This is a genomic window from Providencia sp. PROV205, from assembly GCF_028479505.1.
GTDB classification, from domain to species: domain Bacteria; phylum Pseudomonadota; class Gammaproteobacteria; order Enterobacterales; family Enterobacteriaceae; genus Providencia; species Providencia huaxiensis.
In genome coordinates this window covers 115,344-173,014 of sequence record NZ_JAMPNU010000005.1, presented here as the reverse complement: position 1 = coordinate 173,014, position 57,671 = coordinate 115,344, and the positions used below count along the sequence as shown (strand labels likewise).

Sequence of the window (57,671 nt, the reverse complement as noted above, 5' to 3'; positions counted from 1 at the left end):
TACTCAAAGCATAAACAAGTGCTAAGTGGTTATCTTGTGGCATCTCAAATGTTTTCTAGTTTTACGGTAGCAGAAGTATACACAACTTCATTTCATCATGACAAAGGCTGCTTGTGCGGTATTTCCCATTTTTAGGGTAAAAAAAGCACAATCAGAATAAGTTAGTAACCAATAGCACCTAAAATGAGCAGATTTTTGTAAAAAGAGGTCAATTGCATATTTTCCTCAAATTTGATGCTCTAAATTAGAGTACCATTTCTTTTATAAACGCATTATATGCAATGCCATAAGTGATACCAATCATAAAATGGCAGTATCTTAATATTGTAATCATTTGAAAAATAAAATCATCATAGAAATATGAAGGAATTGTCTGTGTTTGGTCGTAAATTAATTATTGCTGTAAGTGCAGTTTTGGCTTGTATTTTTTTCTATCTTTTAGCGATGGATAACCTGTGTGATCAGGGTGGTGAAAACTTTATTTTTGGTATTTGTCGTGTGACTGACTTGTTACCATTTTGAATTTGCTTTTTAATGCTCAATCCATGATATTGAATCGGGGTAACCATCCTGCGGTATCATTTTGCTATGTGATGAAAAAAATAATTAATAGCATCTGTTTTGGGGTCGTACAAAATGCTGAAAACGGCACCAGAAGAATGTAGTGTTAATAAGAAAATTCAAATAAACTTGTGTCATTATCATTATTTTGGAAGATAAAAAACAAGTAAGGGGACAAAAGGGTAAAGTTATGGCGCAACAGCAACAGACGCTAAAGCGGGGATTAAAAAACAGGCATATCCAATTGATTGCATTGGGAGGTGCTGTTGGTACAGGGTTATTCCTCGGAATAGCAACAACCATACAAATGGCAGGGCCGTCAGTTTTACTGGGTTATGCGCTGTGTGGGTTTATTGCTTTCCTGATTATGCGTCAGTTGGGCGAAATGATTGTTCAGGAACCTGTGGCGGGTTCGTTTAGCCATTTTGCATTTAAGTATTGGGGTGGTTTTGCAGGGTTTCTTTCGGGGTGGAACTATTGGTTCATGTTTATTCTCGTTGGGATGACCGAACTGACCGCTGCCGGCAAATATATGCAACATTGGTGGCCGGAACTCCCTATATGGGTTTCTGCCGCGGTGTTTTTTATTGCGGTAAATGCAGTTAATTTGATTAATGTACGCTCTTATGGTGAGACTGAGTTCTGGTTTGCATTAATTAAAGTTATTGCAGTCGTTGCGATGATTATTTTTGGTTGCTACTTATTACTCAGCGGCCATGGTGGCCCACAAGCGAAAGTGAGTAACTTATGGGAGCACGGCGGTTTCTTTGCTAATGGCTTTAATGGGCTAATAATGGCGTTAGCAATTATTATGTTTTCATTTGGGGGGTTAGAACTGGTCGGTATTACAGCTGCAGAGGCAGAAGACCCAGATAAAAGCATTCCAAAAGCGATTAACCAAGTTGTATACCGTATCTTAATTTTTTATATTGGCTCGTTAGCGGTACTGTTAGCTTTGTATCCATGGGTTGATCTTGACGGCGAAACAAGCCCATTTGTATTAATTTTCCATGAATTAGGGGACTTACTGGTTGCTAATTCGTTGAACGTTGTCATTTTAATCGCTGCATTGTCTGTGTATAACAGCGGAGCTTATGCGACAAGTCGCATGCTGTATGGCTTGGCACAACAAAGTAATGCACCTAAATTTCTTGCAAAAGTGAATAAAGGTGGCGTACCAGTCATGGCATTATTTGTTTCTGGTGTTGCGACGTCTGGTGGTATTTTAATTAACTTTTTGATGGAAGGTAAAGCTTTCGAATTGTTAATGTCATTAGTTGTGACGACGTTAGTTTTAAACTGGATTATGATTTGTGTTTCAAATTTGAAGTTCAGAGCAGCAATGAACAAGCAAGGTGTCGAAACGAAATTTAAGAGCATTTGGTATCCATTTGGAAACTATTTGTGTTTAGCGTTCTTACTGTTGATTTTAGGGATTATCCTGACAATGGACGGTTTGCGTATCTCGGTATTAATTATGCCATTGTGGGTAGCTGTTCTGTGGGTTGGGTATCAATTCTCAGGGGCTAAAAAGCAAGATTTAGCTAAAAGCCAACAACTAAGTTAAATTTATTTTTTTCTTATAAAAAAGGCCGGTAGGGTATTCCCACCGGCCTTTTTATACAGCCATGAAATTTTATATAGCCATGAGATGGCTAGGTCACCATTGCCAACGTAACCAAGCGAATAATACGTTGCCGTTATTATAAGTCCCCGGAATGTAGGTGGCTTGCAGTGAAAGTCTATCATATTCCACTGATACCAGAGGGAGTGGTGCAGGGATCGGAATATAAAACATATCCTTACGGGCAGTGACGCTCAGAGTGAAGCCTGCTCCCATACGGAAACCATCAATATCTCCCGGGATCCACATTTTTTGGAATGCATAACCAGCAATTGGCTCCCAATCATTATGTGAATCTTTGAATGCCATTGCATAGATAGCATGCCAGTCATTATCTTCATCATAACGATATTTACCAAAGCCCAGACCCCAAGGGCGCTCATTATATTCATCCGTTTTTTTCTTGTCGTACATTGCACGGTTGTGCCAAGTCACCGCGGGAATGTATAGCTCATATTTGTCTGAGTCCCACGTGGTACTGACATTGCCTTTAAATTTATCCCATAAATTTTCCGATTGCTCTTGAGCAATGGCAGGCGATGATATGCAGATTGAGGTGCTCATGAGTAACGATGCACCTACGGCCAACTGTATGTTTTTATAAACTCTCATTGTAAATCCAGTTCTGTATCGCAGATATAAAAATGATGATTAGCTCGCTAATGATTATCAGATTAGCATTATTATTATAATTTTGAGCGGAATTATTTTAATTAAGATACATATAATATAACAGTATTTATTACATAATTGAGGATAATAACTGGCTGGTCATATTAGAACCGTTTAATTTTGCCTGTTTTTATGTGAGATAACCGATTATCTGATTAAATAATAACGTATCAAATTAGTTGTTGAATAGGCTAATACTCCTAAAGTAGCTGATAACAGACGAGGTGTTTCATTTTCAGGTTGGATAAGACGATTTTTCGATGAGAGAAGACGAGAGGGATTTTTAAAAGAATAAGAAAAATAAAGTGCCATTCATTATTTTTGTAGTTAACGTTATGTAATAGAAAGATATTTTTTATTATCTAGGTGATTGCGACTAGTCATGTTGATAGAGCAGACATTTATGAAAAATAGCGTGCAAACAAATCCAAAAAGTATGACGCACATCAAATAATGACTTGTCTCAATGAGATGAAATGGATCACATAGGCGGCAGGTATAAGCTGCGGTATGTCAACACGGCTAGGAGCTAGTCTTTAAAGGTTTATGGCATATATATTGCTGTGAATTACCTTGGCTTCTAACTAAAAAAGGAACGTCACCATGATGAAACGCCAAGAACCACTGACTGAGTACCAAGCTAAATGCTTGGCTATCGCCACAGACAAAATATTATCACCAAAACAAAAAGCCAATTTTTTAGCGGCAGAGGCAGATAGCCATATTCCATATCTTGCAATGAGCCAGCCCCTTGCTGATGCGTTAGATGAACGTGTTATTTGTGATATGTATGAAGGAAATGCTCCGTATAAGCCACGTTATGTATTGCCTGACTACGTAAAATACCTCAAACAAGGTTCGGTATACTTAGAATTAGCCCCCGCAGAGGATTTTGATGACGCACTTAATCATCTGATGATTTTGTATCATCATGTGCCGTCGGTAACCAATTTCCCAGTATTTTTAGGGTATTTAGATAAACTTCTCATGCCATATGTGGGGGAGTTGACAGAAGAACAGCTGTATCCAAAGTTAAAAAGGTTTTGGATACAGTTAGACCGAACACTGCCCGATGCCTTCATGCATGCCAATATTGGCCCGGATGACAACGTTATTTGCCGCTTGATTTTACGCATTGATGCGGAACTGAAACAAGTCGCACCTAATCTGACATTTGTTTATCATCCACAGCGCACACCGGAGTCACTTTTCTTACAAGCGATTGAAAGCATTTGTGAATGCAGTAAACCGCATATTGCAAATGATATCATTCATAGTGCGGCATTTGATGAACAAGGTTACGGTATTGTCAGTTGTTATAATGCGTTGCCCGTTGCGGGTGGGGGAAGTACTTTAGTTCGTATTAATTTACGTGAAGTTGCATTACGCAGTCAAAATTCAGCCGATTTTTTAAATGTGCAATTGAAAAAATATTGTGAGTTACAAATGGAACTCATTGAAACACGTAGCGCATTTTTATTTGAGGAGTCTAATTTCTTCCAAACCAGCTTTCTTGTGCAAGAAGGGTTAATTGAGCCTGAACGTTTTGCCCCTATGTTTGGTATTTACGGTTTAGCAGAAGCTGTGAACATCCTGATGGAAAAAGACGGAATGAAAGGCCAGTATCAGGCAAATTCACCGGCCTTGCCATTGTCTTATCAAATCAGCGAGCAGCTAGCTGACTTTGTTGAAACGACCCCCGTTAAGTATGGCTATAAAGGCCGAGCGATGCTCCATGCTCAATCAGGGATCAGCTCGGATATCGGGACAACACCGGGGGCTCGTATTCCATACGGTGAAGAACCAGACCCGGTGTCACACATTCAAGCGGTAGCTCCCCATCACAAACACTATTTGTCTGGGATCAGTGACATTTTAACCATTGACGAAACGATTAAGCAGAACCCGCAAGCCTTAATGCAATTATGTAAAGGGGCGTTTAGTTGTGGAATGCGTGAGTTTACTGCAAATGTGGCAAGTAATGATTTAGTTCGCGTTACGGGCTATATGGTGCGTTTATCAGATATAGAGAAATATAAAGAGCAAGGTTCTAGAAGCAATACTACCTGGTTAGGTGAAGAGGCGACTAAGAACTGTAAAATTACAGCCCGTCAGCAGCGAGTCATCAGCAATGAGCAATCGATGCGCTACGCTGAATAAGGTTATTCCTTTTTCCTGCGTAGATGGGCCGGGTAATCGACATGTTATTTTTTTGCAAGGTTGCAACTTACGTTGTCTGAATTGCCATAATCCATATACCATGTCGCTCTGCGACCATTGTGGGGACTGTGTTTTAACCTGTCCTCACAATGGGTTATCGTTTGTTGACGGCAAGGTGGTATGGGATAGCGATGCTTGCCAGCTCTGCGATACTTGTTTGCAGACGTGCACTAAGAATTCAAGCCCGATGACCGTATCATTAAGTGTTAATGATGCCCTCAATGACTTAAAGAAAAATGTTGCTTTCCTGAATGGTGTAACCGTCAGTGGCGGAGAGGCAACAACACAATTACCCTTTATTATTGAATTGTTTAAAGCGATTAAAGCGGCACCGGAACTCAAGCATTTAACCTGCTTTATTGACAGTAATGGACACCTTGCTTCTGCAGGGTGGAATAAAGTGATTGAGTATACGGATGGCGTGATGATTGACTTAAAATCATGGGGTGATGAGTGCGCATTAAGATTAACAGGAAAAGATAACCAACGTGTTTTTCAATCGGTTCAATTTCTGGCCCAAGCGGGGAAATTATATGAATTGCGTTTATTGTATATTCCTCAGCAAACAGATTACCAAGAACATATTGATAAACTTGCTGATTTTTTAAATAAACTCCCTGAAAACACACGGATAAAAATTAACGCCTTCCAGCAACATGGGGTTAAAAATGAAGCCGCTAACTGGCCTGCGGCAACCCAAACGGAAGTGGAGGCATTTGCTCAACAGTTACAATCGCGAGGTGTGGGTAACATTCATTTGCCTAATGTGTACTTATAAGCCATGCTAATTTTTCCTATGTGAGATATTCCCTCTTTTTATCTAAGTCATTAAAATTCATTCACTAACCTCTGGTATTTGTTAAATGTTATGAGACAATCAATGCGGTTTTATTGTTTGATTTAAAATGATTTCAGTAAACCTCGCTTATCAATCTATTCAATTGCTTTAGCTGAAAAGGGGAGTCACTCATGAGGATCAATGCGTTAACTATCGCCGGAACAGACCCATCGGGTGGGGCGGGTATTCAGGCGGATTTAAAAACTTTCTCTGCATTAGAGGCTTATGGTACGAGTGTGATGACGGCATTGGTGGCTCAAAATACCCAAGGCGTGCAATCTGTCCAAGACTTACCTCCTGAATTTGTGGCGGCACAATTAGACTCAGTCCTCAGTGATGTGCGAATTGATAGCGCAAAAATCGGCATGTTATTTAACCAAAGTAATATCGCGGTAGTGGCGAATGCGTTGAAACAGTATCCAATTCCGTATGTGGTATTGGATACGGTAATGGTGGCTAAAAGTGGTGACCCGTTATTATTACCGGATGCAGTTGATGCGCTACGCCAACAACTATTACCCCTTGTTTCGATTATTACACCGAACCTACCTGAGGCAGCGGTATTGTTAGATGAAAAAGTCGCACAAACGGAAAGCCAAATGTTGAGCCAGGGGTATAAATTACTTGAAAAAGGTTGCCAAGCGGTATTGATGAAAGGCGGGCACCTAAGTGATGCTGAAAGCCCCGATTGGCTAATCACGCCAGAGGGTGAATGGCGTTTTACCTCTATTCGCATAAAGACTAAAAACACTCATGGGACAGGGTGTACTTTGTCAGCGGCTTTGGCTGCATTGCGCCCTCGTTGTGCAGATTGGCAAGACGCTGTAACACAGGCGAAAGCTTATTTACAAGCTGCTTTGGAACAAGCGGATAGCTTAGAAGTCGGGAAGGGGATTGGCCCGGTTCATCACTTCCACGCATGGTGGTAGCCTTTAAAGACTGAAAGCCCTGAATACAAGGGCTTTCATGACGTGTTTTAAGCCAATAAGTTACATTGGGGAGGTAACCGACACTGAATGGCATTTGGCTGCACAGTGAAGGTAAAGGTGTCTCCCGATAATGGCTCGCCATCTAGGTTTAAGATCATATCGTGAGGTGATGAAATTTTTATCCATGATAATGGCTTTTCGACCAAGTGCTCGTTTTTATCGGTTGAAAATAAATTCGATAAAAATGCCGGTATGACATCCCTTGCAGGAATAATCAGTAAGTTTAGTGTGCCATCATTAATGAGTGCTTGCGGTGTCAGTTGTTGCCCTCCGCCCGCTTGGCGGCCATTTCCAACCGCGATGACTAACGTTTCACCCTCCCAACTAAAGTTTTCCCCCTCAATATGGCAAATATCTGTTTTCAGCGTGTCAGGGCGCAGTAAGCCGTTTATCACATAAGCTGCACCGCCTAATGCCGATTTTAGTGCTTCAGGTGTTTCAGTGGTAATACGCGTCCCAAAGCCGCCAGTGGCCATATTGAGGAAGTAATACTGTTCATTGACTTGCGCAATATCAATGGGGACAGATTTCCCTTTTAATGAGAGTGCTAAGGCGGCTTCAATATCTATTGGAATATTTGCGCTGGTGGCGAAGTCATTTGCCGTGCCCATCGGAAGAATACCTAAAACAGGGCGAGACTCGCTAGGGAACTTCATTAAAGTACTGGCAACGGCATTTACAGTACCGTCACCTCCAGCCGCAATGATGGTATCAATACCGTGTTTTATCGCCTGAGAAATAAAATAATACGTATCATCCATCTCCCAAGGAATACGGACTTGAATTTGATGGCCTTCTTTACGCAAGTGAGTAATGGCTTTTCGCAGCTCAACGTGATTTGCTTGCTTACCATTAAGGATAATCATAGCTGACTTATATTGATTCATAAATACCCATCCATTCGGCTTAACGTACGTCAATATTCGTTAAAATGAGTATAAATGGATTAACAAAATAGGGATGCGCTTTTTTTGTTTTTTTGCAGAAAAAGCGTTGGTAAGAGAAATGAAATGCAAATCGCAGATAAAAGAAATGGCTAGCTCAAGGGAGATTGAGCCAGCCAAGGAGGTGGTTCCTAGTCTTATTTTATGACTTTCTAGTTCTTCATTTTCGAGAGTGACTATACGATATTGAATAACCAATTGATGTGATCTGTTGCATAAAATTGGATATTCGGTGCATTTTTTAATGAAAATGTCAATAACGCGAATAATTCTCATATAAGAAAAAGCATATAAAGTAAAAATAATATCATTTTATAGGTAAAAAAAAGCCAAAATATCAAAGTATTAAACGATGAAGTTTTGGCTTTTAGTTAGCAGATTATTTAACAATAAAGGCGTGGTGACTAGCCAGCAATTTGTTTTTCTGCCTTAGTTTGATGAGGAGCTCGGGTCGTTGTGCCTGCTAGGTTACGGATCAACAAACCAAAGTTAACATCGACATCTTCAGGGATAGGGAGATAAACCACATGGCCGTTACCAGGTGCAACATCAATTGCTTCGCCTTTGCGGTTTGTTAAGGCGTCTAAGGTAAAGACAATATTCCCTGCAGGGGTCATCATTTCTAGGCTGTCACCAACGCTAAATTTGTTTTTTACATCAACTTCAGCCATACCATTGACACGTTTCCCTGTAAATTCCCCCACAAATTGTTGAGTTTCAGAAACCGAATAGCCATATTCATAAGTTTGATAGGCATCATGGGTGTGGCGACGTAAGAAACCTTCAGTGTAACCACGGTGTGCTAAACCTTCTAAGGTGGATAGCAACGTTGGGTCAAAGGGTTTTCCTGCAACAGCATCGTCAATTGCACGTCTATAGACTTGTGCAGTACGTGCACAGTAATAAAACGATTTTGTACGGCCTTCAATTTTTAATGAGTGAACGCCCATTTTTGTTAGGTTTTCAACGTGCTCAATTGCGCGCAAATCCTTCGAATTCATGATATACGTGCCGTGTTCATCTTCAAAGGCGGTCATATATTCGCCTGGACGTTTGGCTTCTTCTATCATAAAGACTTTATCTGTTGGCGCACCCGCACCTAGGGTTGGCGCCACATTTTGTACAGGGATAGGTTCATGCACATGGACAATATTACCCACATCATCTTCTTTACCTTCTTGTACGTTGTATTCCCAGCGGCAAGCATTGGTGCAAGTCCCTTGATTTGGGTCGCGTTTATTAATGTAACCAGAAAGTAAACAACGGCCTGAATAGGCCATACAAAGGGCGCCATGGACAAAAACTTCAAGTTCAATTTCAGGAACTTGTTGGCGAATTTCAGCAATTTCTTCGAGGGATAATTCGCGGGATAAAATCACCCGTGTTAAGCCCATTTGTTTCCAGAACTTCACGGATGCCCAGTTAACGGCATTCGCCTGTACAGATAAATGAATATCCATCTCAGGAAACGCTTCACGAACCATCATAATAAGGCCAGGATCTGACATAATCAGTGCATCTGGGCCCATTTCAATGACGGGGGTTAAATCACGAATGAAGGTTTTTAATTTCGCATTATGGGGAGCAATATTCACGACCACATAAAATTTTTTACCCAGCTCATGGGCTTCTTGAATGCCTTTAGCTAAGTTTTCGTGATTAAATTCGTTATTGCGTACGCGTAAGCTGTAACGGGGTTGGCCTGCATAAACGGCATCTGCGCCATACGCAAAAGCGTAGCGCATGTTTTTTAAAGAACCGGCAGGGGACAAAAGCTCTGGTGTAAACATGGTTATTCTCTATCTGATATCAAGTCAGCACTCACTCTTATGAGAGAGTGTTTTTAAGGGATGTGGATTTTACGCCTATTTGATAAAAAAACCAAATATCCCACAAAAATAGTATGTCTATTGGTTAGTTAATATTCATCCCAACGGTAGCCAAGACCATATATTGAGCGAATAAAGGTTTTTTCGTTATCGAGAGATTCTAATTTACGGCGTAAATTTTTGACGTGGCTATCAATGGTACGGTCAGTGACTACGCGGTGGTCGTCATATAAGATATCCAGTAACTGGTCACGGGAAAACACCATACCCGCATTGTCAGACATAAATTTGAGTAACCGAAATTCAGCGGGTGTCAGTTCAAGTAACTGTGAGCCATAGCGTACTTGAAAAGCATTTTCATCAATAATCAGTTTGGTTTGGTTATCGTTATTCGTTTGGCTGTTGTGCGCTGCCATGTTTGGCTGGCAACGACGTAAAATGGTTTTGACACGAGCCACAACTTCTCGCGGGCTAAAGGGTTTACAAATATAGTCATCAGCCCCAATTTCTAACCCTAATAAGCGATCAATTTCTTCAGTTTTTGCTGTCACCATAATAATGGGAACATCACTAAATTTTCGCAGTTCACGGCACACGGATATGCCGTCCATACCGGGTAACATTAAATCTAATAAAATAAGTGCGGGTTGATGTTGTTTAACATAGTCGATAACTTCATCACCACGCGCAATTAATGCGGGTTGATAGTTTGCAGCGTGTAAATAGTCAAACAGCAGTTGGCCTAATTTGGGTTCATCTTCCACAACCAAAATAGGGATATTGCTCTGTTCAGCCATGATCATAACCCTTTATCTTTTAATTGAATCGGTAAATTAATGGTAATTTTGACACCACCTAATGATGACGGTGTCGCGGAAATTGTACCATGATGAGCCTCAACAATATTATAGCAAATGGCCAGACCTAAACCGGAGCCGCCACTGGCACGATTACGAGAGCCTTCAGCGCGGTAAAAACGCTCAAATAAATGTTGGCATTGCTCAGCAGTAAGCCCTGGGGCGCTATCTTGCCAAATTATATTGAGCTGGTGTTGGTCTTGTGTGACTTGGATGGCAATTTTACCGTGCGGATCGGTATAGCGTAAGCTGTTTTCCATTAAATTATAGAACAACTGGGTGATGCGGTCAGGGTCTGCAAATACGTAGCCTTGCGCAATAAATTGCCGTTCAACCGAAAGTTGTTGGTCTTCTAACCGCCAGCGAGCTTGGCCTATTGCCATTTCAATTAAAGGAATGATATCGGTAAGTTGCATACGGTAGACCAATGAGCCTCTATCCGATAACGAGAGCTGGTGGAGGTCATTAACCAGCTTAATTAAAGTTTGGGTTTCATTGAGTAGGGAATTAATTGTTTCGGGAGTGGCTTGCCGAACGCCATCTTGCACCGCTTCTAATTCGCCTCGTAGAACTGACAACGGCGTGCGGAGTTCATGGGAAATATCCGCCATATAATCACGCCGCATTTGTTCGTTTTTTTCAAGGGTCGAGGCCAGATGGTTAAAATCTTTAGCCAGTTGCCCAAGCTCATCGCGGCCAGATTCAGGAACCCGCGTAGCAAAGTCACCATTGGCGAGCCGGTTAGTGCCTTCGAGTAACCGCTTGATGGGTTTTAAAAAACTACGGGCAAGGAACAATGTGGCAACCAGAGCCACAAATAAAGACAGCCCAGCGATGATCCAGCTAGTGTACATCTGTTTGGTATCAAAACGGCGGTCAAGGGCGCTGCTAATCCCCGTTTCATAACTGGCAACAAGCCAGCCGACGGTATCTCCCTTGCTGGTAATAATAGGTTCACGGAGTACTTTGCTAGGTAAAGGCGTGTCTTGTCCGAAAATCAGCTTGTCCTGTGTATCATAAACCCAAAAAATTGTTCGCCAACGCTGGCGCATAGGGCCACGGTGTTGTTGGTGCTCTACTGAGCGCAAAATACGAAAGAAAATGCGTTCATTACCAATTAGAAAACCCCAATTGCCCATCTCTTCATACTGTTCCGCAAGGGCGGAAGAAACCAGCTCAACACGCTGTTGGTCATTTTCCTTTATATAATCAATAAAGCCGTGTTGAAAGCTCATGCGTACGCCTTGGTGCATAATCAGCACTAGCAATAAGCATGTTGCAAAAATAGCCAAAAAAAGCCGAGTGCTTACACTATTCAACCTAAGCTTCATGGTTATTCTCCGCGATTTTCTGCGTTAATGATTTTTTTCGCAGCCAACGTTGTCTCAAGCTATCAAAACTTAAATACACAACAGGAGTGGTAAATAAGGTCAGTAATTGGCTCATTATTAAGCCACCGACAATCGTGATCCCGAGGGGCTGGCGTAATTCCGCACCATCACCACTACCTAGCATTAACGGTAGAGCACCAAAAATGGCCGCGAGTGTCGTCATTACAATCGGGCGAAAACGTAATAAACAGGCACGGAAAATGGCTTCTTGGGCCGTTAAACCCGCCGTTCTTTGTGCTTGAATAGCGAAATCCACCATAATAATGGCGTTCTTCTTGACGATCCCAATTAATAGCATGATGCCAATTAAGGCGATTAAACTAAATGGAGTGTCGAATAGTTCAAGGGCTAGTAATGCACCGACTCCTGCAGAAGGGAGGGTTGATAAAATAGTCAGTGGATGAATATAACTTTCATACAATATGCCCAGTACTAAATAAACAGTCACGATGGCGGCTAAGATTAAAAACAATTGTGATTGTAAGGTTTCTTGGAATATCTGTGCCGTTCCTGCAAAAGAGCCTCTTACTGTTGATGGCACGCCAAGTGCGGTCATGGTTTTTTCAATTTCGACAATGGCATCATTTAAGGTATAACCGTCTGCGACATTAAACGCAATAGTGGATGACGCTGATAGCCCTTGGTGATTCACGCTTAATGGGGCATTGGCAGGCTGCCAACGCGCAAAATAAGACATAGGGATCGCTTCACCATCTTTATTGATAACAAACATCTTATCGAGGGAGCTGACATCTTGCGTATATTCAGGGGCAACTTCCATCACCACTTTATATTGGTTCATTGCTTCATAAATAGTGGAAACTTGGCGCTGACCAAATGCATTGTTGAGCAAGCTGTTGGCTTCACGAACATCAATACCTAATTGGGCCATTAAGTCCCTGTCGTAGGTGAGCGCCATTTCTGCGCCTTTGTCTTCCTTATCGGAGTTCACATCGGTCAGCTGTGGTAATTCGCCAAGTGCTTTACGGATAGCAGGTTCCCAGTCACGTAATGCAGAAAGCTCATCTGCAAGCAGGGTAAACTGGTAGCTGGCATTGGCTTGTCGGCCACCGACTCGAATATCTTGCACTGGCATCATAAACAGGTTAGCCCCCGGTTCATTGGCTAATTTCGCGCGTAATCGATTAATGACTTCAGCTGAGCTTTCCGTGCGTTCACTCAGTGGCTTTAATGAAATATACATAAAACCGCTATTTACCCGACTACCGCCAGTAAAGCCGGTGACATTATCTGTCGCTGGGTCGGCTTTAACTTGCTGCATAAAACGGGTCATTTTCTCTTTCATCGACTGGAATGAAATGCTTTGGTCTGCGCGAACAAAGCCCAGCACTCGGCCAGTGTCTTGTTCAGGGAAGAACGTTTTTGGAACGGTGACATACAGGTAAACGTTTAAGCCGATTGTGGCAAATAGCACCGCGAGAACACTACGGCGATGTCCAAGCACCCATTTTAAAGCAACGCCATAACTTTCTTGCAAACGCAATAACACACGGCCAAACCCACGATGCTTGGCTTTGACGTTGTGAGGGCGTTTCTTCAGTAAGTAAGCACACATCATAGGGGTGAGCGTTAATGAGATCACCAAAGAAATACCGATAGCGGTTGCAAGGGTAATGGCAAATTCGCGGAATAAACGGCCGACCAGTCCATCCATAAGCAGTAGCGGAATAAAAACAGCCACTAAGGAAATACTCATGGAAACGACGGTAAAGCCGACTTCATGCACGCCTTTAACCGCCGCAATAAACGGTTTTTTACCATTTTCGATATGACGCGAGATATTTTCTAATACGACAATGGCATCATCAACCACAAAACCCGTCGCAACCGTTAATGCCATCAATGACAAGTTATTTAAACTAAAGCCACATAAATACATGGCTGTAAAAGTTCCAATCAATGAAACGGGGACGGCAATTGCAGGGATCAAAGTAGCGCGACCTGAACGTAGGAACAACAGCACCACGAGGATCACCAAGGCAACGGCAATCAGTAAGGCGCGTTCAACTTCAGCTAAAGATGCGCGGATGGTTGGTGTCCGGTCTTGTGCCACTTTTAGCTCAATGGCGGCAGGGATCATGTCATTGAATTCAGGTAACTCAGCACGAATTCGATTCACTGTTTCAATGATATTGGCACCCGCTTCGCGGCGAATAACAATCAAAATAGCCGGTTTACCGTCTGCCATACCGGCAGCGCGTACGTTTTCAATGGAATCTTTAACATTGGCGACATCGCTGAGCTTTACAGCATTGCCTTGACTATAATGAACAATAATTGGCCGATAATCTGCCGCTTTTTTTAACTCATCATTAGTCTGTACTTGATAACGTTTTTCGTCATCATTGATATAGCCTTGCGGTTGGCGAACGTTAGCACTACTGATGGCTGAGCGCACGGCATCAAGGGAAACCCCTTGATTAAATAGGGCAGTTGGGTTGAGTTCAACCCGCACGGCAGGGAGCGAGCCGCCACCAACTGAAACTTCACTAACCCCTTCAATTTGGGCAATTCGTTGGGCTAAGCGCGTTGAAGCAATATCATAAATCTCACCAGTATTCAGGGTGTCTGAGGTCATGGTCAAAATCATAATTGGCGCATCAGACGGGTTTGACTTGTAATAACGTGGGCGGCTTGGCATTCCGCTGGGCAATAAGTTCTGTGCGGCATTAATCGCGGCTTGCACTTCACGTGCCGCGTTATTAATGTCTTTGTCGAGATTAAATTCAAGGGTAATGGTGGTTCGACCAAGCGCACTGCTTGAGGTCATTTCACTAATACCTGCAATACTGCCTAAAGAGCGTTCAAGCGGCGTCGCTACGGAGGAGGCCATGGTTTCGGGTGATGCCCCAGGAAGTGACGCTGTCACGTTAATCACAGGGTAATCCACTTGAGGCAACGGAGAAACCGGTAAAAACAGAAAACTGAGGGCACCACACAAGGTAATCGCGACGCTAATAAGCGTGGTTGCTACCGGGCGGCTAATAAACAGAGCAAAGAAGCGCTTCATTATGACACCTGTGCCTTCTTCGCTTGGCGACGGTCTTTAAAGTAATGAGAAAGACGGTCGAACAATAAGTAAATAACCGGTGTGGTAAATAAAGTGAGGATTTGGCTCATAATTAAGCCGCCAACCATACAAATTCCTAATGGCTGGCGTAATTCAGCACCGACACCGGTACTTAGCATCAATGGTAAGGCACCCAGCAAGGCCGCCATGGTGGTCATTAAAATTGGGCGAAAACGCAGCAAGCATGCTTGGTAGATGGCATCATAAGGGGACATTCCCTGTTCACGCTCTGCCGCAAGGGCAAAGTCAATCATCATAATGGCATTCTTTTTCACGATACCAATTAATAAGATGATGCCGATGACCGCAATAACATCAAGATCTTTCCCTGCCATCATTAAAGCGAGTAGTGCGCCAACCCCGGCTGTCGGTAGGGTAGACAAAATAGTAATCGGGTGAATGAAACTTTCATATAAAATGCCCAATACGATATACATCGCCACAATCGCAGCTGCAATTAACCAAATAGTGCTGCTTAATGCCGCTTCAAAGGCTAAAGTCGCCCCTTGGAATTGTGTGGTAATGGATTTTGGCATAGCAATTTGTGATTCGGCCAATTTGACGGCATTGACGGCTGACTCAAGCGAAGCGCCATCCGCCACATTAAACGAGAATGTCACAGCGGGGAATTGGTCGAGGTGATTAATGGCTAATGGCCCATTACCTTCTTGAATATTCACTAAAGTGCTCAGTGGCACAATGGCTCCATCAGTGCCTTTTAGACGGATATCATTCAGCGCATCCATACCATCACGGGTTTGTGTGTCATGTTCTAATATCACACGATATTGATTTGACTGCGTATAGATAGTCGAAATCATTCGCTGTCCAAATGCATTATATAAAGCGTTATCAATGGCTGACATCGTGATACCAAAACGGCTTGCTGTATCGCGGTTTACATTCACATAAGCAACTAGCCCTTTATTTTGCCAATCACTACTGACATCAGTGAGTTCAGGTTGTTGTTCTAGGGCGTCTAACAAGCGTGGAACCCAAGTGGTTAATTCCTCTAGTGAACCGGCTTGTAAAGTGAATTGATACTGCGTCCGTGCAACTTGCGTATCGATGGTGAGATCTTGCATGGGTTGCAGATATAAATTCACCCCTGCAATGTTATCCACGGATTGTTGTAGACGATCAATAATCGCCACCACTCTATCTTCACGCTGATCAAGGGGCTTTAAGGTAATTTGCAAGCGTGCATTGTTTAATGTTGGGTTATTCCCATCAACCCCCACATAGGTGGTGACATTGTCGACCGCAGGATCTGCTAATAGCTTTGATGCGACTTCTTGCTGCTTCTGAGCCATGGCATCAAAAGAAATGGATTGACGGCTTTCAATTGAGCCTTGAATAATTCCACTGTCTTGCAACGGGAAAAACCCTTTTGGGATCCACATATACAGCAAAACAGTCAGTACCATGGTGCCAAGTGCCACAGAAAGGGTTAACCATTGGTGATTAAGAATACGCTTTAACCAAATTGCGTATCCAGCAACCATATGGTCAAAAAAGCGCTCACACGCTAGTTCAAAACGGTTATGTTTATGTTGTGACTCCGGTTTTAATAAACGGGCGCACATCATTGGGGTTAACGTCAAAGAGACGACAGCGGAGATCAAAATAGCCACAGCCAAGGTAATGGCAAATTCGCGGAATAACCGACCGACAATATCCCCCATAAATAACAGAGGAATTAACACCGCAACCAAAGAAAAGGTGAGGGAGATAATGGTAAACCCGATTTCACCTGCCCCTTTGAGTGCAGCGACCAGTGGTTTATCGCCTTTTTCTAAATAGCGAGAAATATTTTCAATCACCACAATCGCATCATCGACCACAAAACCGGTGGCGATGGTTAAAGCCATTAGCGTGAGGTTGTTGACAGAAAAACCACAAAAGTACATCACAGCAAAAGTACCAACGAGCGACAGTGGTACGGCAATGCCTGGTATTAAGGTGGCAATTCCATTGCGTAAAAACAAGTAAATCACCATCACCACGAGGGCAATAGCTAACATTAACTCAAACTGTACATCATTAACGGACGCTCGAATGGTACTGGTTCTATCAGTTAAAATATCGACATTAACCGATTTAGGTAAACTTTCAATTAATTCAGGTAACAGCGAACGAATGGTATCGGTGGTTTCAATCACGTTAGCGCCGGGCTGCCGCTGAACATTGATCACAATCGCTTGTTCATTATTCGCCCATGCCCCTAAATAGGCATTTTCAGCCCCTTGTGCAATCGTTGCGATATCACCTAAACGCACTGGCGCACCATTTTGGAAGGCCACAATAAGTTGACGATAGTCGTCAAGTGACTTCATTTGGTCGTTAGCAGAAAGTGTAACCGCCCGCGTAGGGCCATCGAAGCTCCCTTTGGCGGAGTTGACGTTTGCATTGTTAATGGCAAGGCGGATCGTTTCGCTATCCAGCCCTTTGGCTGCCATGGCTTGTGGGTTTAAATTCACGCGAACAGCAGGTCGCTGGCCACCCGCTAAGGTGACTAAGCCTACCCCATTAACTTGGGATATTTTCTGGGCAATTCGCGTTTCAATAATATCCTGTACCTGCGTTAACGGCATTGCATCAGAGGTAACCGCTAAGGTGAGAACAGGCGGGTCAGCAGGGTTAACCTTATTATAAATCGGAGGATAAGGTAAATCAGAAGGCAGTAAGCTACTGGCGGAGTTAATCGCAGCTTGAACTTCTTGTTCCGCAACCTCTAGAGGTAACGTTAATTGGAACATTAATGTGATAACTGATGCTCCCCCTGAACTTTGCGATGACATCTGTTTAAGACCCGACATTTGCCCAAACTGTGTTTCCAATGGCGCAGTCACCGCAGAGGTCATCACATCGGGGCTGGCTCCCGGGTAAAGGGTAACAACTTGAATTGTCGGGTAATCGACTTCGGGCAGGGCTGAAACAGGTAAGAAGCGATAGCCGATGATCCCTGCAAGTAATATAGCCACCATGAATAATGTGGTAGCAACAGGGCGCAAAATAAATAAACGAGAAGGCCCACCGCCTTTTAACATTTCAGGCTGCATTACGCTTTCTCCGCGCTATTCGGTTTACCTTTGCGAGGCTCTTTTTTGGCAATGCTTTCAGGGGTAACGACTTCAACCGTTGTGCCATCGGTGAGTTTATCAACACCATCGGTGATGACTTTGGTATTTGCAGCAAGTCCGCTTTCAATAACCACTTGTTGGCTGTCTTGCATACCCACGGTTACATTGTGTTTGCTGACTTTATTATCATCACTTAATATCCAGACATAATGGCCTTCATTACCCATTTGCAGTGCTGCTGTTGGGATCACCACAGCATTTTGTAGCGTTTCAACTTGCATTTTTACGTTAACAAATTGATTTGGAAAAAGTTTTTCTTCTTCATTAGTAAAGCGCGCTTTTATTTTCAGCGTGCCTGTCGCGGCATCAATTTGGTTATCAGTACTGAGTAGCTCACCACTTGCGATTAGCGCGATATTGTTTCTGTCCCAAGCTTCAATCAACACTTTCTCACCAGAGGATTGGGCCTGTTGGATAGCGGGAATATCGCCTTCAGGTAACGCAAAAAGGACATCTGCAGGTTGAGTTTGCGTGATAACAACAAGAGGGGTTGAGGTTCCCGCAGAGATAAAGTTTCCGACATCCACTTGTTTTAAACCAACACGCCCTGAAATTGGAGCGGTAATTTTACTGTAGGTTAACTGAAGTTTGGCGTTGTCGACGGCTGCTTGGTCGACTTTAATACTGCCTTGAGCCTGTAAGACCGCCGCTTTTTGGTTATCTAGCTCTTGTTGCGAAATCACTTTAGTACCAGCAAGCTTTTGATAACGAACTAAATCTAATTGTGCATTCGCTAATGTTGCTTTGTCTTTAGCCAATTGGCCTTCCGCTTGTGATAGCTGAACTTCAAATGGGCGAGGGTCAATTTGTGCCAATAAATCTCCCTTATTGACGTGTTGCCCCTCGGTAAAATACAGCTGCATTAACTGGCCTTCAACACGGCTGGTTACTGTGACAACATTTGCAGCCTGTACTGTGCCTAAACCTGATAAAAAGCGAGGAACAACTTTTTGTTCAGCCACGGCAAACTGCACAGGAGCTAAAACACGTGGTGGGCGGCCCATTGCGCTTCGCTGTGAATTCGGTTTTGCTACCGCATCAGTAGATTGTGTATCTGATTGTTTTTCTTGATGATAAAAATACCAAGAAGCGCCAGCTGCCGCAATAATGGCAATAAAAATGGCAGAGCGAATAAAAGGTTTACGTTGTTTTTGTTTATTCATTTTGGGTAATTCGCTTAACTCAAAAAAGTGGATGAGATCCGTCAGGCTGTATACTAAAAAACTAACAAAAAAGAGTCAGTTAGACATATTAGTAGTTTAACGTGATAGGTACAAAAAAAAATGGAGGAAATATGAATAAGTGTCAATTTCTGTACTTATCGGCTTCTGCGCTTGTAAAGGTGGGAGTAGGCGAAATTAACTTTTTTATGAAATAGATTTGCACCCTAATAAATAGGGTGCAATAGATTTTATAGACTAGAAGTGTTTAGGACTGCAGATTTTTCGTTTGAAGGCTCAGAATTGACGGTCCACCCCTTCCAAGATAATGGGATAAAGGCCACAGCAACCGCTAATAATGAGACGCCAGCGACATAATAAGCCGGTGCCATGTGAGACTGCTGCAACCAAGCTCCGGTCAATATTGGTGTTAAACCACCAAAAATTGCATAAGCCACATTGTAAGCGAATGACAGGCCAGAGTAGCGAATTTCAGGTGGAAATGCGCGGGTACTGATAATCGGTGTGGTTGCAATCGCACCAACAAAGAAGCCCATCAAACCATAGTTGAAAATCAACGTACTTGCAGCAATATCAGTGGATAATGACGAATAGAAGTAAATTGCGGTTACGGCTAACCCACCCCACGATAAAGTCATTGAGGTACGTGTGCCAGTTTTATCGCCTAACCAACCCCAGAAGATACAGCCTAATGTTAAGGTTAAAGTCGCTGCACAGTTGGCTTGCAATGCAATATTACGGTCAATGTTATAGATCCCTTTTAACACAACATCAGGTGTCATCAAAATGGTCACAACGATGGCGGTTGATAATGACCACGTCAGTGCAGCGGTGATCATACAAGCTTGTTTATGAGATTTAATGACGGTTTTGACTGGTAACTCTTGTGATAAGGCTTTTTTGGCTGCCAGTTCTTTGAATATCGGAGTTTCTTGTAAAAAGCGACGTAAATACACAGAAATAAACCCAAAAATACCACCAAGAATAAATGGAATACGCCATGCAAAATCATGAATTTCAGTTGTGCTATAAGAACGCTCAATAATAATGGCGACGATAGAGCCTAATAAAATACCACCAGTGATCCCAGAAGTCAGTGTACCAACCCCTAAGCCATAGCGTTGTTTTGGTGTATGTTCTGCAATGAATACCCAGGCACCTGGCATTTCACCACCAATCGCGGCACCTTGCATAATACGCATTAACAGCAGTAATAATGGCGCGGCAGCACCAATGGTTTCAAAAGTAGGTAAGAAACCAATAACAAATGTTGGAAATGCCATTAAGAAAATACTGAGGGTAAACATTTTCTTGCGGCCAATTTTATCCCCGAAGTGAGCCATAATAATGCCACCAAGAGGGCGGGCAAGGTAACCTGCTGCAAATAGACCCAGTGTTGCCATTAGTGCGAGAAATTCGTTATCCCCTGGGAAAAATAGCTGGGAAATAATTTTTGCGTAAAAAACAAAGATAACGAAGTCGTAAAACTCAAGAGTTCCCCCTAAAGAGGATAAGCCTAATGTTTTATAGTCTTCTTTGCCCAAAGGCCTCGCAGAGGGCTGGCTGGCGGTTTGCGGTGTCATTATAGTTTCCTTCTAACTACCTGAAATACTAAATTGCATAAATTCAAAATAATAAGCATTGGCTCATAATAATGAGCTAATCATTTTTATTGGTGCAGATAAGAGGTATAAAACGTTGGGTGGGTATAACTTAGTTTAATACACAGTATCTTTTTTGCATGTGTATATTTATAGCAGGAAATTCTATATTCTGTAAACCTCAACCCCAAAAACAAGCTCAACATTCCAGTTAGTTTGCTTTTGTTAGGTTATTGATTTGGTGTGACGATAAATAACCTTATATGATGTTAATAATATTAATTTTGCAGAATATCGTATATTTAAATTAGCCAGTTATAGTGTTAATAATATTTAATTTAATAAATTCTTACTGAATTATAGTAAGTAAATATTACCTAATTATTTTCTATTATAATTAATTTTATTAATCAAGATAAACTAAATAACTATAAAAGCATTTAATTAGCAGATAAATGAAATGGCTGTTTGTGGAATTTTGGTTTTTTAGCTGGGTTTTATTGTTGGAGGGAGTGTTTTGTAAATCACACGCGCCCAGCAGGGACACAGGACGCGTGCAAAGCAAATTTAAACGAGGAAAAGAGTGGCTAAACCAAGGAAAATAAAGAAACCGCCTGTATCTGTGATAGCGGTGATCATCACGCTAGAACCGATAGCAGGGTCCTTGCCCATTTTCAGCATAATGAGTGGGATCAGCACCCCCATAATCGCGGCCATTAACAAGTTTAAGATCATCGCTAATGTCATGACTGCGCCCATAGCGATATCGCCATACAGGAAATAGGTGACCACACCCATTATTCCTCCCCAAACAACCCCATTAATAAAGGCGACACCAAGCTCCCTTAACATTAAGAAAGAGAAACTGTTGTTTTGTATTTGGTGCAGGGCAATGGCACGAACAATCATGGTAATGGTCTGGTTCCCCGTATTACCGCCAATTCCTGCAACAATAGGCATTAATGTGGCAAGGGCAACCAATTGGGAAATCGTATCTTCAAAAACGCCAATCACACGTGAAGCGACAAAGGCGGTACATAAGTTAATGGCTAACCATGTCCAACGGGTTTTAACGGCTTGGCCGACAGGGGCGAAAACGTCTTCTTCAGGGCTTAACCCCCCCATACGACGAATGCTGTTATCGTTTTCTTCACTAATATTATCAACGATATCTTCAACCGTCAGGCGGCCCATTAGTAGGCCGCTGTTATCGACAACAGCCGCAGAAATTAAGTCATAACGTTCGAACGCACTCGCTGCATCTTCGCCTTTTTCATCCGGTAAGAAGGTCACAGTGTCGGTTTTCATAACGTCAGCGACTATTTTTTCAGGGGATTGCGTTAAAATAGTGGTTAGTGGCAATTCACCTTGTAGATAATTATTGTTATCGACAACGAAAATTTTATCGGTCGCTTCTGGAACCTTGCCACGTTGGCGTAAATAACGTTGAACTGTCTTTAACGTTACATTTGGGCGTACGGTGACGAATTCAAAATCCATCATTTGGCCGACGCTATCTTTCGCATATTGTAAAACTTCGCGAATGCGGCTACGTAGGCTAGGTTCTAAGTAGGTAAGGAGCCGACGCATGGTGTCACGGGGTAAATGCTCAGCAATATAGGCTTGTTCGTCGACATGTAAGCTAGCAACTGCGCGCAATAGCTCTCTGTCAGACATATCCTTGATTAGGCTATCCCAAACAGAAACGGAAGCCTCAACTAACACTTCACCACGTTCGTTGTTATCAACAAGACGCCATAACGCAAGACGCTCATCATAAGGGAGCATTTCTAAGATATCGGCGATATCCGCAGTGTGTAAATCAAGTAGCAATTCTTTTACAAGACTAATTTTTTCACTAATTGCTTTGTCATCAATACTGACGTGTTGGTCATTTTCAACAAGCGCATGGACGAACTCTTCGTCGTCTAAAAATAACGTCAGGATTTGCTGGCGAATATGTGCCAGTTTTTGTGAATGCGGGTTGACTGTTGGCAACGCATCGGTTGAGAAAGCAGATTGTGACATTTTAATCCTTAAAGCAATAGCAGCGCAAAAGCGCTTTTTATGAATTCGCCTGCGAGCGGACGAAATTTATTATCATTATTGTCGCCTATTTAAATAATATATCAAATAGTTGAGTCAAATAAGCGGTGATTTTTAAGTCATCAAAGATGAATAATAAGAACAAATCACTACAATAATGGCCGCAAATTACTCATTTTCTGCACAAATAGTTAACGACCAACCGGGAACATCTTCCCAATAGCCACTTTCCTTTTCTAAATCTAATAACATCAATGCATTTTGCGCGAGATATTCAGATGGTAAATAGAGAGTCCAGTGCCCATCATCCGTTTCTATCCGTAACGAAGAAGGGATTGTTGTAGATTGGCGTTGATTATTTAACAAAATGGCTAGCCGCAAAATTTGAATAAGCGGCATAAATTGTTTTCTTTTAAATAAATTAAATTTAGGGATATCGTCATACTTGATAGCCCTTCGATGGTTTCGTACCAATGTTGCCAGTAATAACTGCTGTTCTTGGTTAAAACCCGGTAAGTTGGTATTTTGCAATATATAAGCAGAATGGCGGTGCATGCCACTATGATTAATACTTAACCCGACTTCATGAAGCATAACCGCCCATATTAAAATGGATTCCAATTGTGGATTGAGCTGCTTAGGGTTTTGTTGCCCCCACTGGAAATAGAGCTCTTCCATCGTTTTTAATACGCGTTTAGCTTGCTCCCTATCGATATTATAGTGCTCAGCAAGGCTTAATGCAGTACGCTGACGGATATCTTGGTGGCGAAAGCGGCCTTCCATTTCATATAAAACACCTTCACGCAATGCACCATCAGATAAACGTAACTCTTTAATTTCTAAGGAATCAAATACGGCAAGTAAAATGGCTAAACCTGGAACAAATACGTGCTTACGTTCATTAGAGAGACCGAGTATATTTAGTGCGCTAAATGACTTATATTTCAACGCCATTTGCTTGATTTCGATAAGGCGTTCACGGGTGATAATACCGTCTTTATAGCCTAATTCTTGTATCACACTATGGGCAGCTTTGATGGTGCCAGAGGCGCCCATCGCCACATCCCAAGTTTGTTTCTTAAATAAAATCGCGGTGCTTTCTAGCTTTAAGCAAGCCCCTAGGTAGGCTCGATTAAAAAACTCAGGGTTAATTTCTTCATTTGGGAAGTAAGTGCGAGCAAAGCTCACACAGCCCATCCGGCGGCTTTCAATCAAAAGCGGTTCAAACTTTTCACCAATGACTAACTCAGTTGAACCGCCACCGATATCAAGTACTAATTTGCGACCTTTCTCGGGTTGGGTATGTTCAACGCCCATAAAAATCAATCGAGCTTCTTCTTGGCCTGAAATGATTTCAATAGGATAGGGCATGATTTCTTTAGCACGTTGTAAAAACAGTTTTACATTGGTTGCGACACGTAATGAATGGGTGCCAACAATACACACATTTTCAGGGGAAAAACCTTGCAACCGTTCGGCAAACAACGCGAGGCAGGCAAGCCCACGCTCCATGGCTTCTTCACTTAATTCATTCGTGTCACTCAGACCATCCGCTAGGTGAACACGTTTTTTTAAACGGGTGAGAACTTGCAATGCACCGTTAACAATACGGGCAATGACCATATGAAAACTGTTGGAGCCCAAATCTATAGCCGCAATTTCTTGTGGTCTCGGTGTTGAGGCGTCGGTTATTGGCATATTTTTAAGCTCTTGTATCAGGTGTTTCGATTGATTTTAAATAATCATACACAGCAAGCTGGGCTTGGATTTTTCGTTTGTTTCCGCGTGGAACATAATGATTACTTAAATCTTTGTCAACATAACGTGCTTTTACGGTATCGCTAAATTGCAGCTCTAAAATATCCAACACCCGCTGTTTTAAATGTGGGTCGACTAAGCTAACGGCAACTTCAATGCGGTAGTCAATATTGCGCGTCATCCAGTCAGCGGAGGAAATAAAGACTTTTTCGTCACCCGCATTGGTGAAAACATAGACACGGTCATGCTCAAGGAAGCGGTCAACAATACTAGTTACTTGAATATTTTCACTGTAGCCAGCTTGACCCGCCACTAAAGAGCACATCCCCCTGACTAACAAACGAATTTTGACACCCGCATTGGAGGCATCATACAGTTTGTCAGTTAACTCTTTGTCGACTAAATTATTGATTTTTAATGTAATGCCACTGGGCCGTTCAGCGAGCGCATTCTCGATTTCTTGGTCAATTAAGGCCATTAAACGGATCCGTGTATTTTGTGGAGACACCATTAAATTATCGAAAGTCACTGGGCGGTAAGGGTTCTCAATAAAGCTAAATACCCGACGAACTTCGTTGGTGATCAGCTCATTTGCAGTAAGTAGGGAGTAATCGGTATAAAGCCGAGCAGTTTTTTCGTTAAAATTACCCGTACCAATATGGGCATAGCGAACGATTTGGCCTTCTTCCATGCGTGAGATAATAAACAATTTCGCATGGATTTTAAGCCCAGGCGCGGAAAAAATTACATGCACGCCCGCCTCCGTTAACCGTTTAGCCCAATGAATATTGGCGGCTTCATCAAACCGTGCTTGTAACTCAACGACTACCGTGACTTTTTTTCCATTATGGGCGGCATGGATAACGGAATCGATAATACGTGAGTCTTTCGCGACACGGTAAATATTAATTTTAATCGACAATACATTCGGGTCAAAAGACGCTTGGCGCAATAATTCTAAAGTATGTTCAAAGGTATAGTAGGGATAATACAACAGCACATCACGTTCACGAATGGCATCGAAACCGTTACGAAAATTATCAAACCAACGATGACGCAGCCTTGGCAATGGCTTGTTTAATAAGTTTTTATTTCCCTCATTCGGGAAGTTAATAAAATCTTTAAAATTGTGATAGCGACCGCCAGCAATCACTGAGTCATCACTGGATAACCCCAGTTTTTCACGTAAAAGAGCAACCATTTCGTCAGGCATATCACGTTGATAGACAAAACGGACAGGCTCTGCGGTTAAACGCTGTTTTAATGTGGATGACATTATCTCAAGTAAGCTCGATTCCATCTCTGTTGCGATGTCGTACTCTGCATCACGCGTCATTTTCATCGAATAGGCATTGAGCTTATCGTAATCAAAGAAGCCTTTGAAAATTTCATCCAGTGTATAACGAAGGATATTGTCAATTAAAATCATTGATTTGCGACGCTTTGGCATTTCAGGCGGTAGGTTAACAAACCGAGGTACTTTATCGGATGGAATTTCCAATAGTGCATATTGAATTTGGTTACCATTGATGATTTCAACGGCAAGATAAGTGTAGTCATCTTTTAGAAATTCAACGAGATTGGTATCAGGGTTAATTAATATTGGCGTAATATGCTGACGCAGATTCTGCCGGAAATATTGACGTAACCAAATCTGCTGGCGTGGAGAAATTTGGCGTTCGTTAATCAAGAATATTTGATTACGCGCCATTTCCAATAGTAAGTCATTATAGAGAATGTCGAACTCTTGTTCTTGTTTGGCGACTCTTGACTGAATTCTCTTTAGCAAGTGGCGAGCACCGCTTGCCGAACCCCGTTCTTCATTAATTAAAATACGGCGTTTGACGTCGGCGAAGCGGACTTTATAAAATTCGTCTAAGTTATTGGAATAAATTCCCAAAAAACGCATTCGTTCAATAAGAGGGTTACGCTTATCGGCTGCTTCTTGTAAAACTCGTTCGTTAAAAGACAGCCAGCTTAACTCTTTTTCATGATAGAGACGTTCTTGGGACATTCTAACTCCGTATTAGACTCTTGTTACTTTATGGCTATGATACCAGTCAGTTAGCTAAATGTGTTGTTTAATTGCTTTATCTTGGGTAATAACACTTTCTGGGTTTGCAAGTTGTTGTTTCATCGTAAAATACTGCTGCTGAAAAATACACATACGGATAGCAGTATGATAACGACCATTAACAAAGAATTCGTCGATCAGTTCGCCTTCAGTATGGAAGCCTAGTTTATTATAAATATGGATAGCTTTGACATTTTCTTTATCAACAATAAGATAAAGTTTATATAAGTTTAGTACGGAAAACGCGTAGTCCATTGCTAATTTTGCAGCACGACTCGCATAGCCATGACCTTGATGGCTTGGTGCAATGATAATCTGAAATTCAGAGCGTCGGTGAATATAATCAATTTCTACCAATTCGACTAGGCCAACTTTCTCACTGTCATTTTCTACAATAAAGCGGCGTTCAGACTGGTCATGAATATGTTTATCATAAAGATCGCTTAATTCAACAAAAGCTTCGTAAGGTTCTTCAAACCAATAACGCATAACACTGGCATTATTATCAAGCTGGTGAATAAATGCTAAATCTTCACGTTCAAGTGGGCGCAACCTAAACGGATGAACTTGCCCGGTAGTCATAAAAATACCTCTATTTAGTTAGGAAAAATGTTTTGTTTTTCGATTATAAGGATAACATTTATTTACGATAAAATAATGACACAGCACAGAGAGATTATCACCTTGTTGAAAAATAATTCATTTTACTTAGGGGGAAGCGGTTTAACTCAATACTGTTTTATGTTATTCCATGTGAAATACGACGAAAAAAGGGTGGATATCCACCCTTAAATCTATATTTTTCGCGGTTACGAAGGTTACTCGTTAGCATAACCTTGTTGCGGTAAAATTTTGTTATCTAACACGGCTTTGCCTTTTTGCATCGTTAATCGGCCACTGATGAACCACTCAACGACTAAAGGATAAATCGCATGTTCTTGGGTTTTTATCCGCTCGATAATATCGTCTTCGCTATCTTGCTCAAAGATAGGCACTTTGGCCTGTAAAATAACCGGCCCGCCATCCAGCTCTTCAGTAACGAAATGAACGGATGTACCATGCTCTTTATCCCCATTTTCCAACGCTTTACGATGTGTGTGTAAACCGGGGTATTTAGGCAATAAAGAGGGATGGATATTGAGTAATTTACCCGCAAAATGGTTGACGAATTGGGCTGATAAAATGCGCATAAAACCGGCTAACACGACTAAATCAGGCTGAAATTGGTCAACTTGTGCGAGTAAGGCAGCATCATAGGCTTGGCGGTCAGTATACTGTTTCGCATCTAAATAACAGGCTGGGATCTCAGCCTGTTGTGCTCGAACAAGACCATAAGCATTTTCTTGATTGCTGATAACAGCAACAATTTGAGCGCCAATTGCCCCAGAGTGGCAGCTATCAATCAATGATTGTAAATTACTGCCACTGCCAGAAATGAGGACAACAATTTTTTTCATTAGCGGATCACAACCTGCTCTTCACCTGCGGGTAATGCACCAATGGTACCGATTTGCCATGCGTTTTCACCAAGTTTGTTCAGCAGAGCAAGCGCATTTGCGACTTCCTGTTGTGGCAGGGCAATAATAATACCGACACCACAGTTGAACGTACGGTACATTTCGTGAGTGCTAACATCACCAGCTTGCTGTAGCCAGTTGAAGACAGCAGGCCATTGCCAGCTGCTACCGTCAATAATTGCTTGTGTGTTGTCAGGGAGTACGCGAGGAATATTTTCCCAGAAACCCCCACCTGTTATGTGTGCAATGGCGTGGATATCGCTATTTGCGATCAGTTCTAATACATTTTTAACGTAAATGCGTGTTGGCTCTAATAAGTGATCAGCTAAAGGTTTCCCATCTAATTGTGTTTCTTCTGGGTTAGTTTGACTGACTTCAAGGATTTTGCGAACTAACGAATAGCCATTTGAATGAGGGCCGCTAGACGCTAAGGCAATTAAAGCATCCCCAGTACTCACTTTGCTGCCATCGATGATTTCTGAGCGTTCAACTACGCCAACACAGAAACCAGCCACATCGTAGTCTTCACCATGGTACATCCCCGGCATTTCTGCGGTTTCACCACCAACTAACGCGCAACCCGATTGTTTACAGCCTTCAGCGATACCGGTGATCACACTCGCAGCGGTATCAACGTCCAGTTTACCGGTCGCGTAATAATCAAGGAAAAACAGAGGCTCTGCGCCTTGAACGATCAAATCATTGACACACATAGCGACAAGGTCAATCCCAATGGAGTCATGACGTTTTAAATCCATTGCTAAGCGTAATTTGGTACCGACACCGTCAGTGCCTGAAACTAAAACAGGCTCACGGTATTTTTGCGGTAGGGAACATAATGCACCGAATCCCCCAAGCCCGCCCATCACTTCAGGGCGGCGGGTTTCTTTTACGACACCTTTAATACGTTCAACCAAGGCGTTACCCGCATCAATATCAACACCGGCATCTTTATAGCTGAGAGAGGTTTTATCAGTCACTACGGCCCCCAAGGCAATTACATTTTTGAGAAAAATAACATCATTGACATTATTCTAACAGGCTAGGCAAACGTTTGCGATAGCTTTGTGTTGGAAATTTTTGGGTACTCATAATCAAAGGATATGAAAGCTAAAAAGCAGTACAGAGAAATAATAAATAGTTTTATTTAAATCAAATTTGCGGTTTGGCCAATTTCAACTTAACTGATATGAGGTATAATTTTAAAAAAAATTGTGTTAATCGTTGTTGTTTTGACCAAAATCAAGCGTTATCTAGTGGCAACTAAAGCTAAAAGAGGTATAATCCGGCGATTTTTTTGTCCGCCGCCGTCTTAAATAGTAGGAGAAACCCATGAAGATCGTTGAGGTAAAACACCCTCTCGTTAAACATAAACTCGGCCTGATGCGAGATCATGATATAAGCACTAAACGCTTTCGTGAACTGGCCTCAGAGGTTGGTAGCCTACTGACTTATGAAGCAACTGCTGACCTTGAAACTGAAAAAGTGACTATCGATGGTTGGTGTGGTCCTGTAGAAATAGAACAAATTAAAGGTAAGAAAATCACTGTAGTACCAATTCTCCGTGCTGGTATTGGTATGATGAATGGTGTATTAGATAGTATTCCAAGTGCACGTATCAGTGTGGTAGGTGTTTATCGTGATGAAGAAACACTGCAGCCTGTCCCTTATTTCCAAAAACTCGCATCTAACATTGAAGAACGTATGGCATTAGTCGTTGACCCAATGTTAGCAACGGGTGGCTCAATGATTGCCACCATTGATTTATTAAAAAATGCGGGTTGTACCTCAATTAAAATCTTAGTCCTTGTTGCCGCGCCAGAAGGTTTAAAAGCTTTGGAAGCTGCGCATCCAGATGTTGAATTATACACTGCTTCAATTGATGAGTATTTAAATGAAGAGGGGTATATCGTTCCGGGTCTCGGTGACGCCGGCGACAAGATATTTGGTACTAAATAATGATAAGCCGACTGAGAAGTCGGCTTTTTTTTGATTAATTGTAGAGACTCACTGCTTATTCAGTGATTAGCCATTTCGCTAAAAGAGGATAAAGTCACATGACTCGTCGCACCATCAGTGTTGAAGAAAGACCACCATTATTACAAACTATTCCACTGAGCCTTCAACATCTGTTTGCTATGTTTGGCGCAACCGTTATCGTACCCATTCTGTTTGGTGTAAACCCCGCGACAATTTTGCTGTTTAATGGGATAGGAACGCTGCTGTATCTATTTATTTGTAAAGGGCAGATCCCAGCTTATTTAGGTTCAAGTTTTGCATTCATTTCCCCTGTACTGATTTTGCTACCATTAGGTTATGAACTGGCGCTTGGCGGCTTTATTATTTGCGGTGTGTTGTTCTGTATCGTTGCATTGATTGTTAAAGTTGCAGGAAGAGGGTGGATTAACGTGATGTTCCCTCCAGCGGCAATGGGGGCAATCGTGGCCGTGATCGGTTTAGAGTTAGCTCAAACGGCTGCAGGTATGGCAGGGCTGTTGCCTAAAGATGGCGCAGTGGTTGATTCAAATACGTTAATTATCTCCCTGACGACGTTATCAGTCACTATCCTCTGCGCTGTCGTTTTCCGTGGGTTTCTAGCCATAATCCCGATTTTGATTGGTTTTTTATCGGGTTATGCTTTGTCCTATTTTATGGGTATTGTGGACTTCACGCCTGTTATTGAAGCGCCATGGTTTGCTATCCCGACATTTTATACACCACGCTTCGAATGGTTTGCCATTTTAACTATTTTACCTGCGGCTCTAGTGGTAATTGCTGAGCACGTAGGGCACTTAGTTGTCACTGCGAATATTGTTGAACGTGACTTAATGAAATCGCCAGGTTTACATCGCTCAATGTTTGCCAATGGGTTCTCTACAGTGATTTCAGGTTTCTTTGGCTCAACACCGAATACGACTTATGGTGAAAACATTGGGGTAATGGCCATTACCAAGGTATACAGTACTTGGGTGATTGGTGGCGCTGCAATTATCGCCATTTTATTATCTTGTGTCGGTAAGTTAGCAGCGGCTATTCAGTTAGTGCCGGTTCCTGTAATGGGCGGGGTTTCACTCTTATTATACGGGGTGATTGGTGCATCAGGTATTCGCGTGCTAATTGATTCAAAAGTAGATTATAACAAGCCACAGAATTTGATTTTAACCTCAGTGATTTTAATTATTGGTGTCAGTGGCGCGGTTATCCATATTGGGCAAGCTGAACTTAAAGGTATGGCACTGGCAACGATAGTCGGGATCTTTATGGCATTATTGTTCCGCTTTATTACGTTTGTTAGGCCTGAAAAGCAGTTTGTGACATCTGAAGTGCAAGAGCTTGATAGCAATAAAAAATAAGTCACAGTAACTTCCATATTGCCGTTCGATTGTTCGAGCGGCATTTGGTGACCGTTGTTATTCATCTATCCGTATTTTTTATGGTAAACTGCGAGATGAAAATTGATTTATACAGCCAGAGGCGCTTCTGAACACACCATCACAGCTTTCATTACCACTATATCTGCCAGATGATGAAACCTTTGCAAGCTTTTATGCAGGGGAAAATGGGGCGTTGCTGTCTGCTATTCAGTCTGCTATTAATCAACCGCATGGTAGTTATATCTATTATTGGTCGCGAGAAGGTGGTGGGAAAAGCCATTTATTACATGCGGCTTGCGCAGAACTGTCTGAACAAGGTATTGCAGTCGGTTATGTCCCTCTAGATAAGCGTGCGTATTTTGTTCCTGAAGTGCTAGACGGTATGGAGCATTTATCACTCGTTTGTATTGATAACATTCAGTGTATTGCGGGTGATGAAGAGTGGGAAATGGCGATTTTCAATCTATATAATCGTATTTTAGAAATCGGCCGCACTTGTTTGTTAATTACTGGGGATAGGCCTCCGCGGCAAATTGAACTGAAATTACCCGATTTAGCCTCTCGCCTTGATTGGGGGCAAATTTATAAACTGCATCCACTCAGTGATGAAGATAAGATTTGGGCTCTTCAATTACGCGCTCGTATTCGTGGTTTCGAGTTACCAGAAGATGTGTGCCGTTTCGTGTTAAAACGTCTAGATAGAAAAATGGGAACTTTGTTTGATATTTTAAACAAACTTGACCATGCATCCATCGTTGCTCAGCGCAAATTAACGATCCCTTTCGTAAAAGATATTTTAAAACTCTAACCGATTAAATGAGTTGGCAGCTATATAGCTGCCAAAACAGAGATTATAAAATTTCACACACTTGCTCAGGTGGACGGCCTAAACGTGCTTTATCCCCATTAACAACGATAGGGCGCTCAATCAACTTAGGGTTTTCATGCATCGCTTTGATGAGTTGATCTTGAGTTAAAGAGTCATCGGCTAATTTTAACTCTTTATATAACTCTTCTTTGGTACGCATTAATTGGCGTGCGTCTTTGAACCCTAGCATTTTAAGCAGTTTTTTGATTTCAGCCGCGCTTGGAGGAGTATTTAAATATTCAACCACGGTTGGCGTGATGCCTTTATCTGTTAAAAGGGCTAAGGTTTCACGGCTTTTAGAGCAACGTGGGTTGTGGTAAATCTTAATTGGATCCGTCATTATTTTAATTCCTTACGGTTTTGCATTTTGATCGCGTAATTGTAGTTTTCGAAGCGCATCAATGCGAGCGTCATAGCGCTGTTGTTCGTAACTGCCTAAACGGCTTTGGCGGCTAGCATCGCTGAGATAATTAATCGCAATGTCATAATTCCCTCGTAATGCCATTCCTTCTGCGTAAGCAGCAAGTTCTTCAGTACGTTTACCTTGTTTTGCGGATGCCTCGGCCAGTAAATCCCAGCCAATTGGGTCATCAGGGTAATCAAACGTATATTTATTCAACAAGGTTGTTGCTTCTTTATACTGATGATTGTTAATCAACGCATTGGCTAAGTTGACTATGAATACGGTGTTTTTCGGTGCTTTTTTCAATGCATTTTGTAAACGAGAGACCGCTCTAGATACTTGATGTTGTTCAATATCGACATCCGTCATACTATCGATAAACCAAGGGTTATCGGGTTGTTTCGCTAATAGTTCTGTCAGGATTTTCCCAGCTTCTGCGTACTTTTTGTCTTGGGAAAGGAGTAATGCTTTACCATACTGAGCCGCAATCTGTTCTTGTGCAGAACCTTTACCATAATTCTCAATGATTTGGTCTAAAGCATGGTGTTGATCTGTGCTATACATGGCCAAAATACGAACCCGAGCTAACATAAAATCCAGTGATGAAGGCACACTCACTTTAGGGTATTGGTTCGAGCGGTTTCTGGCATCCGCTAAACGGCTATCCGGTAAGGGGTGCGTTAGCAGGATTTCAGGGGGCTTAGACATATAGCGGGTTTGGTCTGACATGGTTTGCATGAAATCAGCCATGGCGTGTGGGTCAAAACCTGAGCGTCGTAACGTTTGTAGGCCAATGCGGTCTGCTTCTTGCTCATTGGCTTGGGTAAAGCTTATCATGCCTTGCTGCACCCCAGCCATCGTGCTGGTTAATGCTGCAAAACCAGCTTGAGGGTTTGCCATGACTAACAGTAAAGAACCAATAGTCCCAGCAATCGCGAGAGGCGTGGTGCTTTTCTGATCTTCCATCATTCGCGCGAGATGCCTTTGCGTGACGTGAGATATTTCGTGCGCCATGACGGAGGCTAACTGGCTTTCATTTTGGCTGTACCGAAATAATGCAGAGTGCAGCACGACATTCCCCCCAAAATAGGCGTATGCGTTAATATTGGGGTTGTTGACTAAGTAGAACTTAAACGGTGTTTTAACTGAGTCTGCATTTTTCACTAACCGCATGCCAAGTTTGTTAACATATTGGGTTAACAATGGGTCATAAATAAGAGGGGTGCTGGCGCGAATTTGGCGTGTGATTGCATCTCCCATAATAATTTCTTGGTTGATACTAAGAGTGCCTCCCGCCGTCGTTCCTATATCGGGTAAGGTATCTTCAATTGCGCTATAAGCAGGTAAAACTGCACCGTTCATTAGCGCAGCGATCATGAAAGCCAATAATGGATATTTTAAAGTTTTCTTCATGAAACGTGAGTATCCCATACAACATTTTAATTTAGGGTAAGTACCGACTTTATTTCGGGTATATTTAAGTAAGGCACCTAAAAACGCGAAAAGTTTAAAACACATGATAGCAAAAGCTATCGTAAAATCTGTTCTTCGGTATAATTTTCGTTACTTTAGGAACTGTCCTTTATGCTATTCCCCAGGAGCAATAAATGCTGGAATTGTTTTTACAGTGGTATCGTCGGCGTTTTGCTGACCCACAAGCCATAGCCCTCTTTACATTACTCGTATCAGGGTTTGTGATCATCTTCTTTTTCAGCAGTATACTGGCTCCGTTGCTGGCGGCAATTGCTTTAGCTTATTTGCTTGAATGGCCAACAAATTTATTACAGCGCATAGGGCTATCCCGTTCAGTTGCTGTTGGTATCATTTTGACCTTATTTGCTGGAATAAGTGCCATGGTTATTTTAATTATTGCGCCAACGGCATGGCAGCAAGGGATTAATTTGATGGCCGATCTACCAAATATGGTAAACCGGTTCAATGAATTTGCACAGAAACTGCCAGAACAATATCCCGCATTGGTGGATGTTGGCATCATCGATATGATGGCAGATAACCTCCGTAGCCGTATGTCAGGTATTGCAGACTCAGTAGTTAAAGCGTCAGTTGCTTCGTTAATTGGTATTTTTACTTTAGCGGTTTACTTAGTTCTCGTGCCATTGATGACATTCTTCCTTTTGAAAGATAAAGAACGCATTAGCAAAAGTTTTCTCAAGTTGTTACCCAAAAACCGTTTGTTAGTGGGGAAAGTTTGGGTTGAAATGAATGAACAGATCACCAACTACTTACGCGGAAAAGTCACAGAAATGGTGATTGTTGGGGTGGCAACCTATTTATGCTTTGCATATTTTGACCTGCGCTATTCTGTATTGTTATCGGTTCTAGTCGGGGTGGCGGTATTAATCCCTTATATTGGTGCGGTAGCGGCTACGATCCCAGTGGTTATTGTTGCGCTCTTTCAGTATGGTGTTGGCAGCGAGTTTTGGTACTTAATGTTGGCATATTTAGTGATCCAAGGTTTGGATAGCAACGTTGTTGTGCCTTTATTGTTCTCTGAAGCGGTGAATTTACATCCACTTGTGATTATTTTATCTGTTGTGATTTTCGGTGGGTTATGGGGCTTCTGGGGGGTGTTTTTTGCAATACCGTTAGCAACACTGATTAAAGCGGTTATTCATGTATGGCCGGAAGAAACAACGGAACCAACAAACTAGGTTAGGAATAGTGCTGTATGGGGGCATACAGCACTATGCAGTGACGATTAAGCGTGTGTATTTATGTAATCAAGCACGATTTCGTGGTGGTTACTGGTTTTAAAATTGTCAAAGACGTGCTCTATTTTCCCAGTAGGGTCAACGAGGAAGCTAATACGATGAATTCCATCATAGGTTTTCCCCATGAATTGTTTTTCACCCCAAACTCCAAATTGCTCACATACTTGGTGGTCTTCATCTGATAATAAAGTGAAGTTCAACATCTCTTTTTCAGCGAAACGAGACAGTTTTTCTGGCTTGTCTGTGCTAATACCTAATACTTCGACACCTTTCGCTTTAAGTGTATCCATTTCATCACGTAGACCACACGCTTGAACAGTACAGCCAGGCGTCATCGCTTTAGGATAAAAGTAAACTAATACGCGTTGACCCTGATAATCAGAAAGATTGATGAGCTCACCATCTTGGTCAGGAAGGCTAAATTGAGGCGCCTTATCACCGGCTTTCAATGGGTTCATTACATATATCTCCGTTAACTTTGCATATTGGGGTTGTTAACAATACTTATGTTGCCTTTGGCATTTAGCATTGTACACAGTTGTTGAAATTTATTTTTTATAATTATGCCATTATCGTCCAACGGGTCGTGTGCAGTAATCTGAATCTCCAGTTGAGCGGGCATATCATTATTGGCTGGTTGTGTTTTAGAAACAAGCTCTGCGATATTACACTGCGAAGTTGTGAATAAATTTGTGAATTGCTCGACAATACGAGGTGCATCGTCGACAACAATATTCACGGTTACGGTTGATGGGTAATAGGTTGTTTGGACACTCTGGGTTCTTTTCATTACGATGAGCAAATCAAGCTCAGCGCCTTTAGGTGGTAATGTTGCCTCTAAAAGGGTGATCGCATTCCAGCTGCCGGATAACATCATAATAAAGGTGAATTCCTTGCCAAACATCGCTAAGCGACTATCTTCAATATTACAGTCACACTCGCTGACGAGGCGTGTAATGGTATTCACAATGCCCGGACGATCTGTTCCCAGCGCAGTAATGACAAGAAATTGCTGTTCAGTCTTAGGCAAAGTCTATTCCTTAGTATTGTAATTATGTCAGTTAAATATTTGATTAGAATATCGCCGTAAAATTCGGGCATTAAAAACTGACTGACTATGAAGTTAAGGAAACCATAAAAAAGGGAATCTGCCAAGAGGGGAAATAGACTCTTGCGAGAAATATCAGTGAATTATTACTTCTATTTAAGTTAATGTCCTCGGCATTAACAAAATTCATTAAATTCTTGCTGTTGGGTGGTTTTCTTCTTTGAAATGAAAAAGTAACATGGGGGTTCAATTATTGAGGGGGTATCGCTATGGCTAATGGAAACGCAAATTATAAAGATTTTTTAACGGGAAGCATTGTTGCAGTTATCACACCAATGGATTCGGCAGGGCGTTTAGATAAAGCCAGCCTAAAAAAATTGGTGGATTACCATGTTGAAAGTGGAACAACTGCTATTGTTTCTGTTGGTACAACTGGCGAGTCAGCAACCTTAACGCATAAAGAGCATGTCGATGTCGTAAAAGCGACACTCGAGTTAGCAGATGGCCGTATTCCTATTATTGCAGGAGCGGGTGCAAATGCGACAGCGGAAGCTATTTCTCTGACAAATGATTTTGAAAACAGCGGTGTAGTTGCTTGCCTGACAGTAACACCTTATTATAATAGGCCTTCTCAGGAAGGGTTATATCAGCATTTTAAAGCAATATCAGAAAACACCAGCTTGCCACAAATTCTTTATAATGTACCATCACGGACGGGCTGTGATATGTTGCCTGAAACCGTGGGGCGTTTAGCAAAACTGGCGAATATTGTTGCAATTAAAGAAGCAACAGGGAACTTAGCTAGGGTTCATCAAATCAAAGAACTGGTTGATGATAATTTTGTACTGTTAACAGGTGATGACGCAACAGCACTTGATTTCATGCAACTGGGTGGTCAAGGCGTTATTTCAGTCACATCCAACGTTGCTGCACCGCAGATGGTAAAAATGTGTGACTTAGCGCTTGCAGGCAAATATACTGAGGCGCGTGAATTAAATAAAAAACTGATGGGGCTTCATCTTCAGTTATTTGTTGAACCAAATCCAATTCCAGCGAAGTGGGGCTGTCATCGCTTAGGTCTGATTGCAGATGGTACATTACGGTTGCCAATGACACCGTTAACCACCTCAGGCCAGCAAAAAGTTGAGGAAGCCTTGAAGCTCGCTGGGTTACTGTAAAATTTAGGGAATTTTAATGGCAACATTATTGCAAAAATCGAAGGTTATGAAGGTTGCTGGCCTGTCACTTGTCGTGTTACTGGCAGCCTGCTCCAGCGATCAGCGCTATAAACGTCAGGTCAGTGGTGATGAGGAATATCTCAATGCTGCGCCATTGAAAGTGTTGAATGTGCCACAAGGGCTGACATTACCAGAACAAAATGGTGAGTATGATATCCCTAAAGCCACATCAACAGGGGCAATAGGAAAAGCGTTAGACATTCGTCCACCAGTACTGACAATTTCGCAATTAGCGGGTTCTCGTACAGAGGATAGCGCTCAAGCAAGCCGTTTGTTGCTAGAAAATACACCTGAAAATAGTGCGCTTTGGTCACAAGTTACAATGATCTTAGAGCAAAGAAATATTCCAGTGTCCTCTAAAGATGATGGTTCTCGCTCAATTGAAACCGATTGGGTGAAATGGGACCGTGCAGATGAAAACGTTCCAATTGAAAGCCGCCATAAAGTCACGGTACAACCCGAAAACGGTATGATGGCATTGACGGTAACAAGCTTAGGTTTACGTCAAGGTGGAGAGACAATTACCGATGTTGTCGAAACTCAACGATATAACAAGCTGTTATTGAATGAATTAACCGATAACTTATATACGTTACGTGATACCTCAAACAAAGGTAGCATTCAAAACGCATATGGCATTATAGATGTTCAAACGGGTAGTGATGATACTGGCTTACCTTTAATTGTCGTTCGTGCACCATTTGACGCAGTATGGGAGCGTTTACCTCACACCTTAGAAAGTGTTGGTATGAAAGTGGGTGACCGTACACGTTCAAGTGGTTCTGTAATGGTGACTTACAAAGGTTTAAGCAGCTCAGAATGGCAGGCTTTGGGCATTGATGACCCAACTGTGCCAGAAGCAGACTATAAAGTGCAGGTCGGTGACTTAAATAACCGTAGTACACTGCAATTTATCACCACTAAAGGTGTGCCTTTAACACAAAAACAAAATGATGAAATGGTTGCCGCGCTGAAAGCAGCGTTTAGTAAAGCACCCGCTAAAAAGTCATAATTCAACATTTTGAGATTGTTAATTAAACCGTAGCTTAAATACAAGCTGCGGTTTTTTTATTTATGGGTAATTTTAATCGCGTAGTGGCGTTATAAACATCAATTATTGATAGGGCTAAATTAAGTTTGATGGATTTGTCATCCCACTATTTTCGGATATACTTCAACGAAAATCGCTAACATCAAGGAGAAGAGGGATGGATAATCACGCGATGAAACCCATCAAAAATAGTCGTGATTGTATGCCAAGGAAAATATCAGGGGCTGAGTTTAACCAAAAATTGAGAATAACAGCCAGTAATATAGAAAATACACAGTGTTTTCTAACTAAAGGGGTAATAGACTTTAGTTTGCAGGGGTTTGATATACCGGAAGGTTACCGACTCGTAAAATCACTCAGGAAACAACAATATCGCTTGATTGCTAATGGGGAAAAGCCGGAAACTCTTTATCTCGTTGAACTAAAATTTCGCAAAGACATTGTGATCGGGAAGATAACGTGCACACAAATTAAAGTTTGGCGAAGCACTGCTCATCAATATATTAAAATTATCAAAGATTTACCTCGTCAGTTTTTTGCTTACCTTCTTAATACATATTGCATTATGGTAACCGATGAAGAGCAAACAGATGCAGGTCAACGTTTTTGGGAAACCATGATCAATTGGGCATTTGATAAAAAATATTATGTTTACGCCTCAAATGGTGAAGAAGAAAACCGCCTATTGATCCCGATTAAAGATATGGATGATTTTTACTTAAATTGGATGGAGTTGTATTGGGGGAAAGATATTGATATTCATACACATAGGTTGGTGGCCATCAGTAAAACGCCCTTAATCTAAATAGAATAACCTCTCTAATGATTTATTCTCTGTATTTGGTTCATGTTATTTCTATCGTAATTTATATGCTTAGCTAATTATTAATTGGCCTTTCGTTAGTTTTAATTTTTTCCTCTCTGCAACGCTAATTTTATTTTTCATATTTCCACCTAAAACAAATGGACAAAAAATCAGTGTTTATGGTTAAGTAATCGTTTGCGTCTGCTCGGGAATTTTATTATCATGATTAGCAGTGAATTATAAAATATTGAATATCAGCTAGTTAGCGTTTCGCATGGTGAATTCCAGTAACTGACTGATACAGAGCAGAAAATTAACAATGAATAGGCCATTTGGTTGGTTTTTGTTCTTCTGTTACTTATCTGAATCTGCTGTGCAGGTTGATTTTGTTTAGTTTAATCACATCTCTGGAGTGTGTAAGATGCAAAAGAAAGCTGAGTTGTATCGTGGTAAGGCAAAAACAGTCTATACCACAGAGGATCCTGATCTACTGGTTCTGGAGTTCCGCAATGATACATCAGCACTCGATGGTGAACGTATCGAGCAGTTTGACCGTAAAGGTATGGTAAATAACAAATTTAACCATTTCATTATGAGCAAATTAGAAGCCGCCGGTATTCCAACGCAAATGGAAGCATTATTGTCTGACACAGAAGCTCTGGTGAAAAAGTTAGATATGGTGCCTGTTGAGTGTGTGATCCGCAACCGTGCAGCAGGTTCACTGGTAAAACGCTTAGGTGTTGAAGAAGGCATGGTGTTAAACCCGCCTTTATTTGATTTATTCTTAAAGGACGATGCCAAGCACGACCCGATGGTGAATGAATCGTACTGTGAGACATTTGGCTGGGTGAGTAAAGAAAACTTGGCAAAAATGCGTGAGCTAAGCTACAAAGCCAATGAAGTGCTCAGTAAAATTTTTGCTGATGCAGGGCTAATTTTAGTCGATTTTAAACTGGAGTTTGGCTTGTATAAAGGCCAAGTCGTCTTAGGCGATGAGTTTTCTCCAGACGGTAGCCGTTTATGGGACAAAGAAACGCTCAATAAAATGGATAAAGACCGTTTTCGTCAGAGCCTTGGCGGCTTAATTGAGGCTTACGAAGAAGTCGCACGTCGTATTGGCGTGCAGTTAGATTAATCAATTTCCTATAATTTGAATGATATTTTAGCCTGCATTGCAGGCTATTTTTTTAGCCATTAACCCAAGGCGGCTATTGGTGAATCAAATGAGTGACCCATGAAGAGAGAGTGGTATCCGTGGTATTTATTTGTAGTTGCTGACTAAGTGACATCAATGTCGGTGCGGGAAGTGGGCTTTCAACTTGTAATTCTGGATGACCTAATACTTCCAGTGGTTGACCATCAGCAATTAGATTCCCCTTTGATAGATGCAATACACGCTGAAAATGGCGGGCAACAAAATCAAGGTCGTGGCTAATCGAAACGACAGTTACCCCTTTTTCGCGTTGTAATGTCAGCCAATCTTCAAATTTTCGCATCCAAAAGGCATCAAAGTCACGGCTTGGTTCATCAAGTAGCAATAGCTTAGGGGAAACAGCCTCTAAACAAGCAACAGCAACCATCCTACGTTGGCCTGCGTGCAAATCTAAAGGGTGTTTATCCGCTATGTCGGATAGATGGCAAATTTCAAGTGCCTGATGTACTCGGTCTTGAATATCACGTTTAGGATATTTCTGGCGTTTTAAGCCAAACGCAATTTCATCACGCACACAACTATGAAAAATTTGTTTCTCAGCTTCTTGGAATAAAATGCCGATATGGTTGGCTCTTTGTGGTGAAGAGAGAAGGTGAAGCGGCTGGCTTTCAAGCAGAATGTCGCCTTGTGTTGGTTGTAATAACCCCGCTAAAAGGCGCAACAATGTTGATTTTCCTGCACCATTATCCCCAACCAAAGCAACCCATTCACCAGGGTGAATAGATAGAGATAAAGATTGTATATTATCAATAGTTGAACTTGGCCAACGATAACTCAGATTGTTAAGCTGTAACATATTGCTCCTTAAACATCTGTAGCAATTGCGCTTCATCGTGGGGAATATTTTCTTGCCAATGCCCTAATTTGACCAGCTCACCTATCACCCGCCATGCATCTGGCATATTGATTGTTTCAAGAGCATCAAGAAAAACATCATTTAAACTGCCTGTTGAGACCATTTTTCCTGCTTCTTGAAAGGCTTGCCCCGTACTTAGCAAAAGAAATAGGCCACAGAAACTGATAGCCGGTAGTAAGTTACGCTCAAAAAAAATAATGCTGCAGCCCGTTTGTTCTGTATAGCGTTGTAACTGGGCTAATATGCGCTGTGTTGCACTGGGTGTTAGCCGACTAAAAGCTTCATCAAGTAACAGGAGTTTAGGCTGCATCGCTAATGCACTTGCTAACACGACGCGTTGTGCTTCACCGCCGGATAAGGTGGCAGGGTGGCGCGTACGCAGTGCCTCACAAAATGTGAGTTCAATGGCAACTTCAACTCGCTCACTAATTTCGTCGGGTGTTAAACCGAGGTTCTCAGGCCCGAATGCAATTTCCTGTTCAACGGTAAACGCGCAGCCTGAAAGTTGTAATTGGGGGGATTGTTGAACAAGTTGGCGTGAGATAGACACCTGAACCACAGAGCTGTCAGCTAAGGGGGCTTGCAATACCTCTGCGGCTCCTTCAATTTCCCCCTGAATGAGGTCATTGTGCCAACCTGCAAGTATTTGTGCTAACGTACTTTTTCCACTACCGTTACCACCCAATACACATAGCCATTGGCCTGCATTGAGCTGAAGGTCAATTGGCCCTAATAGGGACTGTTCCGCGCCTTGTGGAATGAAGCGCATTTGTTGTAAATTCACCACCACAGAGAAAGACCGCCTTCAATAACAATTAACAAAACTAACCCATACCTGAGCAAGGCTTGGTGGGTGCTATCCACCGGTGGGTTCAATGTCGTGCGTTTAGTACAATAGCGAAAGCCACGCATATCTAATGCAGCGCCACGAATACTCAGTTCACTCAAGGTATTACTGGCAAGTGGAAACAATAGGGCAGGTAACGATGTAATACGTTGCCAAAAGCGACCATCAAGAGGAACGCCTCTGGCTATTTGTGCTTCACGGATGGTGCCTAATTGTTGACGAAGTTGTTCGGCAAGTAGTAATGGGCCAGCGAGTAGGTAAGCGAAACTCGCAGGTAAACGGCTAGCAAATAAAGCCCGAATAAAGCGTTCAGTCGGTACATATTGCAGCCAAAGTTGAGAAGCACTAATAATCGTTAATAACTTAAACCACAATGCCAACGCAAATTCAGGGCGGCTATTTTTTAAAGTGGCTCCAGTTAATAGCTGAGCTAGCCATCCACCATGAATTAACCAAAGCCCTGCAGCCATGGGAAGCATAATCCATGCAACAATCTTCCAACGGTGGCGGGCTGGCCGCCAAAATATTAAAGCAGCGAAAGTGCTGCAACCTAGCAGAATTAATGGCCAACCCAATGGTAAAAAAAGCGAAGTGACACTGAGCCAAAACCAAATTGTCAGCGAGGTAAATGGATGCATCTAACGGACCTTAGCCATATTTGGGTAATTACGTTGAACGCGTTCTGGTAACTGTCGAACCAGTAACCAAGCAATAATGGCTGATGCAACTTTATCTGCAATATTGGCGCCTAATACCGTAATTGCTACTGATTCTAATAAGTTATCGCCAACTGCATGAAAATACGCGACAAAAAAGTCAGCTCCACTACCAGTTGTTCCTGCAAATAAGTAAGTGCGAATGGGAACAGCAACGATCATTAACGCAAAAGTAATCACAACACCGGATAAGATCACTCTTGGTAAGGTGCGAAAACCACCTGCACGAGCTAATAACCCAGCACTCAGGCCAATCATCATTGCTACAGGGGCAAAAGCCGCTGCAATTGGGCCGCTGAGTAAACCCCATAATAAATTCGTTAATAAGCCACTCAATAATGCAACCCAAGGGCCAGCTAATAATGCACAAATTAGCGTTCCGATAGAATCTAAAAATATAGGCAATTTTAGCATCGAACTTAATTGGCCAATGACCATATTAATGGCAATAGAAAACACAATTAAAGTCAGAGTGCGACTAGAGATAATCGACGTTTTACCCATGACAAAGTCATTCCTTACAGTAATAAAATAATAAAATTAACGAGACGTGATAATCAGCTCTTCATAACCAGACAACGGGCAAGGTTCACGAGTAAAATTAACTTTCTCAAGTTCGCCAATAACCAGCTCTAATGTGGTTCTAACAGTACAACCCGGCATCATATGACCACCAAGAACTTTTCCGTATTCATCAGAGACAGACAAATGCAGGTGTTCACCTTGGGCATCTAACGTGCCAATGAATGAAACAATTTCAAACTTACCGGTTGTTTGAAAGGTATTCTCTTGGCCTGCAAAACGCAGTGCAACGTCAGTTAAGCTGCCGACACTACTGACAATAAATGCAGCTTGTAGGCCATACTGCTCAATTTTTTGTCTTAATGTTAAGATCACATCTTCGCCAGGGACGAAGCGGATGGCAATAAAACGAGCGTTTGAATAGGGTGATAAAAGTTGATTCATATTATTAATCCTAATAATTGTGCTTGCGCTGAGCGTCGCACAACCATTGAAATCACTAAAATTATAAATAATGTGAAGTTATGATTTTTCAGTATTAATTGGTCGTGATTATTATACGCAATTGAGATGGATTGTCTGGCGGTAAAGGTATTTCGGTCTATCTTCAGCAAAAGGCACCATAAGTTGGTTTTTATAATGATAAATATAAAAAAAAGCGAGAAGTAAAAAAATAAACAGTGATGAATATTCCGAATATTTAGCTTAAGTTTTATCGATGGTCAGGATTATCCGTATTACCATGTTAATTTTTGTTCAATTAAGGGCGGCGCCGTCAGATATTCTGAGTGACTATTTTTCTAGAAGCATTAAATAGCGAATAAAAAATAGCTCAAATGTCACATTTTGGTTAATTAACTGTGCAGAGATAGTGGCTTATTATTAATTAAAAATATCGTTATAAAAATAAAAAGAGTTGGCGTTAATATTTGCTTCTTTGATGATGAGCCAATAACATGTTTTTAAGTCAGTCGATTGACTTCAAATAAATTATAATTGTGCGTTTTACAGGGACAAATCTATGAGTCATGTTGATCCAACACTAATCATTCTCTTGGTATTAGCTGGGTTAGGTATTATCAGTCATAATATGACAGTCACCCTTGCGATGCTATTTTTATTGGTAGTCAGAATAACACCATTGAATAATTATTTTCCATGGATTGAAAAATATGGTTTAACCATTGGCATACTTATCTTAACTATCGGCGTTATGACACCAATTGCGAGCGGCAAAATAACCGCTAGTGAGGTATTGGGCTCATTTTTGAATTGGAAATCGATTCTGGCAATTGTTATTGGGATCGCCGTTTCTTGGCTGGGTAGCCGAGGCGTCACATTAATGACCCACCAACCGTCTACTGTTGCAGGCTTACTTGTTGGAACCGTGATTGGTGTAGCTTTATTCCGTGGTGTGCCTGTGGGGCCTTTAATCGCGGCAGGGATATTGTCATTATTAATTGGTAAATCATAGCATTACGATGTTGAAATTACTTCCTGTTATTATCGAGCAGCTGCATCTGGTTGGCATGCGTCGTCTTATGGTTCTTTCTGGCGACAATGTGTGGGTGGAACAGCAACTCAACGAAATTCAAACAACTATTGATGGCGACTGGTTAACAATTTCATCAAACTTGCCTCACGGTGTTTCCCCTGAAAATGCCCATCTATTATTGGGCCGTGAATTTTTGCATGGCATCTTTGATGTGCGTGAAGGCTTTCATAGCGAAGCGCTAGCCATGCTTGCTGGCACGTTAAAAGCAGGGAGCTTGTTAATATTATGCACCGCACCGCAATCTGAGTGGGCGACAAATAATGATATCGACAGCCTTCGTTGGAATGAACAATCTGGGGTTATTTCGACACCGAATTTTGTTCACCATCTGCAACGGACTTTTGAAGCATCCTCTGATATTTTATTTTATAAACAAGGGGATAAACCTGATTTTCCATTGCTAAAAAACAAACCGTTATGGCAAGCACCTACAGGCCAGCCAACAAAACAACAGCAACAAATAATTAGCCAATTATTAAGCGCAGAACATGGAATTTGGGGCTTAATAGCGCCAAGAGGGCGCGGAAAATCGGCAATAGCAGGCATGTTAATACAACAATTTGGGGGAGAGTGTTGGTGCTGTGCACCCGCCAAAGTGGCGACGGAAGTATTAAGCCGACATGCAGGCCAACCGATTAACTTTTGGTCACCTGATAACTTATTAGCCTACTGCCGCAGCAATGAAAAAATAACAGCAGATTGGCTGATCATCGATGAAGCTTCCGCTATTCCTAATTATATTTTACGAGAGCTGGTTGAGTATTTTCCCCGTGTTTTATTGACCACAACCGTCGATGGCTATGAGGGAACAGGGCGTGGTTTCATGTTGAAATTTTGCGCAAGCCTCACGCATTTCAGGTTATTGCAACTTGATAGCCCTATGCGCTATGCGGCTAATGACGTCTTAGAATCATGGGTTAATAGCGCTCTATTACTGCAAGAGCCCACCTATCAAACGGTTATTACTGAAACTGTTGAATATAAAGCGTTAACTCAGGCGTCATTAGTAGAAAATAATGAAAAACTAAGCGCATTTTATGGCCTATTGATGAGCGCACACTATCGAACGTCACCATTAGATTTACGACGACTATTGGATGCCCAACAGCAACATTTTATGGTAGCAAAAACGGAGCTTCATGATTGTGCTTATTTAGGTGCATTATGGATGGTGGATGAAGGACAATTAACCGAATCATTGAGTTGGCAAATATGGGCTGGTCTTCGTCGACCTAGAGGGAATTTGGTTGTCCAGTCATTGGCTGCTCACAGTGCTTTTCCTAATGCGGCACAGTGGCAATCTCGCCGTATAATGCGTATTGCTGTTGATGCGCACCACCGTAGGCGCCAAATTGGTTTAACGCTGTTAGAAAAACAAAAAACAGTTGCTACAGAGCAAGGGTTGGATTTTTTATCTGTTAGTTTTGGGCTAACACCTGATTTAACGGCTTTTTGGCAAAAAGCCGGTTTTAGGCTGATACGCATTGGCACTCATAAAGAAGCAAGCAGTGGCTGTTTTACCGCAATGGCTATTCTACCGATTTCAAACCGTGCATACCAACTCTGTGAACAGGGGGAGTTACGGCTAAAACGTGACCTATATTGGCGCAGTGATTTACAAGAGTTTGCTTTCACAACAGACTCACAGCAGCAATTAACGACGGATGATTGGGTTGAACTCATTGGATTTAGTGAGTTTAAACGGCCCATTTCTGCGAGTGAAAGTGCTATTCTGCGCTTATTGAAGGAAGAAAAAAACGGGCTTTCGCTTCTCAGACGGCATTTGGTGTCATGTGAGCCCATCGCACAGATTTGCGCAGATGTTGGTATAACAGGGCAAAAGCAATGGCTACAACGAGTAAGAGAAGAGGTTGGTATACAGGTAAAACAATACCAACCCACGCTGTTAGCGGAGATAAAGCAAAAGGTTATTTCTTCTTGTCTTTAGGCCAATCGTCTTCATCATCCCAAAGGTGGTTATTATCTTGATGTGGGGGAATTTCTGGCTTGTCATCTAAAAACTTTTTGGGGTCCAATTTCATCATTTCTTTGACTGAATTCCAGATAATACCTACCAATAAGAGTAAAATTATCCACCAGTAGTCGGCTAACCATTGCATACATTACCTTCCATTCGTCATTCTTTGAGCTGTCTGTGCGTTGATATCGCTCAGTTACCCTAGTCACATACTTTTGTATGCTCCTAGGGATGCCTTCACTCATCGCCTTCATACAACTCAAATAATTTAGAATGGGTTGAGAGAGCCATTCTTTGAGCTGTCTGTGCGTTGATATCGCTTAGTTACCCTAGTCACTGCTAGTAATAATCATTCCAACAGGCAAAAGCGACTTTTCATTAAGCTTGTTTACCATTAGAGTATACCATTGATATTATTATGAGTTACCACAAAATTTATGCGGTTTTTACCATTTAATTTATTTATTAGAGAGGAGGAGTAATTTTGAAAAAATTGTTCCTCATTGTTATTGGATGGTTAGCTGTTGCGCTGGCTTTTGCTGGCGTCGTTCTTCCTGTTTTGCCGACTACGCCTTTCTTATTGCTGGCGGCATGGTGCTTTTCTCGTTCATCTCCACGCTTTCATCATTGGTTATTATATCGCTCTTGGTTTGGGGGGTATATCCGTCATTGGCAAAAGCACAGAGGGCTACCTAAAGGGGCGAAACCCAAAGCAATTATATTGATAATACTTACTTTTTCATTATCAATCTGGGTTGTTAGTTATGTATGGTTGAAAATTGGCTTATTGGCACTGTTGTGTTGGCTGCTTATTTTTATGTATCGACTTCCAGTTGTTGATGAACAAATTTCCACGAAAAATAAAAAAGCCTCATAAATTATGTAATGTGATTTATGAGGCGTGATAGAAGTTGCTTTGCTAACTTAGGGGTTATTCAGGAGCTCTAATATAGCGTTCGAATACATAATCTAAGTTACTGTTTAACCAGTTTTTCCCGCAAATATCCTCTTGTTCTAGAACTTGCTTAATCACTTCTGGCATCAATAGCTGTTCAGCTTCATGGGATAACGGCCAGTAGCTAATATGCCAAGGTTCATAGGCAACCCCTGCATTTTTGGCAGTAAAAGGGCGATAAAAATCAAATGTCGCCATATTATCCGTGAGCCAGTGATTTAGTTCAGCAAGGTAGCCGCCAGTTTCATACTCCCAAGGTTCTAACTGCAATGTTTGCCCAGCTGGGATACGTAATGGGTCATACACGTCTATTTCGGTTCCCCAATGATGACGGCTTGCACCGGGTAATGCAGACCAATGCAAAATCGCCTCACAAAGCTCACCTTCAGAAAGGGCTGTAATATCTAGAGGTTGGCTCTGTGCATCAAGAACAGGGCGAAGGCCGGTGAATTTTTCATTCCAAATTAACTGTTGACGTGAAAAATCACGAAATGCACTTGCTGACTGTAACTTGAAGCCTGCTTTTACCGCTGCTTGTTGCATGGCTAAAAATGCTTTGGTGGCATTAAACTGTAGGCGATGAGAGCCGCCAAGTGTCACTAAATGGTCCGTGGAACGGCCTGTTAGCATTGCGATGGTGATCATAATAACAATAGCTCCATGACTCGCTCATAAATTAAGGCCAGTTGTTGCAAGTCTTTGACACTAACGCATTCATCAACTTTATGTATGGTGGCATTCAATGGGCCGAGCTCAATCACTTGAGTTCCCATTTGGGCGATAAAACGACCATCCGATGTTCCACCACTTGTCGATAACTCTGCGTTAAGACCTGTCAGTTCATGAATTGCTTGCAGAGTTGCAGTGACAAGCTCTTGTTTTTCAGTCAAAAATGGCTGCCCAGATAATGACCATTCAATTTTGTATGTAAGGCCATGGCGGTCTAACATGTTAGTGACCCTGTCACGTATCTGTATGTCAGTCAATTCTGTGCTGAAACGAAAATTAAATTGAACAAATAACTCTCCGGGGATCACATTACTTGCCCCAGTACCTGCATGGATATTGGCAATTTGCATGGTAGTGGCAGGGAAGAACTCATTGCCGTTATCCCAGATAGTTGAGGTGAGCTCTTGCAAAAAAGCGGTTGAGCGGTGCACCGGGTTGTCCGCTAAATGGGGATAGGCAACGTGTCCCTGTGTACCCAAAATAGTTAAGTTCGCTGTAATAGAGCCTCTACGTCCATTCTTTATGATGTCGCCTAATTGTGATTGGCTTGACGGCTCACCGACTAAACAGTAATCAACGCGCTCATTACGTGCTATTAATGTTTCAACAACTTTAACCGTGCCATCCAACGCAGCAGCTTCTTCATCAGATGTGATTAAAAAGGCCAAGCGTCCCGGATGATGAGGGTGTTTTTTGACAAAACGCTCTGCGGCGATAACCATTGCTGCGACTGAACCTTTCATATCAGCAGCACCACGGCCATATAGATGCTGATTTATAATTGTTGGGTTAAACGGCGGAGTCTGCCAATTTTCGCTATTGCCTGCCGGTACAACATCGGTATGACCTGCGAATGCAAGGGTTGGCCCCTGAGTACCTCGATGTGCCCAAAAATTCAATGTGTCACCAAAATGCATGGGTTCAACAGTAAAACCAAGTTGGTTTAAGCGCTCGGTAAGTATTGCTTGGCAGCCTTGGTCATCGGGGCTGATAGAAGGGCGAGTAATTAATTCTTTGGCAAGCTGAATAACGGGGCAATCCATTATATCCACCTGATTATCGAATGAAGTTTTGGTAGTCATTAGCGTTAAACCCAACTAAGTATTGGTTATCTGGAGAAACAAGTACGGGCCTTTTGATCATGGCAGGCTCTGCAAGTAGTACTTTTTTTGCACTGTCTGCGTCAACAACTGCATTCTTTTCATCGTCAGTCAGTTTACGCCACGTTGTTCCCCGTTTATTGACTAACACTTCCCAATCAATATGTTCCATAAAGGTAGAAAGTAATTCATCGCTAATACCATCAACACGATAATCATGAAACTGATAGTTAACGCCATTATCTTCTAAGTAACGGCGTGCTTTTTTAATGGTGTCACAGTTTTTAATTCCGTACATGATATAAGGAGAGTTAGATGTATTTGGCATATGATTTTCCTCAAAAAAACTAGCGATAATCCTTACATAATGAGGCAAAAATCACTTGGGATCTAGCCCAAACTTGAGAAATATATAATAACCTTATAATTAAAAACTATGTGACTTAGCCTCGACAATTAATATATTAAAAAAAATTATCTTGAGCGCATATAAATTAAACTAGCTTCTAGACGAGAGCGAACGCGTAACTTTTTAAGAATATTTCGAATGTGAACTTTAACGGTTTCCTCAGAAATAAAAAGCAAATTAGATATTTCACGATTTTTCAAGCCGACAGCCAGTTCATGTAAAATTTCAGATTCTCGTTTCGTCAGTGCTGATAGCGGATCATTATAATTATGACGTGAAATAAGATGTTGATATATTTTTTCACTAAAAACCAATTGCCCTCTAGAGGCCTTCTTCATGCTATAAAATAGCATGTCAAGTTCACTGCTTTTCAATAAATAACCTTGTGCACCTGCATCAATAGCACCATATATATCTGTTTTAATTGTTGATGCAGATAACACTAGTAAGTAACTGTCATTGCAGTGTTTACGAAGTAATCGCATGGTTTCAAATGTTTTAATACCTTGAATATTGGTATCGATGATAATGAGATTAGGCTGTAGGTGCCTTGCGATACTTAAGGCTTCGTAACAACAAGAGCACTCTGCTGTGACACTAAAGTGTGTATCTGTATTTATGAGCTGACGCAATCCCAAGCGTATAATAGGGTGCTCATCAATAATCATTACTGTATATTTAGACATAGAGGGTTCCTTTTTTATGTCTCAAACGTCAAAGTCTAGTTAAGTATTCCCCATAAAATAGACAATCTAATTTCAATATGTTTATTATATTTAATAAGTATATTAATAATTATAAAACCAGTTTGGTATATTATTAATGTTACTTCTTTAATTAATTTGAATAGCTATGCTAATAAAATAAGGTGTTTATCGATAATACATTAAAATCAGAAAATTCATATCTAATATTTAAATTAAAATTAAAAATAAGTGGTTTTGAAACGGAATTACACAGTGTTGTTAGGTAATTAATTATTTATATATATTACCATCATGAAATTAACTATAAATTATTTTAGTTTTATTTTTAATAATTAAAACGGTATTGCGATATAATCAAAGCGATTACGTTTTACTCTAATAGTGGCCTAACTCTATTGTCACTGAAAGGCTGTAACTGAAAGATTTTTCTGGAAATTGCAGGTATGATCATGATTTGCTAGTGAGATGTGTTTATACTGTTATCGCTCTTACCTTACTTATTTTGAAAGGACTTGACGATGGATGATAAATTAAAACAAAGTGCTCTTGATTTTCATGAGTTTCCACATCCTGGGAAAATTACGGTTACCCCAACTAAACCCCTAACAACCCAGAGAGATCTCGCATTAGCATACTCACCAGGTGTTGCAGTGCCATGTCTTGAAATTGCAGATGACCCACTTAAAGCTTATCGTTACACGGCTAAAGGTAACCTTGTCGGGGTGGTGTCTAATGGTACTGCTGTTCTTGGGTTAGGTAATATCGGTGCTTTGGCTGGTAAGCCCGTCATGGAAGGGAAAGGTGTACTATTTAAAAAGTTTTCTGGTGTTGATGTCTTTGATATTGAAGTTGATGAAACCGATCCAGACAAGCTCGTGGATATCATAGCATCCCTTGAGCCGACTTTTGGCGGTATTAACTTAGAAGATATCAAAGCACCAGAATGCTTTTATATTGAACAAAAACTCCGTGAGCGGATGAAAATCCCTGTATTCCATGATGACCAACACGGAACGGCGATCATCTGTACTGCCGCTGTCATTAATGGCCTACGGATTGTCAAAAAAGAGATTGGTGATGTTCGCCTAGTCGTTTCTGGCGCAGGGGCAGCATCAATCGCTTGTATGAATCTATTAGTCGCGTTAGGGTTGAAACGCGAACATATCACCGTCTGTGATTCCAAAGGGGTGATTTATAAAGGCCGTGACGAGCGCATGGATGTGACTAAAGCCGCGTATGCAATTGAAGATAACGGTCAACGTACTTTAGCGGATGCTATTCCTAATGCAGATATTTTCTTAGGTTGTTCAGGTCCTCGCCTTTTAACGCCAGAAATGGTGAAAACCATGGCAAAAGATCCACTGATCTTAGCATTGGCTAACCCTGAACCTGAAATATTGCCACCGTTAGCGAAAGAAGTTCGTCCTGATGCCATCATTTGTACCGGTCGCTCTGATTACCCAAATCAGGTTAATAACGTGTTATGTTTCCCATTCATTTTCCGTGGTGCGTTAGATGTCGGTGCAACAACGATAAATGAAGAGATGAAACTGGCTTGTGTGTACGCCATTGCAGATTTGGCATTGGCAGAACAAAGCGAAGAAGTGGCTTCAGCGTATGGCAATCAAGATCTATTCTTTGGCCCTGAGTATATTATTCCGAAACCATTTGACCCACGTTTGATTGTTAAAATTGCACCGGCTGTGGCAAAAGCGGCAATGGACTCAGGGGTAGCAACACGTCCAATTGAAGATTTCGATGCTTATATCGAAAAATTGAACCAATTTGTTTATAAAACAAACTTATTTATGAAGCCTATTTTCTCCCAAGCGAAGACTGCGAAAAAACGCATTGTTTTAGCCGAAGGGGAAGAAGAACGTGTATTACATGCCACTCAAGAGCTGGTTTCTTTAGGTTTAGCTTTCCCAGTTTTAGTTGGGCGTCCAAGTGTGATTGAAATGCGTATTCAAAAACTTGGCCTACATATTGAGTTAGGTAAAGATTTTGAAGTGGTCAATAATGAAAATGACCCGCGTTATAAAGAGTATTGGCAAGAATATTACCAAATCATGAAACGTCGTGGTGTTTCCCAAGAAATGGCACGCCGTGCAGTGATTAATAACCCAACCTTAATTGGTGGGATCATGGTGTTACGTGGTGAAGCTGACGGGATGATTTGTGGTACTGTCGGAAGTTATGGCGAACACTACGAAGTGGTTAAAGAACTGTTTGGTTTCCGCGAAGGTGTTCACACCGCTGGTGCAATGAACGCATTATTACTGCCAACGGGGAATACATTCATTGCAGACACTTATGTCAATGAAGACCCTTCACCGGAAGAGCTAACTGAAATCACGTTAATGGCAGCGGATACGGTAAGACGCTTTGGTATTGAACCGAAAGTCGCGCTGTTATCGCGTTCTAGCTTTGGCTCTTCAGATTGCTCATCAGCACAAAAAATGCGTGATACGTTATCGATGATCAAAGCACGTGACCCACATCTTGAAATTGACGGCGAAATGCATGCGGATGCCGCATTAATTGAGTCTATCCGTAAAGATGTGATGCCAGATAGCCCATTAAAAGGTTCAGCAAATTTATTAATAATGCCAAATATGGAAGCGGCACGTATTAGTTATAACTTACTGCGTGTGACTAGCTCTGATGGTGTGACTGTCGGGCCGGTGTTGATGGGGGTTGCGAAACCTGTGCATATTTTGACACCAATTGCGTCGGTACGCCGTATCGTGAATATGGTTGCTTTAGCGGTTGTTGAGGCTCAAACAAATCCTCTCTAACGGTTAATATTAGTTAATCCCTTTTAAAGGCTTCTATGGTTTCATAGTGGCCTTTTTTATTGAAAATGATTCTCATTATCTGTATCTTGTGGGTTTGACTACACAAGACGGAAAGCATAATGATTTCAATTAGATTGACCTCTCGAATAGCCACTTTGATGGTTGGGTTATTCTTTCTTATTGGTTGTACACAAAAAGTTGAACCGACAACCGTACAATTAGATAACCAACTAACAGTTAGTAACCAAATTATTGACTTAGCAACAGGTAAGACTTTAACTCCTCAACAATTAATTGAGCAGCTTGCTCAATCTCCACGTGTGATCGTGGGAGAAAAGCATGATAACCACTATCACCACCAAATTGAGCAGTGGCTTGCACAAGAAATGCCAAAAATACGTCCTCAAGGCGCGGTTTTACTCGAAATGCTGACACCTTCACAGCAAAAGGGCGTGAGCCGTGTACAGGCACAGATGCAAAGTAACCCCTATATTCGTGACGAAAAGTTACAGTCTGCCTTAAATTGGAATAGCGGCTGGCCTTGGGAACAATATGGGTCTTTAATCCGCCATTTGCTGAGCTCACCTTATCCACTATTGTCTGCAAATTTAGACAAAGAAGAGGTGCTTGCCGCCTATGCTAACCCGTCATCGATAGCGGGGCAGTATTCTACTCAGCCTATTGTTCAAGAACTTATCAGCAAAACGATTGAAAGTTCTCATGGTGGGGAGCTTACAGCGGAACAAGTTATAAAAATGACGTTCGTACAGCAGTTGCGTGATCGTCGTATGGCAGAGTCGTTATTAAATGCGCCTACACCAGCGCTTCTGTTCGCAGGTGGCTACCATGCAACAAGAGCTATTGGTGTCCCCTTGCATGTGCAAGATCTCGCCCCTGATGAACCAATGAAAGTGTTAATTATTTCGGAAAGAGGGGAAGAAATAGACCACTTACATGCGGATTTTGTGTGGTATACACCTAAATGATGACTAAATAATAGCAACCTAATGATTTCAAAAAAGTTAATTTTGTGAAGTAATCTTTATTTTCATTAAGAAATGATTTCCATTTTCATTTGTTATTAATTATCATTTGCGTTTATGTGAGAATACGTAAGTATGAAAGATAAAAATGAGTATAACAACATTTGAAAATGAGTATTTAAAGCGAACGACAAAGATGAGTGGTTGGCTCGCATTGGCAATCGCTCTTCATGTTGTGGTTGTTGGCGTGTATTTATGGGTAACTCACAATCAACAATGGGAAGAGTTATTGCCACCGCCATCCGTGGTCATGGAAATTTCGATTGAGTCGCAAGCGGTGCAATTGACAGAAGCTAACATTGGTCAGTTACAAGAGTTGTCTGTGGCGAGTCAAGTTCATGAGGTACCGTCTGAAGATAAAATTATCCCACCCCTAGCAGTCAATGAGCAGGCAGAAGTGCAAGTGGCTAAGGCGGTGAGTAAACAGCGAACAGTTGAAGTCAAAAAACAAAAACATGAAAAGCAGGTGGTTGAACAAAAACAAGCGACTGATTCAAAAGCCAATGATGCTCCTGTCACCAGTGATGCAGCAGCACCATTACAGACGCAGAAAATTGCGGCAGAATTTAATAGCCAGTCACAATCGATAGAGAACGCGAAAAGGCTGTGGGAAGCTCAAGTATTGGGAAAACTAAATAAATACAAGCGGTTCCCTGAAGATGCCGTAAGGCGAGGGCGAGTTGGTCAATCAACCGTGACATTCACGGTTGACCCACAAGGTTTTTTACTTGGTAGCGACTTGGTGAGTTCATCTGGAACGCGATCTTTGGACAGAGAAGCGTTGCAGGTGCTCTCAAGGGCAGCACCGTTACCTGAACCACCGGCCGAAATTTTAATTAATGGGCGGGTAACGGTCAGGATCCCTATTGATTTTACTCTTAATGAAAAATAGATTGGATTAATTATGCGTAATAAACTCACTGAGTTTTGTCTTATTACATTACTTGGTTTATATGCAGCCACTAGTGCTGCGGAGGAAAGAATGTCAGCACCAATAGCACAAAAGCAACCTCATACCATTACCACTCACGGAGATGTCCGTGTTGACAACTATTACTGGTTAAGAGATGACCAGCGTGAGTCTCCCGAAGTTATCGAATATTTAACGCAAGAAAATAATTATACGCAGCAACAACTTGAAAAAGGTGAGCCGTTAAAAAAAGAAATTTACGATGAACTATTTTCGCGTATGAAGCAGGATGATGAATCAGTTCCTTATAATTATAATGGTTATACTTACCGCTCACGAGTGGTTGCAGGTAAAAACTACTCTATATATGAAAGACGCCCGGTAAATAGCCAGGGTGAATGGGCTGTATTAGTTGATGGTAATGAACGTGCAGAAGGCACTGAATATTATCGTATGGGCGCATTAGCGATTTCGCCAGATAATACCACGCTTGCCATCGCTGAAGATCGCCAAGGGCGTAATGAATTTGTCGTGTCATTTCGCAAAATTGATGAGAGCGAGTGGCAAGAAAATGTGTTAACCAATACATCAGGTAATATTGTTTGGGCCAATGACAACCAAACGCTATTCTATGTGAATAAGGACAAGCAAACATTGCTTCCTTATCAAGTCGTTAGGCACCAATATGGCACACAGCAAACTCAAGACAAACTGGTGTACGAAGAAAAGGATGATACTTTTTACGTTAGTTTATCGAAATCAACTTCAAAAGATTTTATTTTAATTGGTATCACGAGTACTGAAACCTCTGAATACCGGTTAATTGATGCAAATCAGCCACAAAATGACGCTAAAATCTTAAAACCTCGTCAAACAGGTGTTGAGTACTATCCTGATCATTTCAACGGTAAATTCTATATTCGTTCTAATCACCAGCACCCATTATTTGGTTTATATATTGCAGACAATATTTCAGCTCCGTGGGCAAGTTTTATAGCACCACGTGATGGGGTTGACCTTGAAGGTTTTGCTTTATTTAATAATTGGCTAGTGATAGAAGAGCGCCAAAATGGCTTAGTAAATATTCGCCAAATCAGCTGGTTAACGCATAAAGAAAATCAAGTAAGCTTTGATGACCCAACGTATATGGCATGGATTAGTAATAACCCTGAGCCTGATACAGATATATTACGCTACGGCTATTCATCAATGACCACACCGTCTTCAGTATATGAAATTAATATGCTGACTCAAGAAAAACAGCTTTTAAAACAAGAAGAAGTTAAAGATTTTAATAAGCAAAACTACCAAAGTGAGCGTATTTGGGTTACTGCACAAGATGGAGTAAAAGTTCCGGTTTCCTTGGTTTATCGTAAAGATCTTTTCAAACATGGCCAAAACCCATTGTTAGTCTATGGTTATGGCGCTTATGGATATGGTATTGACCCTTCATTTAGCTCATCTCGTTTGTCTTTACT

Annotated in this window: 49 protein-coding genes and 1 pseudogene (2 of these 50 cut by a window edge); 20 read left to right on the top strand and 30 right to left on the bottom strand. The window is 41.7% G+C overall.

Annotated features, from left to right (window positions below; genetic code table 11):
- Window positions 1-43: the 5' portion of a helix-turn-helix domain-containing protein gene (locus tag PR800_RS05780; protein WP_004253477.1), read on the bottom strand. 341 nt of this gene lie to the left of the window's left edge; 43 of the gene's 384 nt are visible here — the first part of the coding sequence; it begins with the start codon at window positions 41-43; its stop codon lies beyond the left edge, outside the window.
- A gap of 332 nt (window positions 44-375) precedes the next feature.
- Here PR800_RS05780 and mgrB point away from each other — a divergent pair, with 332 nt between their 5' ends.
- The gene (gene mgrB, locus PR800_RS05775) at window positions 376-522 is read left to right on the top strand and encodes a PhoP/PhoQ regulator MgrB (RefSeq protein WP_229597447.1); all 147 of its coding nucleotides are present in this window, start codon (window positions 376-378) and stop codon (window positions 520-522) included.
- Between the two features lie 229 nt (window positions 523-751).
- Window positions 752-2,128, top strand: a complete 1,377-nt coding sequence (locus tag PR800_RS05770; protein ID WP_102139806.1) for an amino acid permease — start codon at window positions 752-754, stop codon at window positions 2,126-2,128.
- Between the two features lie 93 nt (window positions 2,129-2,221).
- Here PR800_RS05770 and pagP read toward each other — a convergent pair whose 3' ends face one another.
- The gene (gene pagP / locus PR800_RS05765) at window positions 2,222-2,797 is read right to left on the bottom strand and encodes a lipid IV(A) palmitoyltransferase PagP (protein ID WP_272530380.1); all 576 of its coding nucleotides are present in this window, start codon (window positions 2,795-2,797) and stop codon (window positions 2,222-2,224) included.
- A 663-nt stretch (window positions 2,798-3,460) separates the two neighbouring features.
- Here pagP and PR800_RS05760 point away from each other — a divergent pair.
- From PR800_RS05760 to thiD, 3 genes are all read left to right on the top strand, one after another.
- Complete coding sequence (locus PR800_RS05760; RefSeq protein ID WP_272530378.1) at window positions 3,461-5,017, top strand: YjjI family glycine radical enzyme; 1,557 nt, start codon at window positions 3,461-3,463, stop codon at window positions 5,015-5,017.
- Window positions 4,989-5,855 (top strand): YjjW family glycine radical enzyme activase, encoded by an 867-nt coding sequence (locus PR800_RS05755; protein ID WP_166264762.1) that lies wholly within the window; start codon window positions 4,989-4,991, stop codon window positions 5,853-5,855. Before PR800_RS05760 ends, PR800_RS05755 begins: the two co-directional genes overlap by 29 nt.
- Before the next feature lie 191 nt (window positions 5,856-6,046).
- A complete protein-coding gene (gene thiD, locus PR800_RS05750) occupies window positions 6,047-6,844 on the top strand; it encodes a bifunctional hydroxymethylpyrimidine kinase/phosphomethylpyrimidine kinase (protein ID WP_102139810.1) in 798 nt (265 codons plus the stop codon).
- A 47-nt stretch (window positions 6,845-6,891) separates the two neighbouring features.
- Here the strand turns inward: thiD and yegS are convergent, their stop codons facing one another.
- The 14 genes and pseudogenes from yegS to purM form a co-directional block, all read right to left on the bottom strand.
- Window positions 6,892-7,791: a lipid kinase YegS gene (gene yegS, locus PR800_RS05745; protein WP_166264764.1), complete on the bottom strand. Its 900-nt coding sequence runs from the start codon at window positions 7,789-7,791 to the stop codon at window positions 6,892-6,894.
- 461 nt (window positions 7,792-8,252) lie between these two features.
- Entirely contained in the window at window positions 8,253-9,638 is a 1,386-nt protein-coding gene (trhP, locus tag PR800_RS05740; RefSeq protein WP_272530376.1) for a prephenate-dependent tRNA uridine(34) hydroxylase TrhP, read from the bottom strand.
- A gap of 128 nt (window positions 9,639-9,766) precedes the next feature.
- Window positions 9,767-10,480: a two-component system response regulator BaeR gene (gene baeR, locus PR800_RS05735; RefSeq protein WP_102139813.1), complete on the bottom strand. Its 714-nt coding sequence runs from the start codon at window positions 10,478-10,480 to the stop codon at window positions 9,767-9,769.
- Complete coding sequence (gene baeS, locus PR800_RS05730) at window positions 10,477-11,865, bottom strand: two-component system sensor histidine kinase BaeS (RefSeq protein WP_102139814.1); 1,389 nt, start codon at window positions 11,863-11,865, stop codon at window positions 10,477-10,479. The genes baeR and baeS overlap by 4 nt, the downstream gene beginning before the upstream one ends.
- Entirely contained in the window at window positions 11,855-14,956 is a 3,102-nt protein-coding gene (mdtC, locus tag PR800_RS05725; protein WP_272530374.1) for a multidrug efflux RND transporter permease subunit MdtC, read from the bottom strand. Before mdtC ends, baeS begins: the two co-directional genes overlap by 11 nt.
- Complete coding sequence (locus PR800_RS05720) at window positions 14,956-18,078, bottom strand: MdtB/MuxB family multidrug efflux RND transporter permease subunit (protein WP_166264773.1); 3,123 nt, start codon at window positions 18,076-18,078, stop codon at window positions 14,956-14,958. Before PR800_RS05720 ends, mdtC begins: the two co-directional genes overlap by 1 nt.
- Entirely contained in the window at window positions 18,078-19,322 is a 1,245-nt protein-coding gene (locus PR800_RS05715; RefSeq protein WP_102139817.1) for an MdtA/MuxA family multidrug efflux RND transporter periplasmic adaptor subunit, read from the bottom strand. Before PR800_RS05715 ends, PR800_RS05720 begins: the two co-directional genes overlap by 1 nt.
- Window positions 19,323-19,570: 248 nt before the next feature.
- Window positions 19,571-20,923, bottom strand: coding sequence for an MFS transporter (locus PR800_RS05710; protein WP_102139818.1), 1,353 nt, complete (start codon window positions 20,921-20,923; stop codon window positions 19,571-19,573).
- A 585-nt stretch (window positions 20,924-21,508) separates the two neighbouring features.
- A pseudogene (gene mgtE / locus PR800_RS05705) lies at window positions 21,509-22,795 on the bottom strand (magnesium transporter); the annotation flags it as partial.
- A 360-nt stretch (window positions 22,796-23,155) separates the two neighbouring features.
- Window positions 23,156-24,685, bottom strand: a complete 1,530-nt coding sequence (locus PR800_RS05700; protein ID WP_206276769.1) for an exopolyphosphatase — start codon at window positions 24,683-24,685, stop codon at window positions 23,156-23,158.
- Window positions 24,686-24,689: 4 nt separating this feature from the next.
- On the bottom strand, window positions 24,690-26,759 hold the full coding sequence (gene ppk1, locus PR800_RS05695) for a polyphosphate kinase 1 (protein WP_102139821.1): 2,070 nt from the start codon (window positions 26,757-26,759) through the stop codon (window positions 24,690-24,692).
- A 54-nt stretch (window positions 26,760-26,813) separates the two neighbouring features.
- Window positions 26,814-27,401 carry a spermidine N1-acetyltransferase gene (speG, locus tag PR800_RS05690; RefSeq protein WP_102139822.1) on the bottom strand — a complete coding sequence of 196 codons (588 nt, stop codon included), beginning with the start codon at window positions 27,399-27,401 and terminating at the stop codon, window positions 26,814-26,816.
- A 236-nt stretch (window positions 27,402-27,637) separates the two neighbouring features.
- Window positions 27,638-28,276, bottom strand: a complete 639-nt coding sequence (gene purN / locus PR800_RS05685; protein WP_210842928.1) for a phosphoribosylglycinamide formyltransferase — start codon at window positions 28,274-28,276, stop codon at window positions 27,638-27,640.
- The gene (gene purM / locus PR800_RS05680) at window positions 28,276-29,316 is read right to left on the bottom strand and encodes a phosphoribosylformylglycinamidine cyclo-ligase (RefSeq protein WP_272530373.1); all 1,041 of its coding nucleotides are present in this window, start codon (window positions 29,314-29,316) and stop codon (window positions 28,276-28,278) included. Before purM ends, purN begins: the two co-directional genes overlap by 1 nt.
- Window positions 29,317-29,668: 352 nt before the next feature.
- On the opposite strand from purM, the gene upp reads away from it, so the two are divergent.
- The 3 genes from upp (at window position 29,669) to hda (ending at window position 32,518) form a co-directional block, all read left to right on the top strand.
- Window positions 29,669-30,295 carry a uracil phosphoribosyltransferase gene (gene upp / locus PR800_RS05675; RefSeq protein WP_004253541.1) on the top strand — a complete coding sequence of 209 codons (627 nt, stop codon included), beginning with the start codon at window positions 29,669-29,671 and terminating at the stop codon, window positions 30,293-30,295.
- Between the two features lie 98 nt (window positions 30,296-30,393).
- Window positions 30,394-31,689 (top strand): uracil permease, encoded by a 1,296-nt coding sequence (uraA, locus tag PR800_RS05670; protein ID WP_102139825.1) that lies wholly within the window; start codon window positions 30,394-30,396, stop codon window positions 31,687-31,689.
- A gap of 109 nt (window positions 31,690-31,798) precedes the next feature.
- Window positions 31,799-32,518 carry a DnaA inactivator Hda gene (gene hda, locus PR800_RS05665; RefSeq protein WP_102139826.1) on the top strand — a complete coding sequence of 240 codons (720 nt, stop codon included), beginning with the start codon at window positions 31,799-31,801 and terminating at the stop codon, window positions 32,516-32,518.
- Between the two features lie 43 nt (window positions 32,519-32,561).
- Here the strand turns inward: hda and arsC are convergent, their stop codons facing one another.
- Together arsC and PR800_RS05655 are read right to left on the bottom strand one after the other, a co-directional pair.
- Window positions 32,562-32,918, bottom strand: a complete 357-nt coding sequence (arsC, locus tag PR800_RS05660; protein WP_102139827.1) for an arsenate reductase (glutaredoxin) — start codon at window positions 32,916-32,918, stop codon at window positions 32,562-32,564.
- Between the two features lie 12 nt (window positions 32,919-32,930).
- A complete protein-coding gene (locus tag PR800_RS05655) occupies window positions 32,931-34,394 on the bottom strand; it encodes a beta-barrel assembly-enhancing protease (protein WP_166264791.1) in 1,464 nt (487 codons plus the stop codon).
- 194 nt (window positions 34,395-34,588) lie between these two features.
- On the opposite strand from PR800_RS05655, the gene PR800_RS05650 reads away from it, so the two are divergent.
- The gene (locus tag PR800_RS05650; protein WP_102139829.1) at window positions 34,589-35,653 is read left to right on the top strand and encodes an AI-2E family transporter; all 1,065 of its coding nucleotides are present in this window, start codon (window positions 34,589-34,591) and stop codon (window positions 35,651-35,653) included.
- Window positions 35,654-35,700: 47 nt separating this feature from the next.
- Here the strand turns inward: PR800_RS05650 and bcp are convergent, their stop codons facing one another.
- Together bcp and PR800_RS05640 are read right to left on the bottom strand one after the other, a co-directional pair.
- Window positions 35,701-36,171, bottom strand: a complete 471-nt coding sequence (gene bcp, locus PR800_RS05645) for a thioredoxin-dependent thiol peroxidase (protein WP_004253548.1) — start codon at window positions 36,169-36,171, stop codon at window positions 35,701-35,703.
- A gap of 14 nt (window positions 36,172-36,185) precedes the next feature.
- Window positions 36,186-36,743, bottom strand: coding sequence for a glycine cleavage system transcriptional repressor (locus PR800_RS05640; RefSeq protein ID WP_102139830.1), 558 nt, complete (start codon window positions 36,741-36,743; stop codon window positions 36,186-36,188).
- A gap of 287 nt (window positions 36,744-37,030) precedes the next feature.
- Here PR800_RS05640 and dapA point away from each other — a divergent pair, with 287 nt between their 5' ends.
- The 4 genes from dapA to purC all read left to right on the top strand — a co-directional run bounded on the left by dapA (window position 37,031) and on the right by purC (window position 40,990).
- Window positions 37,031-37,939, top strand: a complete 909-nt coding sequence (gene dapA / locus PR800_RS05635; protein WP_102139831.1) for a 4-hydroxy-tetrahydrodipicolinate synthase — start codon at window positions 37,031-37,033, stop codon at window positions 37,937-37,939.
- Window positions 37,940-37,955: 16 nt separating this feature from the next.
- The gene (gene bamC, locus PR800_RS05630) at window positions 37,956-39,011 is read left to right on the top strand and encodes an outer membrane protein assembly factor BamC (RefSeq protein WP_102139832.1); all 1,056 of its coding nucleotides are present in this window, start codon (window positions 37,956-37,958) and stop codon (window positions 39,009-39,011) included.
- 196 nt (window positions 39,012-39,207) lie between these two features.
- Entirely contained in the window at window positions 39,208-39,855 is a 648-nt protein-coding gene (locus tag PR800_RS05625; protein WP_241098748.1) for a hypothetical protein, read from the top strand.
- A 421-nt stretch (window positions 39,856-40,276) separates the two neighbouring features.
- Entirely contained in the window at window positions 40,277-40,990 is a 714-nt protein-coding gene (gene purC / locus PR800_RS05620; protein WP_004911363.1) for a phosphoribosylaminoimidazolesuccinocarboxamide synthase, read from the top strand.
- Window positions 40,991-41,063: 73 nt separating this feature from the next.
- Here the strand turns inward: purC and PR800_RS05615 are convergent, their stop codons facing one another.
- Genes PR800_RS05615 through PR800_RS05595 form a run of 5 tightly spaced genes read right to left on the bottom strand, consistent with a single transcriptional unit; the run spans window position 41,064 to window position 44,453 of the window.
- Window positions 41,064-41,864: an energy-coupling factor ABC transporter ATP-binding protein gene (locus PR800_RS05615; protein WP_272530371.1), complete on the bottom strand. Its 801-nt coding sequence runs from the start codon at window positions 41,862-41,864 to the stop codon at window positions 41,064-41,066.
- Complete coding sequence (locus PR800_RS05610; protein ID WP_272530369.1) at window positions 41,851-42,714, bottom strand: energy-coupling factor ABC transporter ATP-binding protein; 864 nt, start codon at window positions 42,712-42,714, stop codon at window positions 41,851-41,853. Before PR800_RS05610 ends, PR800_RS05615 begins: the two co-directional genes overlap by 14 nt.
- Window positions 42,705-43,409 carry an energy-coupling factor transporter transmembrane component T gene (locus PR800_RS05605; protein ID WP_272530368.1) on the bottom strand — a complete coding sequence of 235 codons (705 nt, stop codon included), beginning with the start codon at window positions 43,407-43,409 and terminating at the stop codon, window positions 42,705-42,707. Before PR800_RS05605 ends, PR800_RS05610 begins: the two co-directional genes overlap by 10 nt.
- On the bottom strand, window positions 43,410-43,991 hold the full coding sequence (locus PR800_RS05600) for an ECF transporter S component (RefSeq protein WP_125891130.1): 582 nt from the start codon (window positions 43,989-43,991) through the stop codon (window positions 43,410-43,412).
- A gap of 36 nt (window positions 43,992-44,027) precedes the next feature.
- The gene (locus PR800_RS05595; RefSeq protein WP_210848023.1) at window positions 44,028-44,453 is read right to left on the bottom strand and encodes a PPC domain-containing DNA-binding protein; all 426 of its coding nucleotides are present in this window, start codon (window positions 44,451-44,453) and stop codon (window positions 44,028-44,030) included.
- 577 nt (window positions 44,454-45,030) lie between these two features.
- Here PR800_RS05595 and PR800_RS05590 point away from each other — a divergent pair.
- Both PR800_RS05590 and PR800_RS05585 read left to right on the top strand, forming a co-directional pair.
- Window positions 45,031-45,483, top strand: a complete 453-nt coding sequence (locus PR800_RS05590; RefSeq protein ID WP_102139838.1) for a DUF441 domain-containing protein — start codon at window positions 45,031-45,033, stop codon at window positions 45,481-45,483.
- Window positions 45,484-45,490: 7 nt separating this feature from the next.
- A complete protein-coding gene (locus PR800_RS05585) occupies window positions 45,491-47,512 on the top strand; it encodes a tRNA(Met) cytidine acetyltransferase TmcA (RefSeq protein ID WP_272530367.1) in 2,022 nt (673 codons plus the stop codon).
- Here the strand turns inward: PR800_RS05585 and PR800_RS05580 are convergent.
- Complete coding sequence (locus PR800_RS05580; RefSeq protein WP_109912443.1) at window positions 47,493-47,684, bottom strand: YpfN family protein; 192 nt, start codon at window positions 47,682-47,684, stop codon at window positions 47,493-47,495. The genes PR800_RS05585 and PR800_RS05580 overlap by 20 nt on opposite strands.
- 342 nt (window positions 47,685-48,026) lie before the next feature.
- On the opposite strand from PR800_RS05580, the gene PR800_RS05575 reads away from it, so the two are divergent.
- Window positions 48,027-48,419: a DUF454 family protein gene (locus PR800_RS05575; protein WP_102139840.1), complete on the top strand. Its 393-nt coding sequence runs from the start codon at window positions 48,027-48,029 to the stop codon at window positions 48,417-48,419.
- Between the two features lie 54 nt (window positions 48,420-48,473).
- Here the strand turns inward: PR800_RS05575 and PR800_RS05570 are convergent, their stop codons facing one another.
- From PR800_RS05570 to PR800_RS05555, 4 genes are all read right to left on the bottom strand, one after another.
- Complete coding sequence (locus PR800_RS05570; RefSeq protein WP_272530366.1) at window positions 48,474-49,142, bottom strand: M15 family metallopeptidase; 669 nt, start codon at window positions 49,140-49,142, stop codon at window positions 48,474-48,476.
- Window positions 49,139-50,269, bottom strand: a complete 1,131-nt coding sequence (dapE, locus tag PR800_RS05565) for a succinyl-diaminopimelate desuccinylase (RefSeq protein WP_272530365.1) — start codon at window positions 50,267-50,269, stop codon at window positions 49,139-49,141. The genes PR800_RS05570 and dapE overlap by 4 nt, the downstream gene beginning before the upstream one ends.
- A 13-nt stretch (window positions 50,270-50,282) precedes the next feature.
- Window positions 50,283-50,654: an ArsC family reductase gene (locus tag PR800_RS05560; protein WP_168222845.1), complete on the bottom strand. Its 372-nt coding sequence runs from the start codon at window positions 50,652-50,654 to the stop codon at window positions 50,283-50,285.
- Between the two features lie 146 nt (window positions 50,655-50,800).
- A complete protein-coding gene (locus PR800_RS05555) occupies window positions 50,801-51,421 on the bottom strand; it encodes a LuxR C-terminal-related transcriptional regulator (protein ID WP_206275955.1) in 621 nt (206 codons plus the stop codon).
- A 539-nt stretch (window positions 51,422-51,960) separates the two neighbouring features.
- On the opposite strand from PR800_RS05555, the gene maeB reads away from it, so the two are divergent.
- The 4 genes from maeB to PR800_RS05535 all read left to right on the top strand — a co-directional run.
- On the top strand, window positions 51,961-54,240 hold the full coding sequence (gene maeB / locus PR800_RS05550) for an NADP-dependent oxaloacetate-decarboxylating malate dehydrogenase (protein ID WP_102139844.1): 2,280 nt from the start codon (window positions 51,961-51,963) through the stop codon (window positions 54,238-54,240).
- A 119-nt stretch (window positions 54,241-54,359) separates the two neighbouring features.
- On the top strand, window positions 54,360-55,226 hold the full coding sequence (locus PR800_RS05545) for a ChaN family lipoprotein (RefSeq protein ID WP_272530364.1): 867 nt from the start codon (window positions 54,360-54,362) through the stop codon (window positions 55,224-55,226).
- Between the two features lie 145 nt (window positions 55,227-55,371).
- Window positions 55,372-56,175, top strand: coding sequence for an energy transducer TonB family protein (locus tag PR800_RS05540; protein ID WP_210848027.1), 804 nt, complete (start codon window positions 55,372-55,374; stop codon window positions 56,173-56,175).
- 12 nt (window positions 56,176-56,187) lie between these two features.
- A protein-coding gene (locus PR800_RS05535; protein ID WP_272530363.1) for a S9 family peptidase crosses the window boundary here: on the top strand, window positions 56,188-57,671 show its 5' portion. The gene runs 649 nt beyond the window's last position; 1,484 of the gene's 2,133 nt are visible here — the first part of the coding sequence; it begins with the start codon at window positions 56,188-56,190; its stop codon lies beyond the right edge, outside the window.

What these genes read in the sequence shown, in the direction of transcription:
- PR800_RS05615 (WP_272530371.1), bottom strand. Translation starts at nt 41,864, where the DNA reads ATGTTACAGCTTAACAATCTGAGTTATCGTTGGCCAAGTTCAACTATT.
- PR800_RS05605 (WP_272530368.1), bottom strand. Translation starts at nt 43,409, where the DNA reads ATGCATCCATTTACCTCGCTGACAATTTGGTTTTGGCTCAGTGTCACT.
- PR800_RS05770 (WP_102139806.1), top strand. Translation starts at nt 752, where the DNA reads ATGGCGCAACAGCAACAGACGCTAAAGCGGGGATTAAAAAACAGGCAT.
- PR800_RS05625 (WP_241098748.1), top strand. Translation starts at nt 39,208, where the DNA reads ATGGATAATCACGCGATGAAACCCATCAAAAATAGTCGTGATTGTATG.
- pagP (WP_272530380.1), bottom strand. Translation starts at nt 2,797, where the DNA reads ATGAGAGTTTATAAAAACATACAGTTGGCCGTAGGTGCATCGTTACTC.
- thiD (WP_102139810.1), top strand. Translation starts at nt 6,047, where the DNA reads ATGAGGATCAATGCGTTAACTATCGCCGGAACAGACCCATCGGGTGGG.
- ppk1 (WP_102139821.1), bottom strand. Translation starts at nt 26,759, where the DNA reads ATGTCCCAAGAACGTCTCTATCATGAAAAAGAGTTAAGCTGGCTGTCT.
- PR800_RS05560 (WP_168222845.1), bottom strand. Translation starts at nt 50,654, where the DNA reads ATGCCAAATACATCTAACTCTCCTTATATCATGTACGGAATTAAAAAC.
- PR800_RS05590 (WP_102139838.1), top strand. Translation starts at nt 45,031, where the DNA reads ATGAGTCATGTTGATCCAACACTAATCATTCTCTTGGTATTAGCTGGG.
- purN (WP_210842928.1), bottom strand. Translation starts at nt 28,276, where the DNA reads ATGAAAAAAATTGTTGTCCTCATTTCTGGCAGTGGCAGTAATTTACAA.
- PR800_RS05650 (WP_102139829.1), top strand. Translation starts at nt 34,589, where the DNA reads ATGCTGGAATTGTTTTTACAGTGGTATCGTCGGCGTTTTGCTGACCCA.
- PR800_RS05655 (WP_166264791.1), bottom strand. Translation starts at nt 34,394, where the DNA reads ATGAAGAAAACTTTAAAATATCCATTATTGGCTTTCATGATCGCTGCG.
- PR800_RS05540 (WP_210848027.1), top strand. Translation starts at nt 55,372, where the DNA reads ATGAGTATAACAACATTTGAAAATGAGTATTTAAAGCGAACGACAAAG.
- speG (WP_102139822.1), bottom strand. Translation starts at nt 27,401, where the DNA reads ATGACTACCGGGCAAGTTCATCCGTTTAGGTTGCGCCCACTTGAACGT.
- PR800_RS05585 (WP_272530367.1), top strand. Translation starts at nt 45,491, where the DNA reads ATGTTGAAATTACTTCCTGTTATTATCGAGCAGCTGCATCTGGTTGGC.
- mdtC (WP_272530374.1), bottom strand. Translation starts at nt 14,956, where the DNA reads ATGAAGCGCTTCTTTGCTCTGTTTATTAGCCGCCCGGTAGCAACCACG.
- PR800_RS05755 (WP_166264762.1), top strand. Translation starts at nt 4,989, where the DNA reads ATGAGCAATCGATGCGCTACGCTGAATAAGGTTATTCCTTTTTCCTGC.
- PR800_RS05595 (WP_210848023.1), bottom strand. Translation starts at nt 44,453, where the DNA reads ATGAATCAACTTTTATCACCCTATTCAAACGCTCGTTTTATTGCCATC.
- PR800_RS05710 (WP_102139818.1), bottom strand. Translation starts at nt 20,923, where the DNA reads ATGACACCGCAAACCGCCAGCCAGCCCTCTGCGAGGCCTTTGGGCAAA.
- PR800_RS05700 (WP_206276769.1), bottom strand. Translation starts at nt 24,685, where the DNA reads ATGCCAATAACCGACGCCTCAACACCGAGACCACAAGAAATTGCGGCT.
- yegS (WP_166264764.1), bottom strand. Translation starts at nt 7,791, where the DNA reads ATGAATCAATATAAGTCAGCTATGATTATCCTTAATGGTAAGCAAGCA.
- PR800_RS05570 (WP_272530366.1), bottom strand. Translation starts at nt 49,142, where the DNA reads ATGATCACCATCGCAATGCTAACAGGCCGTTCCACGGACCATTTAGTG.
- dapE (WP_272530365.1), bottom strand. Translation starts at nt 50,269, where the DNA reads ATGGATTGCCCCGTTATTCAGCTTGCCAAAGAATTAATTACTCGCCCT.
- upp (WP_004253541.1), top strand. Translation starts at nt 29,669, where the DNA reads ATGAAGATCGTTGAGGTAAAACACCCTCTCGTTAAACATAAACTCGGC.
- bcp (WP_004253548.1), bottom strand. Translation starts at nt 36,171, where the DNA reads ATGAACCCATTGAAAGCCGGTGATAAGGCGCCTCAATTTAGCCTTCCT.
- baeR (WP_102139813.1), bottom strand. Translation starts at nt 10,480, where the DNA reads ATGATCATGGCTGAACAGAGCAATATCCCTATTTTGGTTGTGGAAGAT.
- arsC (WP_102139827.1), bottom strand. Translation starts at nt 32,918, where the DNA reads ATGACGGATCCAATTAAGATTTACCACAACCCACGTTGCTCTAAAAGC.
- PR800_RS05720 (WP_166264773.1), bottom strand. Translation starts at nt 18,078, where the DNA reads ATGCAGCCTGAAATGTTAAAAGGCGGTGGGCCTTCTCGTTTATTTATT.
- trhP (WP_272530376.1), bottom strand. Translation starts at nt 9,638, where the DNA reads ATGTTTACACCAGAGCTTTTGTCCCCTGCCGGTTCTTTAAAAAACATG.
- PR800_RS05600 (WP_125891130.1), bottom strand. Translation starts at nt 43,991, where the DNA reads ATGGGTAAAACGTCGATTATCTCTAGTCGCACTCTGACTTTAATTGTG.
- purC (WP_004911363.1), top strand. Translation starts at nt 40,277, where the DNA reads ATGCAAAAGAAAGCTGAGTTGTATCGTGGTAAGGCAAAAACAGTCTAT.
- bamC (WP_102139832.1), top strand. Translation starts at nt 37,956, where the DNA reads ATGGCAACATTATTGCAAAAATCGAAGGTTATGAAGGTTGCTGGCCTG.
- maeB (WP_102139844.1), top strand. Translation starts at nt 51,961, where the DNA reads ATGGATGATAAATTAAAACAAAGTGCTCTTGATTTTCATGAGTTTCCA.
- PR800_RS05760 (WP_272530378.1), top strand. Translation starts at nt 3,461, where the DNA reads ATGATGAAACGCCAAGAACCACTGACTGAGTACCAAGCTAAATGCTTG.
- PR800_RS05545 (WP_272530364.1), top strand. Translation starts at nt 54,360, where the DNA reads ATGATTTCAATTAGATTGACCTCTCGAATAGCCACTTTGATGGTTGGG.
- PR800_RS05555 (WP_206275955.1), bottom strand. Translation starts at nt 51,421, where the DNA reads ATGTCTAAATATACAGTAATGATTATTGATGAGCACCCTATTATACGC.
- dapA (WP_102139831.1), top strand. Translation starts at nt 37,031, where the DNA reads ATGGCTAATGGAAACGCAAATTATAAAGATTTTTTAACGGGAAGCATT.
- PR800_RS05715 (WP_102139817.1), bottom strand. Translation starts at nt 19,322, where the DNA reads ATGAATAAACAAAAACAACGTAAACCTTTTATTCGCTCTGCCATTTTT.
- PR800_RS05580 (WP_109912443.1), bottom strand. Translation starts at nt 47,684, where the DNA reads ATGCAATGGTTAGCCGACTACTGGTGGATAATTTTACTCTTATTGGTA.
- uraA (WP_102139825.1), top strand. Translation starts at nt 30,394, where the DNA reads ATGACTCGTCGCACCATCAGTGTTGAAGAAAGACCACCATTATTACAA.
- baeS (WP_102139814.1), bottom strand. Translation starts at nt 11,865, where the DNA reads ATGAAGCTTAGGTTGAATAGTGTAAGCACTCGGCTTTTTTTGGCTATT.